The organism is Cupriavidus sp. 291-E7 (assembly GCF_057798835.1).
Genome location: NZ_JBYOJV010000005.1, coordinates 56,917 through 111,795 on the forward strand (window position 1 = coordinate 56,917; position 54,879 = coordinate 111,795).

Here is a 54,879-nt window from a genome sequence, read left to right on the forward strand (position 1 = left end):
GCACGTGATGCCGCTGCTGTTCATCACCCATGCCGTGCCGGTTGTGATCCGCCTGGCGATGGGTGCGCCGCTGCCGGGATGGCAACTGCTGGTGGCGCCGGTGATCGAAGCCGTGCTCTGGCCGATGGCCACGGCGCTGTTGCTGGCGCCGCAGCGCCGGTCGGCCGACGTCGACGAGACGCGCCCGATCTAGTCCATCCATCCTGATACCGCCACGCCGCCCGCAGTACCACCATGACCGAAATCCGCAACGTCGAACTGGAAATCGGCCGCTTCCGCATCCGCGTGGCGGCTGCCGCCCTGTTCACGGTCATCTGCTTTGGCCTGCTGTTCACCCGCTTTCTGTGGCTGCAGTGGTACAAGCACGACCAGTACTCGGCCAAGGCCGAGGACAACCGCATTTCCGTGGCGCCGATCGAGCCGAACCGCGGCATCATCATGGACCGCAACGGCGTGATCCTGGCGCGCAACTATTCCGCGTACACGCTGGAAGTCACGCCGTCCAAGCTGACCGACACGCTAGACAACACGATCGAGGAGCTGTCCAAGCTCGTCGATATCCAGCCGCGTGACCGCCGCCGCTTCAAGCGCCTGCTGGAGGAGTCGCGCAGCTTCGAGAGCCTGCCGATCCGCAGCCAGCTGACCGACGAGGAAGTGGCCAAGTTCTCGGCCCAGCGCTTCCGCTTTCCGGGCGTGGATGTGCGCGCGCGGTTGTTCCGCCAGTATCCGCTGGGCGAATCGGCCAGCCACGTCGTGGGCTACCTGGGCCGCATCTCGCAGCGCGATCAGGAACGGATCGAGGCGATGGATGAAGCCAACGACGCCGATCCGGCCAAGTACGATCCGCGCAAGGACATCGACAACTACAAGGGCACCAACTACATCGGCAAGATCGGCCTGGAGCAGAGCTACGAGACCGAGCTGCACGGGCTGACGGGCTTCGAGGAGGTGGAGGTCAGCGCTGGCGGGCGTCCGATTCGAACGTTGTCCACGTCGCCGGCCACGCCGGGTAACAACCTGATCCTGTCGCTGGACATCCGCCTGCAGCAACTGGCTGAAGAATTGTTCGGCGACCGTCGCGGCGCGCTGGTGGCGATCGAGCCGGAAACCGGCGACATCCTGGCCTTCGTGTCGAAGCCGACCTACGATCCGAACCTGTTCGTCGAAGGCATCGATTCCAAGACCTGGGACGAACTCAACGGTTCGCCCGACAAGCCGCTGCTGAACCGTCCGCTGCGCGGCACCTATCCGCCGGGTTCCACGTACAAGCCGTTCATGGCGCTGGCGGCGCTGACCACGGGCAAGCGCACGGCGGCCTGGGGCATGCACGATCCGGGCTTCTTCACGCTGGGCAACCACACGTTCCGCGACGACAAGCCGGGCGGACACGGCTGGGTGGATATGCAGGCGTCGATCGTGCAGTCGTGCGATACCTATTACTACGCGCTGGCGCGCGACATGGGCGTCAATGCGATCCACGACTTCATGAAGCCGCTGGGCTTCGGCCAGGTCACGGGGATCGACATCGAAGGCGAAAGCCGCGGCATCCTGCCGTCCACGGAATGGAAGCGCAAGGCGTACCGCAAGCCCGAGCAGCAGAAATGGTATGACGGCGAGACCATCTCGCTGGGCATCGGCCAGGGCTACAACAGCTTCACGATCCTGCAGCTGGCCAATGCGGTGTCGATCCTGGTCAACAACGGCGTGGCGATGAAGCCTCACCTGGTGAAGGCCGTCGAGGATTCGGTCTCGCGCAAGCGCTCGCTGACCGTGCCCAAGGAAAGCTACCGGCTGCCGTTCAAGCAGGCCGACATCGACGTGATCAAGCGCGCGATGGTGGCCGTGACGCACAACGGTACCGCTGCCAGGGTCTTTGCCGGGGCCGCGTATGAGTCGGCCGGCAAGACCGGTACGGCACAGACCTATACGCTGGGCAAGAACGAAAAGTACAACCACCATGCGATCGATGAGCGCAAGCGTGACCACTCGCTCTATACGGCCTTCGCTCCCGCGGACAAGCCCAAGATCGCGCTGGCGCTGATCGTCGAGAACGCCGGCTTTGGCGCCGCCGTGGCGGCACCGATCGCGCGCAAGGTGATGGACTACTACCTGCTGCGCAAGTGGCCCGAGGAGCTGCAGGCCAGCGCGCCGCCGCCCGAGGAGGCGCTGCGCGCCGGCAATCGGCCCCCGGTGGACACGCCGAGCGTGTTCACGACGGGCGACACGGCCAACGCGGCTACCGCCACGGTGATGCAGACCGCGCCGGCGGCCGTTGCCGCCGCTTCCGCGGCTGGCGCGAGCACGCCGGGCGCGAGTGCCGTAGCGGCCGCATCCGTGCCGGCGGCACGATCGGCATCCGATTCGATCGCCGCGCAGCTCGATCCGGCCGCCATTGCGCCTGCATCGGCCGTGGTGACGCTCGACGCGCGCATGTTGCAGGCGCTGGGCCACAGCAAGCCGCCGGCGTCGGCGCCGCAGGCCCCCGCGCCCAAGGCGGCCCCCGCTTCCGCGCCGGCACCCAAGCCACGCACCAAGCCTGCCCAGGTTGCGCAGGCCGGCGCGGTCAGTAAACCAGCCTCAGAGTAAAGGGAGACGCGCAATGGATAAACGCCGCGTCGTTTCGACGGTCAAGACGGCCCTGACCGGTTTTGACAAGCCACTGGCCCTGATCGTCTTCCTGCTTTTCGCCACGGGCATCGTGGCCCTGTATTCGGCCGCCATCGATATGCCGGGCCGCGTGGAAGACCAGCTGCGCAATATCCTGCTGTCCTACGTGGTGATGATAGTTATCGCTTACATGCCGACGCAGCTGCTGATGCGGGTAGCCGTGCCGCTCTACACCGTAGGGGTGGCGTTGCTGATCGCGGTGGCGATGTTCGGGCTGATCCGCAAGGGCGCGCGGCGCTGGCTCAACGTGGGCATGGTGATCCAGCCCTCGGAGATCATGAAGATCTCGATGCCGCTGATGCTGGCGTGGTACTTCCAGAAGCGCGAGGGCGTGATCAGGTGGTTCGACTTCGTCGTGGCGCTGGTCATCCTCGGCATTCCGGTGGGCCTGATCGCCAAGCAGCCCGATCTGGGCACCGGCCTGCTGGTGCTGGCCGCCGGCCTGTATGTGATCTACTTCGCGGGACTGTCGTGGAAGATCATTCTGCCGCTGCTGGCCGTGGGCGTGCTGGCCATCACGTTGCTGGTCAGCTACGAGACCCAGATCTGCGCGCCGGGCGTGAACTGGCCGATCCTGCATGACTACCAGCAGCATCGCGTCTGCACGCTGCTGGACCCGACCACCGATCCGCTGGGCAAGGGATTCCACACGATCCAGTCGATCATCGCGATTGGCTCGGGCGGCGTCACGGGCAAGGGCTGGCTCAAGGGCACGCAGACTCACCTGGAATTCATCCCGGAAAAGCATACCGACTTCATTTTTGCGGTGTTTTCCGAGGAATTCGGCCTGATCGGCAATGCCGTGCTGCTGGTGCTCTACCTGCTGCTGATCTTCCGCGGGCTTTATATTGCGGCCAATGCGCCGACATTGTTCTCGCGGCTGCTGGCCGGTTCCATCACGCTGATCTTCTTCACCTACGCCTTCGTGAACATGGGCATGGTGAGCGGGATCCTGCCCGTGGTGGGCGTGCCGCTGCCGCTGTTGAGTTATGGCGGTACGGCACTGGTGACGCTCGGCATGGGTATCGGCATTCTGATGAGCATCTCGCGGCAGAAGCGACTGATTCAGACCTAGCGCCGGCGCTCGCATCACTTTGCTACACTGCCAGCCGAAAATACTGTCCTCGTACCGGTAGAAGCTTATGAACGCCCAAGAAGTCGCCGCTTATCTGCAGAACAACCCGCAGTTCTTTGAGGACCACGCCGAGCTGCTGGCCACGGTGCAACTGACCAGCCCCCACAGTCACCGCGCGGTGTCGTTGCAGGAGCGCCAGATGGAAATCCTGCGCGAAAAGAACAAGGGACTGGAACTGAAGCTGGCCGACCTGGTGCGCCACGGCCACGAGAACGACCGCACGCAGCAGCGCATGCACGCCTGGCTGCTGCGCCTGCTGGCCGAAGCCGATTCGCACGCGCTGCCATACGCGGTGCAGGACGGCCTGCAGCAAGTGTTCGACGTGCCGGCCGTGGCCCTGCGCCTGTGGAATGTCGGCGAGGCATTCAGCCACATGGAAGTGGCCCAGGGTGCCAGCGACGACCTGCGCCTGTTTGCCGAAGGGCTGCGCGCACCGTTCTGCGGTGCCAACAGCGGCTTCGAAGCCGCGCGTCTTCTGGAGCGCGCTGACATCGAATCGCTGGCAATGGTGACGCTGCGCGTGCCGGCGCGGCTGCCCGAGGAAGGGCCCGGCGCCGCATTCGGCCTGATGGTGCTGGGTTCGCCCGAACCTCGCCGGTTCCACGAGGGCATGGGCACGGCCTATCTGTCGCAGATTGGCGAAGTGGCTGGCGCCGCGCTGAATCGCCTGCGCGACTGATCCGTCCTGCATAGCCGCCAGCAACCGCCATGCGCAAGCGCCAGCCGGGCAAGGATGAAACAGCGCCCGCCGAGGCAACGGAGGCCGCAAAGCCTGCCCCCGATCCGCTGGTGCTGCGCTATCTGGACTGGCTGGCCACCAATCGCAAGCTGGCGGAACACACGCTGACCAGCTACGCGCACGACCTGTCGGGGCTGCAGGAATCCGCCATGCGCCTAGCGGCGGGCGTGCCGCTTCTGTCGCTGGAAACCCGCCATATCCGTTCCTTTGCCGCGCGCATGCATGGTGGCGGGCTATCCGCGCGGACCATCGCCCGCACGCTGTCGGCGTGGCGCGGCTTCTACCTGTGGGCGGCCCGGCATGGGCACGGCGTGACGGCCAATCCGGTCGACGGCGTGCGCGCGCCCAAGCGCGGCCAGCCGCTGCCGAAGGCGCTGTCGGTGGAGCACGCGGTTGCGTTGGTGGCGCACCGGAGCGGGGATACGACCGAAGCCGCTCGGGACCGGGCTGTTTTTGAACTGTTCTATTCGAGTGGCCTGCGGCTGTCCGAGCTGACCCAGCTCGACGTGCGCTATACCGAGGACGGTGACTACCGGTCTGTCGGCTGGCTCGACCTGAAGGGGGCCGAGGTCACGGTGATCGGCAAGGGCTCGCGCCGCCGCACCGTGCCGGTGGGCAGCAAGGCTATCGAGGCATTGAAGGCGTGGCTGGACGTCCGCGAAACGCTGCTGCGTCCCGAAGCGTTGCCCGAGGATGCTCACGCGCTGTTCCTGGGTACGCGGGGCCGGCGGCTGTCGGGCAGCACCGTGCAGACGCGCATCAAGCAACAAGCGCTGGCCGCCGGCGTGCCGACCAATGTTCATCCCCATATGCTGCGGCATTCGTTTGCCACGCACATGCTGCAGTCATCGGGCGATCTGCGCGCGGTGCAGGAAATGCTCGGCCACGCGAGTATTGCCACCACGCAGGTCTATACGTCGCTCGACTTCCAGCATCTGGCCAAGGTCTACGACCAGGCCCATCCAAGGGCCGGACGCGCGCGCAAGACCGCACCCGATTCAGCGCCCGCGCGTCCCGACGCGGCCAGCGCGCCGGACAGCGAAGACTAGGTCCACTGCGACAGGATATTGCGGAAGCGCTCCATCTCCGGCAGGAGCCAATGCCGGAAGGCCTGCACCTTCGGCGTTTCCAGGCTGGCGTGCGTGCACACGAAATGCAGCAGCCAAGGGCACGGAATGCTGACGTCGAACAGCCGCACCACGCGGCCCGACAACAGGTCGTTATAGGCCAGCGACGACCGGATCAGCGCAATGCCCTGGCCTTCGGCGGCTGCCTGCAGCAGCAGCGACGAGTCCTGCATCATCAGGCCCTTGGTCGGCTCCGGCCAGGCCAGCCCGGCCGCTTCGAACCACGGCTTCCACGGATCGCCCTCGCCGCGCAGCAGCGGCATGCCGGCCATGTGCGCGGGCTGCTCGGGCAGCCGGCCGCCATTGAAATGCGGACTGCAGACGGGGAAGAACACATCGTCAAGCAGTCTTTCGACATAGAGGCCCGGATACTGGCCGCCGCCCATGCGCAGCGCCACGTCCACTTCCTCGTTGGCAAAGTCGACGAGGGAGTTCGATGACAGCAATTCCACATCGAATTCCGGATGCTGCTCGATAAAGCTGCCGATGCGCGGCGTGAGCCAGCGCGCGGCGAACGACGGCATGGTGCTGATGGTCAGCCGTTTCTCGCGGTTGCCGGCCTGCAGCGCGCGCGTGGCATCGGCAATCTGCAGCAGCGCGTCGCGCACGCGCTCGGCATAGAGCCGGCCGTTGGCGGTCAGCATCACCCGCTTGCCGCGCCGCTCGAATAGCTGCTGGCCCAGCTCTTCCTCCAGCGCGCGGATCTGATGGCTGACCGCGCCGTGGGTGACGAACAGTTCGGCGGCCGCGCGAGAAAAGCTCTCGTGGCGGGCCGCGGCCTCGAAGGTGCGTAATGCGGCCAGCGCAGGCAGGCGCGGAAACTCGCGCTTCCAGCTGCGGGGCTCGTCGGGATGCCAGGCGCCACTCCAGACCATGATGACCTCGCCTATGTGAGATTAGCTAACAAGACACAAGAATATATATCGTTTTGATAGCGCCGGGTCCATCACTAGAATTCACTTCACCGGACCCCGCCAACAACGCCCCCAACTGTGCTGGTCCAATGACCAAGCCAGTTCCGGCCACTCTGACAACACGGTGGGCCCCGGACTCACGGAGAAGCCATCATGAAAGCCCTACTCACAACGACCGTCTTTACGCTGAACCCCGGTGAAGTCGCCCCGCTGTCGGTGCACTCCGCCCAGCGTCTGTTTGTGGAAGATGCCAAAGGCGTCGACGTATGGGTGACCCGTGAGAACGATTCCGAGGATTATTGGCTGCGCTGCGGCGGGAGTCTGCTGCTCCGGCGCGGTGACGAGATCGTGCTCAGCATCGACCCGCGCGCTACAGGCGCGGTGCGGCTGGCCCTGATCGCGGAAGCGCGCCGTCCGGTGCTGACGCTGGCCGATGTGCCGCATCTGGTGTTCCGCGCCGCGAAGCGCCTGGTTCGAGGCACGGAATGGACGCCGGGCCAGGACAAGGTCCACGCCTCATGATCGGGTGCGGCCACGGCTGAGGCTGGTGTGGCCGCCAAACGACGAAAATCGACCCAAATAGTGACCCTGAAAAGGGCCGGACCGCTCAGCGCAGTCCGGCCCTTTTCGTTACACTCTCGGGCATGCATCCGATCCAAGTCATCGATCAGGGCCGCCAGCCGTACGCGCTCTGTTTCGACGCGATGCGGGCCTTCACCGCGGCTCGCACTCCCGAGACGCCCGACCAGATCTGGCTGGTTGAGCATCCCCCGGTCTATACGCTTGGGCAGGCCGGAGATCCCGCGCATCTGCTGGCACCCGACGACACCATCCCGGTCGTACAGATCGATCGTGGCGGTCAGATCACTTATCACGGTCCTGGCCAGGTCGTGGCGTATCTATTGCTGGATTTGCGCCGCCGGCACCTCTTGGTGCGCGAGCTCGTGCATGACATCGAGCAGGCCGTGCTGGACACGCTCGCATCGTATAATCTCGCAGCCGAACGCAAGGCCGGCGCTCCTGGGATCTATCTGACGGATGGACCTCACCAGGGCGCCAAGATTGCCGCGCTCGGTCTCAAGATCCGCAACGGCTGCAGCTACCACGGTGTCAGCCTGAACGTGCAGATGGACCTGAACCCGTTCCTGCGCATCAACCCCTGCGGCTATGCCGGACTGGAAACGGTCGACATGGCCACGGCGGGCGCCACCTTCGGGTTGGCGGACGATGCCGGCCCGCTGCCCGTCACCGCGGCACAACAACCCGCAATCGCACAACGCCTGGCGGCGGCCCTGTGCGAGGTCCTGACAGCGCGCGAAGCGCGCGCGCAACAGGCCCACGGGAATGCCGCCGCCGAGGCTGCCTGAACCCGTGGCACGCCCGGCCCCGAATCAACGCCAAACATGCACGCGGCTGCGCGTGCGGAGAACAGTATGAGCGACGCACTGATCGCCACGTCCAGCGAAGCCCCGCAAAGCCCCGCCGAATACGACGCTACCAAGAAGCAGAAGTCGGCCGAGAAGACCGCACGTATCCCCATCAAGATCGTGCCGGCCGAAAAGCTCAAGAAGCCGGACTGGATCCGCGTCAAGGCGGCCACCGGCAACTCGCGCTTCTACGAGATCAAGGACATCCTGCGTGCCAACAACCTCGTCACGGTGTGCGAGGAGGCGAGCTGCCCGAACATTGGCGAATGCTTTGGCAAGGGCACGGCCACGTTCATGATCATGGGCGACAAGTGCACGCGCCGCTGCCCGTTCTGCGACGTGGGCCACGGCCGTCCGGACCCGCTCGATGTGAACGAGCCGGGCAACCTGGCGCGCACGATTGCGCAGCTCAAGCTGAACTACGTCGTGATCACCAGCGTGGACCGTGATGACCTGCGCGACGGCGGCGCCCAGCACTATGTGGACTGCATCTCGCAGACGCGCGAGCTGTCGCCGAACACGCGCATCGAGGTGCTGGTGCCTGACTTCCGCGGCCGCCTGGACAAGGCGCTGGACATCCTCCAGGTATCGCCGCCGGACGTGATGAACCACAACATGGAAACGGTGCCGCGCCTGTACAAGCAGGCTCGCCCCGGCGCCGACTATGCGCACTCGCTGAAGCTGCTGCAGGAGTTCAAGCGCCGCAACCCGGACGTGCCGACCAAGTCGGGCCTGATGGTCGGCCTGGGCGAAACCGATGAGGAAATCCTCGAAGTCATGCGCGACATGCGCGCGCACGATATCGACATGCTGACGATCGGCCAGTACCTGGCGCCGTCGAATCACCACCTGCCGGTGATGCGCTACGTCCATCCGGACACGTTCAAGATGTTCGAGGAAGAGGCCTACAAGATGGGCTTCACCCACGCCGCCGTGGGCGCGATGGTTCGCAGCTCGTACCACGCCGACCAGCAGGCGCATCAGGCCGGATTTGCCTGATCGCTGCCACGCTTCCTGCTTCACCAAAAACCGGCCAGGACTCCCTGGCCGGTTTTTTTTGTCCCTGGATGTCTGCACGGCACCTTACAAACGCCTTTCTTCGTAAGTGCTTCACTATTAACTTTATCCCTCTTGTGGCGCCATCTTGCGCCAAACGGTGCACAACTACATAGGGTCAACCCCGAGTGCCGGGCGTTGCCATGTTTCGATATTATGAATTTATCGATAAATCGTTGATGAAATTCGATTAAGTCACATCGGGTTCTTTGGCGAGTTCAGATCGCGGTCCTTGTGGCGCCTACACTGCATGGATCAAAGCCTCGGCCCCCAAATCAGCGAGCCCGCCCATGCCTAACTGCACCGTTCACCGCCTGGCCGAACAGGCGTTGCTCTACAGCGTTGCGCCGCCCGCGTCGCTGTACGTCCAGCGACGTATCTGGGCGATGGCCGAGCGTGCCACCGACTGGCGTGGCGTGGTGGACGTGGTGCCCGGCATGAACAACCTGACGCTGACCTTCGACGACACCGCTGACGTGATCGCGCTGGAACGCAACCTGAAGCTCGCGTGGGCGTCGGGTGAGACGCGCAATGCCACGGGCAAGCTCGTGGAGATCCCCGTGCGCTACGGCGGCGAATACGGCCCCGATATTGCCGATGTGGCCGCGCATACCGGCCTGACGCCGCAGGAAGTGGTGCGCCGCCACGCCGCTGGCGAATACGTCGTGTACTTCCTGGGCTTTCAGCCCGGCTTCGCGTACATGGGTGGCCTGGCGCCCGAACTGGCAACGCCGCGCCGCCGCGAGCCGCGCCTGGCCGTGCCGGCCGGAGCCGTGGGCATCGGCGGTGAGCAGACCGGTATCTATCCCGCCGTGCTGCCCGGTGGCTGGCAGCTGATCGGACATACCGATGCGCAGCTGTTCGTTGCCGACCGCGATCCGCCCTCGCTGTTCGCGCCCGGCGATACCGTCAAGTTCGTTGCCGAGGAGGTCCTGCTGTGATCGAGATCATTCGTCCCGGCGCGCAGGCGTCGGTGCAGGACCTGGGCCGGGTCGGTTTTCGCCGCTTTGGCGTGGGCCGTTCCGGCGCGGCCGATGGCCTGGCGCTGCAGGTCGGCAATCGCTTGCTGGGTAACGAGCCGAATGCCGCGGCGATCGAATTCACGCTGGGCCGCGCTGCGCTGCGCTTCGATGCCGACATGCGCGTGGCACTGACCGGTGCCGAGTGCAGTGCGAATGTCGACGGCGTGCCGGTCTGGTCGTGGCATGCGTTCGACGTGCGCCGTGGCGAGACGCTGACGCTGCCCGCGCCGCGCGGCGGCACCCGCACCTATCTCTGCGTGGCCGGTGGTATCGACGTGCCCGTGGTGATGAATTCCCGCAGCACCGATCTCAAGTCGAACTACGGCGGTTTCGAAGGCCGCGCCCTGAAGGAAGGCGACCGCCTGCCCGTGGGACGTCCCGGCATCGAATCCGAACAGGACTGGCTGGGCGTGGCGGCACCGGGCTGGGCATTGCCGGTCAGGCGCGAAGGCAACGCCCTCGTGATCCGCATGCTGGCCGGCCCCGAGTATCCCGATTTCGAGCCTGAGTCGCAGGCCGCGCTGTGGTCGTCCGAATGGGCGATCACGCCGCAGAGCAACCGCATGGGCCTGCGCCTGCAAGGCCCGGCCCTGGCGCGCCGCGCCGACCGCTCGGGCGACCTGCTGTCCCACGGCGTGATGCCGGGCGTGATGCAGGTGCCGACGAACGGCCAGCCGATCGCGCTGATGAGCGATGCACAGACCACGGGCGGCTATCCGAAGATCGGCACCGTGATCGGCGCGGACCTGTGGCGCCTGGCGCAGGTGTCGCTTGGTGCCAGCGTGCGCTTCCAGCAAGTAACGATCGAGGAGGCTGCCTTGGCACAGGCCGAGGTGGACCGCTATCTGCGCCAGATCGATCAGGCGCTGCGCTGGCAGCACGGCGGCATGCAGATTGCCGCGCGCCGCCGCACCACCACGCGCTTTGTTGCCTAGACCCCGATTGAATCGTCCCCACACATCCGGAGAACGTCCCATGCAAATCGACCTCAACGCCGACCTTGGCGAAGGCTGCGGCAACGACGAAGCCCTGCTCAAGCTGATCAGTTCCGCCAACGTGGCCTGTGGCTGGCACGCGGGCGACGCGGCAACGATGCTGCAGACCGTGAAGTGGGCGCTGGACAACAACGTGGCCATCGGCGCGCACCCGAGCTTTCCGGACCGCGAGAACTTCGGCCGTACGGAAATGCAGCGCGACCCCGAAGCGGTCTATGCCGATGTGCTGTACCAGATCGGCGCGCTCGACGCGATGGTGCGCGCGCAGGGTGGCCAGCTGGCGCACGTGAAGCCGCACGGCGCGCTCTACAACATGGCCGTGCGCGACGCCCGGCTTTGCGACGCGATCATTCGCGCCGTGCGCGACTATGACTCCGACCTGGTTTTCTTCGGCCTGGCCAACAGCCAGATGATCACGATGGCCCGCGACGTGGGCCTGCGCGTGAAAGAAGAAGTGTTCGCCGACCGCGGCTACAACCCCGACGGCACGCTGGTCAAGCGTGGCACGCCGGGCGCGCTGCACGACGATGAAGAGGTTGCTCTGAACCAGACGCTTTCGATGATCCGCGACAAGCAGGTGCGCGCGATCGACGGCACCTGGGTACCCATTCGCGCCGAAACCGTGTGTCTGCACGGCGACGGCGCCCACGCGCTTGCCTTCGCGCGCCGCATCCGGGACCGGCTCGGCGCGGAAGGCATTGCTATCCGGGCCAACTGACGGGAGATTCCCGGCAGCGCTGGCTTTTGCTCCACTAGCACTCAGGTAAGTCCTATGCAATCGGCTGTCAATCTTTGGCCCCTGCTGGGGGTCGGTGTCATCATCCTAGGCTTTGTTCTGCGGTTCAATCCCATGATGGTGGTGGCGGCAGCCGCCGTTGTCACGGGGCTGGCCGCGTCGATGCCCGTTGAGCAGATCTTCACGGCAATCGGTACGGCGTTCGTCAAGGCGCGTAGCCTGCCGCTGATCATTCTGCTGCCGCTCGCCGTCATCGGCCTGCTGGAACGCCACGGATTGCGCGAGCACGCGCAGGCGTGGATCTCGCGTATCGCTTCGGCCACGGTTGGCCGTCTGCTGATCGTCTACCTGGCCGTGCGCGAGCTGACCGCTGCCGTCGGCCTGACCAGCCTGGGCGGCCATCCGCAGATGGTGCGTCCGCTGCTGGCGCCGATGGCGGAAGGCGCGGCCGAAAACAAGTTCGGTCACCTGCCCGAGCCGGTGCGCCAGCGCGTGCTGGCATTCTGCGCAGCCACCGACAACGTGGGTCTGTTCTTCGGCGAAGACATCTTCGTGGCGTTCGGCGCGATTGCGCTGATGCACACGTTCCTGCTTTCGTCGAACATCGACGTGGAGCCGCTGCATATCGCCGTCTGGGGTATCCCGACCGCAATCTGCGCGTTCCTGATCCACGCCGTGCGCCTGAAGCGCCTGGATGGCTGGCTCGCACGCGAGCTGGGCGGGCAACAACCGGCCGGCACGCCGGCCACCGCTGGCGCCAAGGGGGAGTAAGCGATGATTGTCTCGATCCAATACCTCTACTGGCTGGCCGGGTTTGTCCTGCTGATCACGGCGCTGATGACGTTCACGGACAAGACGCACCCGCGTCGTCTGTCCACGGGCCTGTTCTGGCTGCTCTACGCGGTCATCTTCCTGATTGGCGACAAGATTCCGCCGGCCATCGTCGGCGTAGCAGCGGTAGTGATGGCGCTGATCGCCGGGTTTGGCGGTGTGGGCCACGGCAAGCACGGCACGCTGTCCGAGGATGAGCGCCGTGCCAGCGCGAAGCGCCTGGGCAACCGGCTGTTTATTCCCGCGCTGCTGATTCCGCTGATCACGGTGCTGGGCACGGTGCTGTTCAAGGACGTCAAGATTGGCGACCTGGCGCTGCTCGATCCGAAGAATGTCACGTTCGTGTCGCTGGGCATCGGCTGCGTGGTTTCGCTGCTCGTCGTCTGCTGGCTCACCCGCGATACGCCCGCCCAGAGCGTGCGTGAATCGCGCCGCCTGATCGAGTCGCTGGGCTGGGCGCTGGTGCTGCCGCAGATGCTGGCGATGCTGGGCCTGGTGTTTGCCGATGCCGGCGTGGGCAAGGCCGTCGCGCACCTGACCACGTCCTACATCAACATGGACTTCAAGTTCGTGGCCGTGGCCGTGTATTGCGTGGGCATGGCGCTGTTCACGGTCATCATGGGCAATGGCTTTGCCGCGTTCCCGGTGATGACCGGCGGCGTGGGCGTGCCCATCCTGGTTGGCGTGTTCCACGGCAACCCGGCCGTGATGGCGGCGATCGGCATGTTCTCTGGCTACTGCGGCACGCTGCTGACGCCGATGGCGGCCAACTTCAACATCGTGCCGGCCGCGCTGCTGGAGCTTGAGGACAAGAACGCCGTGATCCGCGCGCAGGTGCCTACCGCGCTTGGCATCCTCGTGGCCAATATCTTCCTGCTGTACTTCCTGATGTAAGGAATCGCCATGTCCACCCGTACCGTTTTGCTGACCGGCTTCGAGCCGTTTGAACAGGAGCCGATCAACCCTTCATGGGAGGCGGTGCGGGCGCTCGATGGGGAGCGCGTCGGCGACGCGGTGATCGTCGCGCGCCAACTGCCGTGCGTGTTTGGCAAGGCCATCGATGCGATGGCCGCGCTCGTGGAATCGCTTAGCCCCGATGTGGTGATTGCCGTGGGCCAGGCCGGTGGCCGTACCGAGATGTCGATCGAGCGCGTGGCGATCAATGTCGACGACGCACGCATCGCGGACAACGCGGGCGCGCAGCCGATCGACACGACCATCGCGCAGAATGGCCCGGCCGCCTATTTTTCCACGCTGCCGATCAAGGCCATCGTGCGCGATATGCGCGCGGCCGGCGTGCCGGCGATGGTGTCGCAGACGGCCGGCACCTTTGTCTGCAACCACGTGTTCTACGGTCTGATGCACGCGCTGGCGCAACGCCAGTCATCGGCCACGCGTGGCGGCTTCATCCATATTCCGTACCTGCCCGAGCAGGCGGCCCGGCATCCGGGCGCGCCCAGCCTGGCACTCGGTACGCTGATCGCGGGGTTGCGCGCGGCAGTGGCGACGTCGCTGTCGACCGATACCGATATCCGCGAGCAAGGCGGACAACTGCACTAACGGTTGGCTGTCGTATTTCAGATGTCTCAGCTTCGGCGCCGGTTCACGCCGGCGGCTGCTTCGATTCCTGCCGGCCTTCCGTGGCCGCGGCCACGGCCCGCGCGGTGGCGCGCCGATGCGCACGCTTCTGCAGGCGCCGCCGCAGCGTGATCTGCTCGAAGCGCCAGACCACATAGAAGAACGCCAGGAACGGCCAAAGCCAGCCCAACCATTGCGCCAGGCTGTTGAAATGGATGAAGCGGCCCATGCGCCAGCCCTGCTCGGAGATCCACGCGTACGGATTCGGCGGCAGGATATTGGTCAGCACCACCAGGCTCACCAGCGCCACAACGGCAAAGAGCGCGCGCAGCCACCGTGGCAAGCGCAGCAGTAGCACCAGCACCAGCGAACTGGTCAGCAGCGCGAATCGCCCGCCTTCGGAAAGCCAGTTGAAAGCATTGTCGTCGGGGAACTGCAACTCCGCGACGCCCGCCTTGATGATCAGCGCGGCGGTCAGCAGCCCGGCGAGAATGCGCAGCATTGGCGCCGTGCGCCGCATCGCCATCGAGGCAAACAGGCCCGTGCCGATCCAGCTCGACGCCGTCACCAGCGTTTCCAGCAGCAACTGGTTCTGCAAATCATCGGGACGAAGGTTGATGCTGTCCTGCCACGCAATCAGCGCCGGAAAATAAGCCTGCACCCAGGCCATCGGCCACGAGTCGGCGTCCGTCAGCCATTCGCGCACGATGCCGCCCATCCCGAACAGGTGTTCCTGCGGAAAGATCTGCGCAAACGGCCACAGCACGATCAGGATGATCGCAAAGCTGGCGTGCGGCTCGAACCACGCCATGCGCAGCCGCGTCAGCGTGCCACGGTCGATCAGGGCTCCCGTGAACGGCGCGACCACCGCGGCGCCAAGCATGGCGCCCAGCGCATTGGTGATCAGGTCGATGTTCGAGGGGATGCGCGTGGGCAGCCAGGTCTGCAGCGCCTCCATGACCGACGACAGCAAGGCGCCGGCGATCAGCGCAATCAGCGTGGCTCGCGCGCCCGACACGCGCGGGTGCAGCGACAGCACCACCAGCGCGCCAAACGGGCAGTAGCCCAGCACATTGGTCAGCAGGTCGAACTCGGTGATGTAGCGCGGCTTCGGCGCGGTCAGGAAGGCGAACGGCGAGATGCCGTTGTCGACCCAGCCCGAGAACGGATACAGGCTGGCGTAGACCACGAGCAGCGTGAAACAGATCAGCCCGACGCGCGCCAGCGGCGAATGTCGCGGCAGCCAGCCTTCCAGCTCCGTCTGTTGCGGCGCCTGCGGCGGCGATGGAGGTAGAGGTAGAGGAGTGTCCGTAGTCATGACTGCGGGAAACCTTGCAACCTGAGTTGCACTATAGGCTCTCCACGCCTCATTGGCGCGGCGGCGCGGGCTTTGGCGTCTCTCCGGTCGGCGATGGCACGGCGTCGCGTCCCGGCGGATTCGCGCGTGGCAGTGGTGCCGGGGCAGTGGCGGCGGCGGCCTCCAGCGGCAGCGTGGCAGCCCAGTCCAGGATCGCCGCGATCACCGCGTCGGTGCTGGCCGATAGCGCCTTCACGCCGCCGGCGCCATCGGCACTGGGTGCCGGTTGCTCGGCCACGAACGTCTTCTGCCCGATCAGCGCCTTGTGGAACACCGTCGCGCGGGCGCGCACCACGCCGCGGCTGCTGGTGGCCGAGTCGAATACCTGTTCGAAGCCCAGCAGGTCTACCTTGATGGCGGGCACGGTGGTGTCGCCGTACCACGTCAGTTCGCCACGCCCGGATACGGCGTCGCGCAGGCGATCATCGAAAAGCCGGGTCGGGGCATCGACCCAGCGTTGCGTCGAATACGCCTGCAGCCGCTGTGCCTGGGTGTATTGCAGCCGGTAGTAGATGCCTTGTCCGTCCATCCACGTGGGGCCGTCGGTCTGCGCCACGCGCAGCTTCGGCAGGCGGGCCGGCGGCTGGGACGGCGCGGCGGCGAGCGGCCCGAGGTCATAGGTAGTGCTCGGTTTCGATGACGACAGCACGCTGCAGCCGGACAGGGCAATCAGCATGGCCAGCGTGGCAAGAGCGGTAGCGGTTCTCATGATGGATTCCCGACGATGGATCTGACGCATGGCGTGATGGCGGTTCAGGGCGCGTGGAAGCCTGGCTCGCCCGGGCCTGGCGTCGGCGATGGGCCACCGAACAGCACGCTGGCGGGCTGGTCGTTGAACTGGCCCGCCGCGCGGTCGATGCTGCGCGCGGTCTGGCGGGCGTCGCGCGCCAGACCGTTGATCTGCGGCAGCGTTTCTTGCGTGAAGATGCCGGCAGCGCGCTCCACCGAATCGGCGGCGCCCTGCATGTTTTCGCCCACACGGTTCACGGTGCTCATCACGGTGCCGCGCGGATTGGCCAGGTCATCGGCCAGCCGGCGCGTGGAGACCAGCGTGGCGTTCAGGTTGTCCACGGCCTGCGGCAGACGGGTGGCCGCGGGCTGCAGCGAGTTGGCCAGCTTCGAATAGTCGTCGGCGGTCTTGTGCACGGAACGGATTGCCGACATCAGCTCGTCGCGGTTGACGGTCTGGAACATTTCGTTCAGCGACGCCATCAGCGTTTCGGACTGCGTCAGCAGCGAATCGCCGCGCTTTTCCAGTTCCTCGAAGAAGCCCGGCCGCATCACGATGCGAGCCGGCTCGCGCGCCGACGTATGCAGTGGCGGCGAACTGGTGTCGGTGCCATCCTCGCGCGCGGTATCGTCCAGCTGCACATAGGCGATGCCGGTCACGCCCTGGAAGCCCAGCGTGGCGTAGGTGGTGCGCGTGATCGGCGTGTCCTGGTTCACGCTGATGCGCACGATGATCTGGCCCGGCACCTGCGGATCGAACTTGATCGACAGCACCTTGCCGACATCGAGCCCGCGATACTTCACATCGGCCTGCGGTCCGAGCCCGTTCACCGTCGACCGCGTGATCAGGTCGTACGGCACGCGCACGGCATGGTCACTGCTGAACCAGAACAGCGAGAACAGCACCAGGATGGCGAGGCCGATGGTGAAAACGCCGGCCAGGAAGGCGTTTGATTTGTTTTCCATCAGGCTTCTCCGGTTTGCGCGCCGTGGCCGCCGGGGCCGGTGACGGCGGGCAGCGCTTGCAGCGCGCGCTGGGCGCGTTCGCCCAGGAAATATTCGCGAATAAACGGATGATCGACCTTGATCACCTCGGGAATCGGCGCGGCGGCCAGCACCTTGTGGTCGGCCAGCACGGCCACGCGGTCGGACAGCGCCACGAGCGTGTCCAGGTCGTGCGTGATCATCACCACGGTCAGGCCCAGCTCCCGGCGCAACTCGTGGATTAGCGCCACGTAGTCGTCGGACGCCATCGGGTCCAGCCCCGCGGTGGGTTCGTCCATAAAGACCAGCTCGGGTTCCAGCGCCAGGGCGCGGGCCAGCGCCACGCGCTTGATCATGCCGCCGGACAGGTCCGACGGCATCTTGTCTGCGTCCTTCGCGGACAGTCCCACGAGCTGCAGCTTCAGCAGCGACGCCTGGCAGATCAGGTTGTCCGGCAGTGCGCGCATTTCTCGCAGCGGCAGCGCGATGTTGTCGATCACCGACAGCGCGGAGAACAGCGCGCCGCGTTGGAACTGCAGCCCCCAGCGGCTGCGCAGCGCTTGCAGCTGCGCGGCATTGAGGCTGGACGGGTTCTCGCCGAACACCTTGATCGTGCCCGATGTCGGCCGCTCCAGCCCGACGATCTGGCGCAGCAGCACGGTCTTGCCCGTGCCGGAGCCGCCGACGATCGACAGGACTTCGCCGCGATAGACGTCGAGGTTCAGGCCGTCATGCACCACGTTGTCGCCATAGCGCTTGACGAGGTTGTGGACCTCGATGATTTTCTCGCGCGGCATGTCGCGCTCGACGTGAGAGGGGGCGATTTCGCTCATAGGCCGACGTTCTTGAACAGGATGGCGAAAATCGCATCGGCCAGAATCACCACGGTGATCGACGTCACCACCGACGCCGTAGTGCCCTCGCCAAGGCTCTGGGTGTTCGGCTTGATGCGCAGGCCGTAGTGGCAGGCCGTCAGTGCGATCAGTATGCCGAACGCCACGCCCTTGCCCAGGCCCAGCCACAGGTTGGCCACCGGCACCGCGTCGGGCAACTGGCGCAGGAAGAACGCATAGCTGATATCGAGCTGGTAGCGCGCGGACACCATGCCGCCGGCCAGTGCCATCACGTCGGTCCACGCCACCAGCAATGGCATCGAGACGGCCAGCGCGATCACGCGCGGCATGATCAGCCGGAAACCATGCGAGATACCCATCACGCTCATCGCGTCGAGTTCCTCGGTCACGCGCATCACGCCGATCTGGGCGGTGATGGCCGAGCCCGAGCGTCCGGCAATCAGGATGGCGGCCAGCACCGGCCCAAGCTCGCGGATCACCGCCATGCCCAGGATATTGACGATGAAGGTACTGGCGCCGAACGTGCGCAACTGGTTGGCGGACAGGTACGACAGCACGATGCCGATCAGGAAGCCGACCAGCGCCGTGATGCCAAGCGCCTTGTAGCCCACGTTGTAGATGTTCGCCGATATTTCGCGCCACGGGCCGCGCTGCGGCGCGCGCAGAAAGCGCAGCAGGTCGAACGTGAGCTGGCCCAGCATCGTGATGCCGTTGCCGACCTGGGCGAAGAACGACAGCAGGCTCGCGCCAAGGATAGTCACCGGATTGAAGCGGTCCACCATCGTCTTGTGCCACCCCTCGGTGCGCAACCCGGCGATACGGTCGAACACGCGGCGCTGGCCGTCGTTTAACTCCACGGCGTCGGGCATGCGGCCGTTCCAGGCCTGCCAGATCAGCTGCGCGCCGATATGATCGAGCCGTGTCACGCCGGCCAGCGACCACTTGGCATGCTGCGGCGCCTCGGCCAGCTCATGCAGCTGGGCGCGCAGGCCGCGCGCTTCGTGGCAGCCGGCAAGCGCAAGGGCGGTCCAGTCGCCTTGCAGTTGTATGCTGCAGGCGCCTTCCTGGCGCGAGATATCGATGGCGGGCGTCGGCTGGCGGTCCAAATGAAGCGGGTGATGTGATGGCTGAGTCTCGATTCTATGCTACCAGCCGGGGTCATGCGATCAGACGTCCGCCGACACGCCCACAGCTACAATTCCGGCAGACTCCGGCACACCGGTTTGATTTCCGTTCGATTCCCCATTTCCGACTCTTTGTTGCCTCATGCCAGACTTTTCCGATGCTTCACCTGTACGTGCCGTTGATGCCGCCGCCCTGCGGGCCTGGCATATCGACGCCGGCATGTTGCGCCGCGCGCTCGATGGCGGTCCCGCGCAGCGCTGGGAAGTGGAGGTAGTCGAGGAAACCGGTTCTACCAATGCCGACCTGACGCAGGCCTGCCGCGCCGCGCCGTGGGACGACGAAGTCGCGCGCGTCCGCGTGGCCTACCGCCAGACGGCGGGCCGTGGCCGGCAGGGGCGGCCGTGGCAAGGGCAGGCGGGGCTGACTTTTTCCGTGGCCATGCCGCTGGCGCTGGCGCCGGCACGGCTCAGCGGCCTGAGCCTGGGCGTGGGGCTGGCCGTGGCGCAGGCACTGGAGGATTGCGACGCAGCCTGCGGCGCGCGCGTCGGCCTCAAGTGGCCCAACGATCTGCAGATCGATGGCCGCAAGCTGGCCGGCATCCTGATCGAGTCGGTGCCGGCCGGGCCGCAGCGCATCTGGGCCGTCATCGGCATCGGGCTGAACCTGGTGCGCGACGCGCATATGGAAGCGGCGCTCGGCCGCGACCTGGCCGGCGTGGCCGAAGCAATGACCGCGTTCGACCCGCGGCGCGACCCCACCCGCATCCTGGGCGCCGTGCTGAACCGGCTGGCGGCGCTGCGCGCGGCGTTTCTGGCTGAGGGGTTTGCGCCGCTGGCCTCGGCATGGTCGGCGCGCGATGCCTTCCGCAACGAACCGGTGCGCCTGTTGCACGACGGGCAGGTACTGGCCGAAGGATTGGCGCGTGGCGTGGACGGCGATGGCCACCTGCTGCTGGAAACGGCCGATGGTCTGCAGCGGATTGCCAGCGGCGAGGTATCGCTGCGTCCGTCGGGCAGGGAGCGCGCATGAGTACGCTGTTGATCGATATCGGCAACACGCGGCTCAAATGGGCATGGTGCGAGGATGAACTGCTTGGCCAGCCCGGCCGATCCGGTGTTGCGGCAGCAGCGGGCGCATTGCCCACGCCGTGGCAGCATGCCGGCGCGGCCTCGCATGCAGCGCCCGCCGAGCGGGCCGCGTTGCTCGGCGCCTGGCAGCGGCTTGCCGGCGACCATGCGCCAGCGGTGTGGATCGCCAACGTCGCCGGACCCACGCTGGCGGGCGAGGTCGACGCGCTACTGACTGACGCTTTCGGCGGCAAGGCCGCGCCACAATGGGTTCGCACCACGCCCACGCATGGCGGCCTCATCAATGGCTATCGGGAGCCGACGCAACTTGGCGTGGACCGCTGGGTGGGTAGCATCGGCGCGCATCGCTGGCTGCCTGGTCAGACGCTTCTGATCGTCACGGCGGGAACCGCAACGACACTCGACATCGTCACCGCCACGCCCGGCGGCGCCAGGTTCGATGGCGGGCTGATCCTGCCCGGCCTGCAACTGATGCTGGGCACGCTGGCGCGCAATACGGCGCAACTGCCCGAACTCGACGTCCTGGACACCGGCACCGGTGCCGCGCGCGCGGTGCGAGCGTTGGGCGCAGACAACACACACGATGCGATTGCGGCCGGCTGTCTGGCCGCGCAGGCCGGCGCTATCGAGCGCACATGGCGCGCGCTGGGCGAACGCGGCCCGGTGCGCTGTCTGTTGTCCGGCGGCGCGCGCCATGCGGTGGCAGGTGCACTCGCGATGCCGTTCGAGATGCACGATAATCTTGTGCTGCTTGGGTTGCATGCGATGGCGATGTCGGCCTGAGCGGCACTCGGCAATCACCTTCACTTTTACTGTTTCCATCCATGTCCCGGCGCGGCCTCACTGTTCTGTTGCTGATCCTGCTGATCGCCAATGCGTTGCTGCTGGCCGCCCTGATGGGTGTCTTCGGGCAACATCCGCTGGCCGGCATGCTGGAAAGTCCGCGCGAGCCACAGCGGGTGGATCAACAGGTGCGTGGCGAACGCATGGAAATGCTGCCGCCACCGGCTGAGACACCGGCCCCCGCATCGACCCCGTCGCCGCGCAGTGCCGTGCCGGATGATGCAAAGCCTGGCAGCGTGACGCTGGCCGCCGCGCCGGCCGAAAGCTGTATGGAAATGGGTGGCTTCACGGCGCAGAGCGTCCTGCGCGCGAAAGAGGACCTGACGGCCATCGCCGCAGGTGCATCGTTGCCGGTGGATCAGTTCGAACGTAGCGAGCAGGTGCGTTGGTGGGTCCATCTGCCAGCCCAGCCCACGCGCGAGAATGCGGACCGCAAGCTCGCCGAGCTGCGCCGCCGCAAGGTGACCGATGCAGCGGTGGTGAGTGCCGGGGACCCGGAGTCGTACACCGTATCGCTGGGCCTGTTCCGCGAGCGCGAGCGGGCCGACCGATTCCTTGAAACGCTGCGCGGGCAGGGTGTGCGCACCGCGCAGATCAGCGACGCGCCGCGCGTGGTATCGCGCCAGTGGTTACGTGTGGCCCATGCCGACGATGCGGTGCGCGCCCGCATGGATGAGGTGCGTCTGCGCTATGGCGCCGAAGCGCTGCAGGCCTGCAAAGGGATGACGCAGGCGCGTGGCGACGACAGCGCCGCACGGGCGGGGTAAGCGGAGGGTTTTCTCCACTCGTCCGCCTGCGTGGGAGAGGCGCAAGGCAGCATCCCGCAGGAGAGCGGAGCCGCCATGCGCCGGATCGACTCAGCCTTGTGCGCGAACCTTCGTCAGCAGCTTGGTCGTCGAGCGGTCGTGCAGGAACGGGATCGCGTACGCCTGGCCGCCCCAGCTGCGCACCAGGCGCGTTTCCTCAAGCGTGTCGATATCGTAGTCGCCGCCCTTCACGTAGATGTCCGGACGCACCAGGCGGATCAGCTCCACCGGAGTCTGTTCGCGGAACATCGCCACGAGGTCCACCGAAGCCAGTGCGGCCAGCAGCGCCATGCGATCGGCTTCGAAATTGAGCGGGCGGTCGTCGCCCTTGCCCAGCATCCTCACCGACGCATCGCTGTTGACACCCACCACCAGGGCGGCGCCCATCTCGCGCGCCTGGGCCAGATACGTGGCATGGCCGCGATGAAGGATGTCGAACACGCCGTTGGTAAATACCAGCGGGCGCGGCAGGGCCGCCACGGCGGCATGCAACGCGGCGATATCGTCGGCGGGAACCAGCTTGGATTCAAAGGCGGGTGCGGTCATGGAATGCGTCTGAGCGTGGGGACGTGTACGTTTAAGTGACTGGCGTCCGGAGAAGGGGAGGCCCCAATGAAAAAACCCATCGTATCAATCCGATGGGGTTTCGTCGTTGCGGCAGCGCACGCCGCGTTTGCCGGGCCTCAAGCCTGGGCGGCCTGCAGGTTGGCGTTCAGCTCCTTGCGGTAGCGGTTCAGGTCCTGCACCGATTCAAACGTGCGCTCGAACAGCAGCGACATGTTGTGCAGAATCCGCTCGATCACCTTCTTTTCCCAGACCTCGTCAAAGCGAATCTGCTCGTCGAGCCAGTGCTCGAGCCAGTCCGGATCCGGCAGGCGCGACTGCACGGTGTCGTTCGGGAACAGCGCCTTGTTCACGTGCAGGTTGGTCGGGTGCAGCGGCTTTTCGGTACGACGGGCCGACGCCATCAGCACGCCGATCTTGGCGAACGCGGAACGCGCGCTGTCGCCAAACTGGGCCAGGTACTTCTTCATGTAGCGCAGGTAGGCGCCGCCGTGGCGGGCTTCGTCCTGCGACAGCGTGCGGTAGATGTGCTTGATGACCGGTTCCGAATGCCACTCGGCGGCGCGGCGGTACCAGTGGTTCAGGCGGATCTCGCCGCAGAAGTGCAGCATCAGCGTTTCCAGCGGCGGGGCCGGATCGAACTCGAAGCGCACGGCGTGCAGTTCTTCCTCGGTCGGCACCAGGTCCGGGCGGAAGCGGCGCAGGTACTCCATCAGCACCAGCGAATGCTTCTGCTCTTCGAAGAACCAGATGCTCATGAACGCCGAAAAGTCGGAATCGTGGCGGTTGTCGCGCAGGAACATCTCCGTGGCGGGCAGGGCCGACCATTCGGTGATCGCATTCATGCGGATGGTCTTCGCCTGGTCGTCAGTAAGCAGGCTTGCGTCAAAGGTATCCCAGGGGATGTCTTTGTCCATGTGCCAGCGGACCGCTTCCAACGATTTGAACAGTTCGGGGTAGAGCATGCTAAGCCTTTGAAATTACGGGCGGATTCTACCAGACAAGAATCATTCTCGAATGTTTTCTCTACTCCGTTTTAGCCCGGATGCGTTGGATTGCAACAGCTTGTGAGCTGTCGGGCGTCGAAAGTGGCGCTGCTACGACACTTCTGATATTTCCTGTGCAGCAGGCTTGGTTTCTGGCACCACGCCGTACAGGAAGGCCGCGATCTCGTCGGCCTGATTGGCGGCATCGTGCTCGCCGAGCGCCAGCAGTGCCTGCGTGAACTCGGGTTCGAACAGCAGATAACTGGCAAACGCGGCGCCGCGTGCCTCGGTGCCGCCCAGTGGCGACAGCAGGGCGCGCACCGTGCGCGGCAGCCGGTGCAGGTGCTCGGCGGCGATGGCCTCGATCGGCTCGCTCGGAGAGATCGTCATGACCTCCACGGGCCGCCAGCCCTCCGCATCGTTGGCCATCTCGGGCATGCGCGAAAGCAGCCGGTTGATGTGCATGAGCCGCTCGATATCGGCCTGCAGTCCATCCAGGAAGATACTCGCCAGCGCCTGGCCGCCCACCTGCGCCAGCGATGGGTAGCCGCCGGACGGCACCGTATCGAACCAGCCCGGGCGCTGGCGCGATGCGGCGCCGATGGCCAGGATGCGCGAAGCGCCCAGGTGGATGGCCGGCGACAGCGGCGACATCTGGCGCATCGTGCCATCGCCGAACCATTCGTGATGGCCCTCGATTTCCAGTGGCATGGCCGGAAACAGGAACGGGATCGATGCGGATGCCAGCAGGTGATCCACGCCGATCGCCGCCTCCACGGCAATGCGCTGGTTGCGCTGCCAGGGGTGGATGCGCCGGTGCGACTGGTAGAACGTGACGTGGCGCCCGGTGCTGTAGGACAGCGCCGTGACGGCGAACGCGTTCAGTGCGCCGCTGTCGAGGCTGGCCTGCACGCGCCCGGGTTCGAACAACTCGGTCAGAAAGCTGCCCAGCGGCGCATTGTCGAACAGGGCGCGCGGTGCCTTGCGCGTGATCCAGCCGAACGCCAGGGACGATAGCCAGCGCGCGCCCGACACCCCCATCTGGACCACATCGGTGCGGTAGACGTCGTCGGCATGCAGGCTGTGCCAGAGCGCCGCCAGCGTATCGGCGGCGGTGCGGAAGTCGCCGGCACCGGTGGCCAGCCCGGCACCGTTGATGGCCCCCGCCGATGTGCCCGCGATGATGCCGAACGGCGCCGGGCAGTGCCCCAGCCCGTGGCGCGAGGCGATCTTCGCAATGCCGGACAACACCCCGGCCTGGTACGCGGCACGGGCGCCGCCGCCCATCATCACCAGCGCGGTGGACTGGCGCTGGTGGGCGCGTGCAAACGCGGTGGCAGGGGTCGCCGTGGTCACTCGAAGGTGTCCTCGGGCGTGCCTGGCGTGGGTGGCACGGGCGGCGTGGCCGGCGTTGCGGAGCGCCCGGCGGCGGCGGCGGCATTCTTTGCCGCACCCTTTGCCGCGCCCTTGGCAGGGGCCTTCTTCTGCGCCCCGTTTTTCGGCGATGCGGCTTTTGCAGCCGGCTTCTTCGCCGCGGCCTTGCGTGCGGCAGGCTTGGCCTTGCCATTGGCGGCGTTGCGCTGCGCGGGAGCGTCCTTCTTTACGCCGGGTTCAACGCCTCCCGCGCCCGGAGTGGCGGCGGTGCCGAATCCAGCCATGCCACCGAACGGCGCGGTGCTGGCGGCGGCCGCGCCGGCCGCCGCGGCGCCACTGGCGATTTGCGAGAACTGCCGCTGCAGCAGGTCCCACCAAAGCGATGCGTTGGGCGGCATTGGCGCGGGGCCGGGATCGCCGGATGCGGCTGCGCCGGATTCATCGCCGGCGTCGGCGGCCGCCTCGGGCGGCGTTTCCGCGTCATCGTCGTCGGGCTCGTCGTTCTCGGCGTCGGCCTGTTCCTGGGACACCGTCTGGCTGGTGCTGAAATGGTGGGGATGCTGGGGCGGATGCGCGCTCGGGGCATTGGCCGCACGCGCGACGTTTTCCATCGCGCTCTGCATGGCCTCGGGCGACAGCGCGTTGCCGAACGTTTGCAAAGCCACCAGCGTGGCGCGCTGCACCTCCAGGCCCTGGATCGTCGTGCGCAGCAGGTTGGTGTTCAGCTGCAGCCAGCTTTCCACGGCCTTGAGGTCGTGGATGCGCTTGTCCACTTCATCGAGATCCATCGGCGGCGTCATGGCACTCAGCCCTGGCATCAGGCCGCCGGGCATGCCACTGCCCGTGGACCAGAGCTTGCGCAGGAATTCGAAGCTGTTGCCGAAATCGGGAATCTGTCCAAACATGGTGCGGCACTCCCTGTCGTGGGGGGCCGTCCGTGCAGGAGCGCGGCGGCCGAGTTACTGGAATTCGGGCGGCCGCTTCTGGCGCAGGCTCGCCATGCCTTCGTGCACGTCGGGGCCGGCAAAGCCCATGAATTCAAGCGCCAGCGAGGTATCGAACGCGGGACCGGCCATGCGCAGCCAGTTGTTGAGCGCGTACTTGGTCCAGCGGATGGCGGTCTGCGACCCCGCCGCGAGCCGGTTGGCCACCTCGAATGCCTTGGCCACCAGTTCGTCTTCCTCCACCGCCAGCGATACCAGGCCGATCCGCTCGGCTTCCTCGCCGCTGACCGACTCGCACAGCATCAGATAGTACTTGGCCTTGGCCATTCCGCACAGCAGGGGCCACACGATGGCCGCATGGTCGCCAGCCGCCACGCCCAGCCGCGTATGGCCGTCGACGATGCGCGCCGTCTTCGAGGCGATCGAGATATCGGCCAGCAGGCCAGCCACCAGCCCCGCGCCCACGGCCGGCCCGTGCATGGCGGAGACGATCGGCTTGTCGCAGTTGATGACGTTGTAGACGAGGTCGCGCGCCTCATGCCAGACGCGCGTGCGCACCTCGAAATCGTTGGCCATGTCCTCCACCAGCGCCAGGTCGCCGCCGGCCGAAAATCCCTTGCCTTCGCCGCGAATCAGCGCCACCCGGATATCCGGATCGGCCGAGACGTCGCGCCAGATCTCGGCCAGCTCGCGGTGCATGTTCGCGTCGGCCGTGGCCAGTTTCTGGTTGGCCGACTGCGCCGCGCCCATGATCACTTCGAGCACCGGGCCGTGACGGCGCAGCGTAAGAGCCTGGTAACGGGCCAGGCGGGGGGAGAGCGTGTTGGCGTCGGTCGTCATGATGCGGATTCCACAGTGGGTCGAAGGAGCGGGCGGCGGACAAAAAAATTCCCCGACCGTCTGGTCGGGGAATTATAGGCTGAACGATGCGGCGTTCCGCAAGCCTGGGTTTGGCCCAGTCCGTGCGATGAGGATGGCGGTTATCGTGCCGCCACAACCTGGTCGATCGCGCCGAAGATCGACTTGCCTTCGGCATCGAGCATCTCGATGCGCACGGCGTCGCCGAACTTCATGAACCCGGTCTCGGGTTTGCCGTTGTCGATGGTTTCAAGCATGCGCTTCTCGGCGATGCAGCAGTACCCCTTGCTGCGGTCGACGTTCGAAATGGTGCCCGAGCCGACAATGCTGCCGGCGCGCACATTGCGCGTCTTGCAGATGTGGGCGATCAGCTGGCCGAAGTCGAACACCATGTCGGTGCCGCAGTCGGGCCAACCCACTTTCTTGCTGTTCCAGTGAACGATCATCGGCCGATGCACCTTGCGGTCCTTCCATGCATCGCCAAGCTCGTCGGGCGTGACAGCCACAGGCGAGAACGCCGTGGCCGGCTTGCTCTGGAAGAAGCCGAAGCCCTTGCCCAGTTCGGCGGGAATCAGGTTGCGCAGCGACACGTCGTTGGCAAGCAGCACGAGCCGGATCGACTCGGCGGCCTGTTCCGGCGTGGCGCCCATGCGCACGTCGCCGGTGATCACGGCCACTTCGGCTTCGAAGTCGATACCGAATGCTTCATTGGGGCTGACGATGTCGTCCTGAGGGCCGATGAAGTCGTCCGAACCGCCCTGGTACATCAGCGGGTCGGTCCAGAATTCGGGCGGCATTTCGGCGCCGCGCACACGGCGCACCAGTTCCACGTGGTTCACGTAGGCCGACCCATCCGCCCACTGGTAGGCGCGCGGCAGCGGTGCCATGCAGTCCTTCGGCTGGAACGGGAACGGATGGCGCGCGCGCCCGGCGTTGAGGGCGTCGTACAGATCCTGCAGCTGCGCCGCGTAGAAGTGCCAATCGTCCAGCACGGTCTGCAGCTTGCCGGCGATATCGGTGGCAAAGTGCGCGGTCTTCAGGTCGCGCGAGACGACGACGAGCTGGCCGTCGCGCGAACCGTCCTTCAGGGTGGCGAGTTTCATGCGAAATCGAACATTGGCAGGAATGAATGGGCGGTAGTCTACCGGAGCCGCCAGGGGCCGCCCTTGGGCCTTGTATAGAATGGCCACATCACATTCCAGTTTCTCAACTCACGCATGACCGTTGTGGACGACGACGACTCCCGCGACGACGATGCTCGCGACGATACAAAACGCGCGGGCATCCAGTCCATCGAGGTCGGATTCCGGCTGTTGCAAGCCCTGGCGGCATCGCCGCGCGCGATGATGCTGCGCGATCTGGCCGCGGCCGCGGACATGAACCCGGCCAAGGCGCATCGCTACCTGGTCAGCTTTCAGCGCCTCGGCGCCGTGGCGCAGGACGCGGTGAGCCAGCGTTACGACCTCGGGCCGTTTGCATTGCAGCTTGGGCTGGCCGGCCTGAACCGGCTCGATCCCGTGCGCAAGGCCAGGCCGATTCTGTCGCAGCTTCGTGACGAGATCGACCAGACCGCGGGCATCGCCGTATGGGGCAATCATGGCCCGACCATCGTTCATTGGGAGGAGTCGAGTCATCCGGTCAGCGTGAGCCTGCGTCTGGGCGACGTGATGCCGATGCTCAATTCGGCCACGGGGCGGCTGTATGGCGCGTACCTGTCGCGGCGTCAGACACTGCCGTTGATCGAACGCGAACTGGCCACGCGCGGCGACGTCGAATTGCCGGACATGCCCGCGTCGCTGGCCGAGTACGACGCCATCTGCGCCAACGTGCGCGAGCATGGCGCGGCGCGCACGCGAGGCGGCGTGCTGCCCGGTATCAACGCCATCTCGACGCCCGTGTTCGATGCCAACGGGCACCTGTCGATGGCGTTGATCGTGCTCGGCGCGCAGAGCGTATTCGATGCAGAATGGGGCGGAACAGTCGACCGCCGTGTGCGCGAGATTGCGCGGCAGATTTCTTCGGAACTTGGTTATCTTGGCGACAGCCAGCCGTCCGGAAGGGACGGCGAACCCTCCTGAGCGTCCACGGCGCCTGCGCCGCTGGATAGCGGTGATCGCGCTGGTGGCGATCGCGCACGGCCTGTTGCTGCTTGGTCTGGTGCGCGTGTCGCTCCCGTCATTGCCCGATCCTCCGCGCGAGATGCCGACGATCGAGGCAATCCTGCTGCCCCCGCCAAAGCCGCCCGCACCGGCCGTTCCCCCTCGTACAGCGCCGCGTCGCCCGTCGCAGGCGCAAACGCCCGTTCCAGTGCCGGAGCCCACTCCGGAATCATCGGCTCCCGCACTGGTCACGGCGGAAGGGGGCGAGACGGCCGCCAATGCCGGCGCCGGTGGCACCGGCACGCAGGCCGCGCCCGCGCCCGCGCCACCGGCCGCGCAGGCGCCGCCGCCCGGTCCGCCCGCCCCGCGCTATTCGGCACCCGGCTCGGTCACCATGCGCTATGCAAGTTTCGTCAACGGCGTACAGAATCCCGACGGCATCATTCGCTGGGAACAGGACGGCCAGCACTACCGGCTTGCCGTTGAAACGCGCGTGTTGTGGTTCCGCTTCGCGTTCCAGAGTTCGGGCGACATCGGCGAGCGGGGCCTGGCGCCCACCCGCTACGAAGAGGCGCGCCGCAGCAAGGTGGAAACCGCGCGCTTCGACCACGCGGCAAATTCTGTCGTGTTTGAAACGCGAGGTGGCCAGGTGGCCATGCCCACCGCCTTCCAGGATCGCTTCAGCATCTTCCTGCAACTGGTGGGCTGGGCGCGCGGCGACCCGCAACGCTATGTCACGCCGGGTGTGACCGAGACATTCAATGTGGCCGACACCCGCGAAGTCGAAGGCATGCAGATTCAGTATGTCGGCGACGAAGACATCGATATCGGCACCGATATGGTGCGTACAAAGCACTTCATGAGGCTGCCGCGCCACGCGGGCGACAAACGCCGCGTGGAAATCTGGCTCGCGCCGTCGCTGAACTGGATGCCGGCGCGCCTTCGTCAGACGGAGCCTGATGGCACTCAGATCGATCTCGTCTATCGTAGTAGTGAAGGGCGGTGATGCCGACGCAGTTCGCGCTCGAAGTGACGACGCGGGAGACTGAAACATGCCTGACACATTGGCGCAGCGAATCCGGGCCGGAGATGTCCAGCTCCACGCGCGCATCGATGGCCGCGAGGGACCGTGGGTAGTCCTGCTTCACGCACTGGGTGCGAATCTGACTCTGTGGGACGACACCACGCGCCATCTGTGCGATCGCTATCGGATACTGCGTTTCGACCTGCGCGGCCACGGCGGCAGCGACGCGCCCGTGGGCGCCTACACGATGGCGCGGCTGGCCGATGATGCGGTGGCGCTGATGGACGCGCTGGACATTGGCCAGGCACACGTGTGCGGGGTGTCGGTGGGCGGGATGATCGCCCAGACGATGGGCGTGCGCCATGCGGACCGTCTGCTGTCGCTGACGCTGGTGGACACGATTCACCACACTCCGATGGAAGCCCATCCGATGTGGGCGAACCGCATCGGGCAGGCCGAGGCGCATGGCATGGCGGGGATGGTGCAGTCGACGATGGAGCGCTGGCTCACGCAGCCGTTCCGGGACAGCCACCCCGACGTGGTGGAACGAATCAGCCGGATGCTACTTGGCACGCCGGTGCAGGGCTATGTGGGCGTGGCGCAGGCCATCGTCGCGTTCGACCTGGTCGACGCGATTGGCCGCATCCACTGCCCGACCCTGGTGGTAACAGGGGCAAACGATGAGGGTGCGCCGGTATCAATGGCACAATCCATTGCAGAAAAGATACACGGTGCGAAGCTGGAGGTTCTGCCTGACGCCGCGCACCTGTCTTTCATCGAGCAACCGGAACGCTTCCATGCGATCTTCGATGCGTTCCTGGGGCATGCGGCGTGTGGCGGGCAGTGTGATATTCCGTAACGCCATTGCGAAGATCGCAACACACTGGTGCACGGCGCTCAAGAACTTGCGAAAGCCGCCGATGCCCAAGGATACGAGGGCAGCAAAAGCACGCAAGGTTCGTCTGAATGACATAACTTGAATTACGGACGACTACCCTCAGCTTGGAGAGGAAATCGCGCCCCCAATAAGCGGCAGAAAGGGCGCCAACCATACGCCAGGAGGAAGTGCGATGCAAATGATCTACAACAGCGACAATTACTGCATTGTCGAGTTTGGAGCAGATGTCGAGCATGCGACCCTTGCCTCGGGCGGCTACGAAATCGTCGACAAGAACCTGAAACGCGAAATTTTCCTCGGTGGTCATATGGCCGAGACCTTCCGCGCCGACGTGACGCGTCTGATCGAGAGCGAGCCATCCGTTGAGGAAGTTGACGAGTTTCTAGGCAAGTTCGACACCGTCATGAACAATCCGCTGGTGATGCACTGAGCGTTATCGGTTCATCCCCAAGCAAAACACCCGCTCGCCGAGCGGGTGTTTTCATTCCGGCGCGGAAATTCCGGGAATAGCGATCAATACTGTTAATACTGTTCCCAGGGCAGGCCGTCGTGCCGCCAGCCGTTGATCGTATTGCGGTGGCGCTGTGCGTCCAGGTCGCCTTCGAAGCCATGCAGGACGTTGTAGACGGTGGTGAAGCCGGCGCCTTCCAGCGCACGCGCGGCCGCCGAAGAGCGGTTGCCGCTGCGGCAGATCAGCAGCACGGGCCGGGCGGACACATGGCCGGCCAGCTTCTTCACCGCCTGGACGAAGTGCGGATTGACCTCCCAGTCGGGGCCATCGTTCCACGGCACGTTGTGCGCGCCTTGCGGATGGCCGACGAACAGATACTCCATCTCGCTGCGGCAGTCGATGAACAGCGCGTCGGGTTCGGCGTCCAGCAGGGCGCGGGCGTCGTTGGGGCTCAGATGTTGCATGGGAACCGGTCGGAATTCGTGGCGAATACGTCTCCCAGTGTAGGCGGGGCGACTTCCGCTGACAACCGTGCCCGAAGCCGCGGGCCATCATCGGCAGGCAGTCCGCAATCCATTGATCTACCTGATAAAATCGCCCTCTTGCCCAAATTGCGCACGTCCCGGCCTTTGCCGGTCGGGCGCGACATCAACCAAGCCCCACCATGAGCGCTGTCCAATCGATCTCCCGCCCCTATACCCGGGCTGCCAGCCTGCCCCGTCTGCTGCGCGAACGCATCCTGATCCTCGATGGTGCGATGGGCACGATGATCCAGCGCTACAAGCTCGGTGAGGCCGAGTATCGCGGCACGCGCTTTGCCGACCATTCGATCGACGTGAAGGGCAACAACGAACTGCTGCTGCTGACACGTCCGCAGGTCATCAGCGAAATCCACGAGCAATACCTGGCCGCCGGCGCGGACCTGATCGAGACGAACACGTTCGGCGCGACGCGCGTGGCGCAGGAAGACTACAAGATGGCGGAACTGGCGTACGAAATGAACGTCGAGGCCGCCCGGCTTGCGCGCGCCGCCTGCGACAAGTACAGCACGCCCGACAAGCCGCGCTTCGTGGCCGGCGCTTTCGGCCCGACGCCGAAGACCGCGAGCATCAGCCCCGACGTCAACGATCCTGGCGCGCGCAACGTCACGTTCGAAGAACTGCGCGATTCGTACTACGAACAGGGCAAGGGCCTGCTCGACGGCGGCGCCGATGTCTTCCTGGTCGAAACGATCTTCGACACGCTGAACGCCAAGGCCGCGCTGTTCGCCATCGACCAGTTGTTCGAGGACACCGGCGAGCGCGTGCCGGTGATGATCTCGGGCACCGTGACCGATGCCTCGGGCCGCATCCTGTCCGGCCAGACCGTCGAAGCATTCTGGAACAGCCTGCGCCATGCCAAGCCGGTCACGTTCGGCCTGAACTGCGCACTGGGCGCCACGCTGATGCGTCCGTACATCGCCGAACTGGCCAAGGTGTGCGACGCGGCGGTGTCGTGCTACCCGAACGCCGGCCTGCCGAATCCGATGAGCGACACGGGCTTCGACGAAACGCCCGAAGTCACTTCGGCGCTGGTGGAGGAGTTCGCCGCGTCGGGCCTGGTGAACCTGGTGGGCGGCTGCTGCGGCACCACGCCCGACCATATCGCCGCAATCGCGCGCAGCGTGGCAAACAAGGCGCCGCGCACGTGGCCCGGCCAATACCGCGACGATGCCGGACAGGCAGCCTGAACCATCGCACGCACCGAGCATTTGAGAACAGACATCATGAGCCAGCAAAACCTGCCCCCGCGTCCGATGCGCCTGTCCGGCCTGGAACCGTTCACGATCGATGACGACACGCTGTTCGTCAACGTCGGCGAGCGCACCAACGTCACCGGTTCCAAGGCATTCGCCCGCATGATCCTGAACGGCCAGTTCGACGAGGCACTGGCGGTGGCCCGCCAGCAGGTCGAAAACGGCGCGCAGATCATCGACATCAACATGGACGAGGCGATGCTCGATTCGAAGGCGGCGATGGTTCGCTTCCTGAATCTGATTGCATCGGAGCCGGACATCGCGCGCGTGCCGATCATGATCGACTCGTCGAAGTGGGACGTCATCGAGGCCGGGCTGCAGTGCGTGCAGGGCAAGGCCGTGGTGAACTCGATCTCGCTCAAGGAAGGCGAGGAACAGTTCCGCCACCATGCCGAGCTGATTCGCCGCTATGGCGCCGCGTCGGTGGTGATGGCGTTCGATGAAAAGGGGCAGGCCGACACGTTCGCTCGCAAGACCGAGATCTGCAAGCGCAGCTACGACATCCTGGTGAACGAGGTGGGCTTCCCGCCCGAAGACGTCATCTTCGATCCGAACATCTTCGCGGTGGCCACGGGTATCGAGGAACACAACAATTACGCGGTGGACTTCATCGAGGCCACGCGCTGGATCAAGCAGAACCTGCCGTACGCGAAGGTGAGCGGCGGCGTGTCGAACGTGTCGTTCTCGTTCCGTGGCAACGACACGGTGCGCGAGGCCATCCACACCGTGTTCCTGTACCACGCCATCGCGGCGGGCATGGACATGGGCATCGTCAACGCCGGCCAGCTCGGCGTGTACGACCAGCTCGATGCCGAACTGCGCGAGCGCGTGGAAGACGTGGTGCTGAACCGCCGCGATGACGCCACCGATCGCCTGCTTGAGGTGGCTGACCGCTTCAAGGGCGGCGGGCAGAAGAAGGAAGAGAACCTGGCCTGGCGCGGCACGCCCGAGGCGCCGGTGCCGGTGGGCGCGCGCCTGGCGCACGCGCTGGTACATGGCATCACCACGTTCATCGTCGAGGACACCGAGGAAGTGCGCCAGCAGGTGGAAGCGCGCGGCGGACGTCCGATCGAGGTCATCGAAGGCCCGCTGATGGATGGCATGAACATCGTCGGCGACCTGTTCGGCGCGGGCAAGATGTTCCTGCCGCAGGTGGTCAAGAGCGCGCGCGTGATGAAGCAGGCCGTGGCGCACCTGCTGCCGTTCATCGAGGAAGAGAAACGCTTGCTGGCCGAAGCTGGCGGCGATGTGCGCGCACGGGGCAAGATCGTGATCGCGACCGTGAAGGGCGACGTGCACGACATCGGCAAGAACATCGTGTCGGTGGTGCTCCAGTGCAACAACTTTGAAGTCGTGAACATGGGCGTGATGGTGCCGTGCAACGAGATCCTGGCGCGAGCCAAGGTCGAGGGCGCGGATATCGTGGGCCTGTCCGGTCTGATTACGCCGTCGCTTGAGGAAATGGCCTACGTGGCGTCCGAGATGCAGCGCGACGACTACTTCCGCGTGAAGAAGATTCCGCTGCTGATTGGCGGCGCCACCACGTCGCGCGTGCATACGGCGGTCAAGATCGCGCCGAACTACGAAGGTCCCGTGGTCTACGTGCCGGACGCTTCGCGCTCGGTCAGCGTGGCATCGAGCCTGCTGTCCGATGAAGGCGCCGCGAAGTACCTGGACGACCTGAAGTCCGACTACGATCGCATCCGCACCCAGCACGCCAACAAGAAGGCCACGCCGATGGTGACGCTGGCGCAGGCGCGTGCCAACAAGACGCCGATCGAGTGGAACGGTTACGTGCCGCCAAAGCCGAAGTTCATCGGCCGCCGCGTGTTCCGTAACTACGACCTGTCGGAACTGGCCAACTACATCGACTGGGGCCCGTTCTTCCAGACGTGGGACCTGGCCGGCAAATTCCCGGACATCCTCAACGACGAGATCGTTGGCGAATCGGCACGCCGGGTGTACTCCGACGGCAAGAGCATGCTCGCCCGCCTGATCCAGGGCCGCTGGCTGACCGCCAATGGCGTGATGGCGCTGCTGCCGGCCAACACGGTCAATGACGACGATATCGAGATCTACACCGACGAATCGCGCAGCAAGGTGGCGCTGACCTGGCACAACCTCCGTCAGCAAAGCGAACGCCCCGTGGTGGACGGCGTGCGCCGTCCCAATCGCTGCCTGGCCGACTTCATCGCGCCGAAGTCGAGCGGCGTGGCGGACTACATTGGCCTGTTTGCGGTCACGGCCGGTATCGGCGTAGACAAAAAGGAAGCGCAGTTCGAAGCGGATCATGACGACTACAGCGCGATCATGCTCAAGGCGCTGGCCGACCGCCTGGCCGAAGCCTTTGCCGAATGCCTGCACGAGCGCGTGCGCAAGGACCTCTGGGGTTACGACGCCGGCGAGACGCTGAACAACGATCAGCTGATCTCCGAGGCGTATCGCGGTATCCGTCCGGCACCGGGCTATCCGGCGTGCCCGGAACATACGGTGAAGGCGCCCGTGTTCGAATTCCTCGATGCGACCGAGATCGGCATGGGCATCACCGAGGGGCTGGCGATGACGCCGGCCGCGTCGGTGAGCGGCTTCTACCTGGCGCATCCGGACTCGACGTATTTCAGCGTCGGCAAGATCGGGCAGGACCAACTCGACGATATGGTGGCCCGCCGCGGCGAAGATCGCCTGACGCTGGAGCGGGCGCTGGCGCCAAACCTGTAATTGCTTCACTGAAGCTGTAAGCAGTTGCAATGGCCGGGATGCCGCGTGACAGTGGCATCCCGGTTTTTTATTGCCCGCATGCGCGATCGATAGCGTTGAAACGTAAGGAGAATATGACCGACACGTTATCTGGCGGGACGTGTGAGTCGCTCTCCGACAATGTTCGCAATGTCTTCACGACTGCTTACAGAAGCTGACAAGTGCTCACAGACCGGCCGGGGTTAGCTCCATAGACTGGAACCCAGTTCACGTGACACCGCGTGAATGCCGCAGCGAATGTTTCGCCGCGGAGCATTCAGTAAAGGAGTCTCTCCCATGAAGAAGCTGCTGATCTCTCTGTCCGCCCTGTCGATTGCTGCTGCCTCGTCGCTGGCGATGGCCCAAGGCACCGGTGCCACGGTTGGCACCCAAACCGGCGTTGGAGCCTCCGTGAACGCACCCTCCCCGAATGCAAGCGCCAATGCCGGTATCAATGCCGGTGGAGCAGCGGGTGGCGCGGTAACGCCGGCCAGCCCGAGTTCGGCGGATTCGGGCAGCAAGGCCAGCCTGGGCGCGAAGGCGCACAACGATACAACCGCTTCGTCGACCACCACTGACAAGGAAAGCAAGGGCAAGCACACCAGCCACGCCAAGTCGAAGTCGAAGAAGGGCGATACGCTGGGCGCCGCGGCTGGTGCCGACGCCGGCGCGAGCACGACTACGAAGTAACCGGCCAGCGATGCCGGGCGGGCCCTCCAGACCGCCCCGGCATCGTCGCTGCGAATGGACGGACGGGCGCCCCTTGGGGCGCCCGTTTTGCGTTGCCGGCCACGCCGCCGCAATGCAGCATTTTCGCCGCGCCGGATTCCCCCATCGGACGTTTTCATAGCGTTCCCGAAGTGTCGCCGTGGCGCGTCATGTCAGCCTGACACCGACATATTCCGCGTTGGGCCGGCACTACAATGCAGGGAACCGGCCCGGCCGTCTCACGGCAGACGGGCCGCCCCCTCACCGTGGAGACACCGATGATCCGCGTCTTGATCGCCGACGATCATGAGATCGTGCGCGCCGGTCTGCGCCAGTTCATTTCCGAGGAACCCGACATCAAGGTGACGGGCGAAGCCGCCAGTGGCGACGAAGTGATGGCGCAGTTGCGCGACAGCGAGTTCGACGTGCTCGTACTCGATATTTCGATGCCGGACCGCAACGGCATCGATGTGCTGAAGCTTATTCGTCAGCGCCTGCCCAACCTGCCGGTGCTGATCCTGTCCACCTATCCGGAAGACCAGTACGCGATCAACCTGATCCGTGCCGGCGCTTCAGGCTATCTGACCAAGGAGTCGGCGCCCGACGACCTGGTCAAGGCCATCCGGACCGTGGCGCAGGGTCGCCGCTACGTGAGTCCCACCGTTGCGGACCTGCTGATCGGTGGACTCGACAAACCGACCGAGCAGCCCGTTCACCAGACGCTTTCCGAGCGGGAGTTCCAGATCTTCTGCAAACTCTCGCGCGGCCAGTCGGTATCGGTGATTGCCGATGAGCTGTTTCTCAGCGTCAAAACCGTGAGTACCTACCGCTCCCGCATCCTGGAGAAAATGGGCATGAAGACCAATGCCGATCTGACCTACTACGCCATCAAAAACGGACTCGTGGAATAGGCCGGCTTTCGTATTCATCATGCGCGCATCACTGATCGCCAACCCCTTCGCCTGACAGTTGCCTAGCGCCATGCCGGAGCAAGCCTCGGCCTCATCCAACCGTTCGCTGCGGGTCCTCCTGATCGAGGACTCCGAGGTACTACGGGGCATGCTGCTGGAATACCTCACGGCCTTTCCGTTCGTGGAATCGGTGGACTGGGCCGATACGGAAAGCGGGGCGGTGAAACTGGCCACGCACGGCAACTACGATGTGTCGATCGTCGACCTGCAGCTGCGTCAGGGCAATGGCATCAACGTGCTACGCGAGATGCAGAAAGCCCGCTTGTCCGGCATCCGCATTGTCTACACCAATCACGCGCAGGTATCGATGTACCGGCGCCAGTGCACGGAGGCGGGCGCCGACTATTTCTTCGACAAGTCGCTGGAACTGGAGCAGGTGTTCCGCGTGATCGAGGACTACGCGACGTCGGCGTCTTAACCGGCCGCGCAAGCGGGCGCCGCCCGGCGTCCGGCGGCGACTCAGATTTCGGTGGTTTCTTCCGGCGGTGCCAGGACGCTGGTGGTCAGCGGCACCTCGATGCGGATCGACACGCCCTGGCCCGGCGAGGAGTCGACATCGATCGTCCCGCCCAGCGCCAGCACCCGCTGTTCCATCCCGAGCAAGCCATGATGGCCCGCGATGCTGCCCGCATCGAAATCGGGCGGCAGGCCACGGCCGTCGTCGCGCACGCTCATCGTCAGTTGCTGGCTGGTGCAGGCCAGGGCAACCGAAATGTGTTTTGCATTGGCGTACTTGCTGGCGTTGGTCAGTGACTCCTGCACGATGCGATACAGCGCGATGGCGGCGTTGTCGCGCAGCGGTGGCAGCGACTCGGGCAGGTCCAGTTTCGTGTCCCATTGGTTGCGCGCGCCCACATCCTCCACATGCTGCACGATGGCTTCGCGCAGGCCCAGGTTCAGCAGCACGGTTGGACGCAGGTCCTCGATCAGGCGGCGCTTGATCTGGATGGCCTGGTCCGCGTGCTGCATCACGCGCGTGATCTTGTCGCGCGCGTCGGGGTGCGACGCCTGCACGCGCATCTTCACCCAATGCAGGTCCAGCTTGATGGCAGTGAGAATCGCGCCGAGTTCGTCGTGCAGTTCCCTTGCCAGCCGCGTTTTCTCATCTTCCGTCACACGCTGCAGGTGGGCTGCCAGCGCGGATAGCTGGCGCGTGCGCGCGCGCACCTTGCGGTCCAGTCGGGCGCTTTCTTCTTCGAGTTGCGCGCGCGCCGCCTCGGCCATCTTCATGCGGCGCTGGTGGCCCAGCCCCACTGCCACGAGCAGCAGGATGTTGATCGCGGTCAGCAGGCCGATGCCATAGCGTGACAGTTGCAGATCGTGCTCGGCCGCTTCCAGGTTGTGCGTGACCGTGCCCGATTCACGTACCTGCAGGTGTTCCAGGCCGCGCCGCGCGCTTTCCATCGTCTGCTTGCCGAAGTCGGTGCGAATCATGTCCAGCGCCACGTCGACATCGCGCTTGCCATACACCAGCGTCAGTGCCATCTCGTTGAGCTTGCGCGTGACGAACTGCGACGCTTCTCCAAACTGGCGCAGCCCTTCGGGGTCGTTCGCATAGTGCTGGCGGATGCGTGCCATCAGCTCGGTGATGTGCGGCAGTGCCTTGTAATACGGGTCCAGGTAGCTGTCCTTGCCGGTCAGCAGAAAACCGCGCTGCCCCGCTTCGGCATTGACCAGTTCGCCCATCAACGCGCCCAGGTCGCTCTGCAACTGCTGGGAACGGATGGCCTCGGTATAGCCTTCGCGCAGGCGCAGGTTGCCCGTTTCCGACGCGATCAGCACGGCCAGTGTCAGCACGATGCCGCCGGCCAGCAGCAGGGTGTTTCTCAGGAGTAAGGAATGCTTGGCCATCGGCAATCGGCAATCAGCGGTTGAGATGTGCGCCCGTTCGGGCGAGCGAACGAGCGGACATGGAATCACATGAGGTCAGTGCGGTCAATCGTACCGGCACGGCTGCGGCTTCGCATCCGGTGCGGCGCGGCGCGCGTTGTAGGACTTGGCTGACATCTGAATCGGTCTGGTTTCGGTGTGCGGTCTACAGGTGGAACCCTAGGATGAGGCTATGAGCTTGTGCACCGTGGCGCAAGCCGAACGCGCCACCAGGCTGGTGCGCTCGTTAACCTCGGGAGACTGGTCATGCTGTACTACGCACTCGTCTTTTTCATTGTCGCCCTGGTGGCGGCTATCTTCGGCTTCGGCGGTATTGCGGCCGGCGCGGTGGAAATCGCAAAGATCCTGTTCTTCATCTTCCTGGTCGTGGCCCTGGTAGCGGCCGTGATGGGACTGGTGCGTCGACGGTAAGCGCCAGCAATGCGTGGCCCGCGGACGGCCACCGGCCGTGGGCCGCCACGCCAAGGAATGGACAAAGGAGTACCCATGCTCACGCAGAATCCAAAGATCCGGAAGGAAATCAACCACCTGCAAGACAGCGCCGACGCCGCGGTGCGCCACATCCGGCATGCCGCGCGCGATACCCGCGATGCCGTGGCGCCCGTATCGGACGAGGTCAAGGCTCTGATCGCGCAACTCCAGCAGACCATCGATGTGCTGGCGCGTGAAGGCTCCGCCGAAGGCATGGCCGCCGGCCGCCGGTTGCGCGCGCGCGCTCACGACCTGACCGACCGCATGCGGGAACGCGGCATCGACGGCGTGCACTGGGCGCGCGGCCAGGTCGACGTGGCCGTCGATCACGGGCGCCAGCGCGTTGTCGAGTCGCCGCTCAAGGCGGTGGGCATCGCGGCGCTGGTGGGTGCCTGTGTCGGACTGCTGCTGGCGGCACGGCGCAACGGCGAGTAGCGCGCGAAAGCGGCACGAAATTCGAGGGACGCTCCCCTTACCCCAGCAACAACCCCCTTTCCGGATATATCCCTGATCCGGGACGCCCGGACACCCAAGCGGTGTTCGGGTTTTTTTATGCGTTCCGCTCATGCAGGCGCCGAACCTTTCAGTTTGCTTTCTGCTTGGAGGCGAATCGGGGCGGGCGGGCGAGAAGGCCGCCGGGGAGCGGTCAGTACCGGCGCCGCGCGGACGGCGGCGCCTTGGCGTGCGCGGTGGAGCGGAGCGGGGCGCGAAGCGGGGTCAGACGCCCCACATCACGTTGGTGCCTTCCTTCTGCGAGGCGCGCAGCATGTCCAGGAACGGGAAGGCGCGCTGGCCCAGGTGCAGCGGTTCTTCTTCGCGCTCGTCGTCCGGGCCGGGGTGGACCGTGGTATCGGCGGGATGAACCTTCTTCGCGTCCTGGACGGCGGCTTCCAGCTTGCGGATTGCCGCCGGCATTTCCTCGGACGTGATCACCCCGCGTTCGCCCAGATGCTTGCCGATGATGCCAAGCAGCGTGATGGCAAGATCTTTCATCATGATCAGGTCTTGCGCCGCGTGGGATTTGAAGGTGATCAGCATGATGTTTCCTTTCACGTATCGCGACATTGCGGGCGCGGGGCGCACAGGCCGTCGCATGATGTCAGCATAGCACCTGATAAAATTCCGCGTTTCCCGATTTCCACTGCCGGCGCGCGCGGCGGGGCCTTCACTTTGGACCCGCCCCCGCCGGAAGCATTCCAGCCTCCAGGGCCAAGACATCCATGCTGCCTGTTCAGACCTCCCAACTTGCCGCCGCGTTCACCGATGCCGTGCGCGCGCTCGCCCCGGCCGACGCCACCCTGCCCGCGGTCACGTTCGAGCGCCCCAAGCAGGCCGCCCACGGCGACCTGGCGTGCAATATCGCCATGCAGGTGGCCAAGGCGCTGAAGACCAATCCCCGCGAACTGGCGCAGAAGGTGGTGGACGCCGTCCAGGCCGACCCGCGCGCGTCGGCGCTGGTGGCGGCGCTGGAGATTGCCGGCCCGGGCTTTATCAACCTCCGCCTGAGCCCCGCCGCCCGCGCCGAGGTGCTGCGCGCCGTGCTGGCCGACGCGGACCGCTACGGCGCGCGCCCGGCCGGTGAGCACGGCCAGGTGCTGGTCGAGTTCGTGTCGGCCAACCCGACCGGCCCGCTGCACGTGGGCCACGGCCGCCAGGCGGCCCTGGGCGACGCGCTGGCCAACCTGCTGGCCTGGCAGGGCTGGAACGTGCACCGCGAGTTCTATTACAACGACGCCGGCGTGCAGATCCAGACGCTGGCTGTGTCGGTCCAGGCACGTGCGCGCGGCCTGAAGCCCGGTGACGCCGGCTGGCCGGAAGCGGCCTACAACGGCGACTACATCGCCGATATCGCCGCCGACTTCCTGGCCGGCAAGACCGTTTCGGCCTCGGACGGCGAACCGGTGACCGCGTCGGGCAATGTGGAGGATATCGAGTCGATCCGGAAGTTCGCCGTGACCTACCTGCGCAACGAGCAGGACATCGATCTGCAGGCGTTTGGCGTCAAGTTCGACCGCTACTACCTGGAATCGTCGCTGTACAGCGACGGCCGCGTGGAAGGCGCCGTGCAGTCGCTGATCTCGAAGGGCAAGACGTACGAGAACGAAGGCGCGCTGTGGCTGCGCACCACTGACGACGGCGACGACAAGGACCGCGTCATGAAGAAGTCCGACGGCACGTACACGTATTTCGTGCCGGACGTGGCCTACCACACCACCAAGTGGGAGCGTGGTTTCGCCAAGGTCATCAACGTGCAGGGCAGCGACCACCACGGCACCATTGCCCGCGTGCGCGCCGGCCTGCAGGGCCTGGACATCGGCATTCCCAAGGGCTACCCCGACTACGTGCTGCACAAGATGGTCACCGTGATGAAGAACGGCGAGGAGGTGAAGATCTCCAAGCGTGCCGGCTCGTACGTGACCGTGCGCGACCTGATCGAATGGAGCAACGGCGGCGACGATACGATCCGTGGCTGCCTGGAAGCCGGCGTGGCCGACTGGCCCGCGCACTTCACGCGCGGCCGCGATGCGGTGCGCTTCTTCCTGCTGTCGCGCAAGGCCGACACGGAATTCGTGTTCGACGTGGATCTGGCGCTGAAGCAGAACGACGAGAACCCGGTGTACTACGTCCAGTACGCCCATGCCCGTATCTGCTCGATCTTCGAGGCATGGGGCGGCGCGGACTGGCAGGCCCGCCTGCCGGAGCTGGCCGGCGTGGACCTGGCCGCCGTGACCGCGGCCGACGTCAGCCCGCAGGCCATCGCGCTGGGCCGCCGCCTGGCCGAGTTCCCGGACATGCTGGCCGCCGCGGCGGGCGAACTGGCGCCGCATGCCGTGGCGTTCTACCTGCGCGACCTGGCTGGCGACTTCCACACGTTCTACAACGCCGACCGCGTGCTGGTGGACGATGAAACCGTCAAGCGCGCGCGCCTGGCGCTGCTGGCCGCCACGCGGCAGGTGCTCAAGAACGGCCTGGCCGTGATTGGCGTATCGGCGCCGCAACGCATGGACCGCGCCCCGGAACAGGAATCGCCGGCCGCCTGAACTTCGCGTCATCGGACTGGCTCTATAATCCCCGGCATCACCGAAGAGGACTACATGCAACACAATGCAAAGCGCGCTCCGCGCGCCGTCCGCCATCGCCAGACGCAGCGTGGCGGCACGTTCCTGGGCCTGGTGCTCGGGCTGATCGTCGGCCTGGCCATTGCCGTGGTCATCGCGCTGTATATCACCAAGTCGCCGGCCCCGTTCAAGGGCAACGGCAACACGCCCGCGCCGCGCCCGACCGAACCAGGCAATGTGGCCAGCGCGCTGCCGAATCCGGCCCAGCAGGCCCAGCCGAACGCCGAGCCGACCGATCCGAACCGGCCGCTGTGGAGCAAGACGCCGGCCAAGCCGGTGGGCCAGCCCGACCAGCCGGCCGCCCCGCAGCAACCGCCCGCGGCGACCAGCCGCCCGGCCGAGGTACCTGGCGCCAGCAATGGCGCCGTGGCCAGCAAGCCGGCCGAGAAGCCTGCCGAAAAGCCGGCGGCACGCCCGGCTGAGAAGCCGGTGGCCGACCCGATCGCCGAGATCGCCCAGGCCGATGCCAACAAGGTTGGCTACCTGCTGCAGGTTGGTGCATTCCGGTCGCAGGATGACGCCGATCGTCAGAAAGCCAACCTGGCGATGCAGGGCTTCGAGGCCAAGGTGACCGACCGCGATGTCAACGGCGTCAAGATGTACCGCGTTCGACTGGGGCCGTTCAACCGGATCGAGGACATGAACCGCGCGCGCGACCGCCTGCAGTCGGCTGGCTTCGACGCGTCGGTGATTCGTTTCACCAAGCAGTAATCTGGCGAAAATACCCGGACTGGCGGCGGCATCGAGAACCAAGTTGCACCGCCAGGGTCATAGACCCAATCCATTCGCTCGTTGAGCAAGTTCAACCCGTAAGGCCCTTCTGACATGAAGAAAATCGCCGCATTGATCGCCACCGCTGCCGCCGTGAGCGGCCTGCTGATGTCCGCGCCCGCCGCTATGGCCGCGCCGACGGAAGGCAAGGACTACACGGTTCTGAAAGCCCCGCAGGCGGTGCCCGCTGGCAAGATCGAAGTGACCGAATTCTTCTGGTACGGCTGCCCGCACTGCTACGACTTCGAGCCGGAGCTGGAAGCGTGGATCAAGAAGCAGGGCAAGGACGTGGTGTTCAAGCGGGTGCCGGTGGCCTTCCGCGACGACCTGCTGCCGCATACGAAGATCTTCTACGCGCTGGAAGCGCTGGGCAAGGTCGACGCCATGCACACCAAGGTCTTCGACGCGATCCACAAGCAGCGCAAGCGCATGGTGGACCCGAACGAGATTGCCGACTTCATGGCTGCCAACGGTATCGACCGCAAGCAATGGCTGGACACCTACAACTCGTTCTCGGTGACCACCAACTCGCAGCGCGCCAACAAGATCGCCGACGCATACAAGATCGATGGCGTGCCGACCGTGGTGGTGCAGGGCAAGTATGAAACCTCGCCGTCGATTGCTGGTACCAAGGGTGCCGCGATCCAGGCGATGGACTTCCTGGTGACGGGCGTGCGCGACAAGAAGCTCTGATCGAATATCGGACCGAATCAAACAGCCCGGTGCAGCGATGCACCGGGCTGTTTTGTTTTGGGCGGCGCGGCCATTTGACGCGCTGACCGACGCGGAAGAAGCGGGCAGACCGTAGGCGTATCAATCGCCGCCGTTTTTTCCCCCTCTCCCGCGCCGCCGAAGAAGGCGGGCAGACCGTAGGCGTATCAATCGCCCCCGGTTTTCTCCCCTCTCCCGCGACGCAGAAGAAAGCGGGCAGACCGTGGATGTATCAATCACCCTCGGTTTTCTCCCCTCTCCCGCCTGCGGGAGAGGGGCGGGGGAGAGGGCCAGCCTTTCAATGGCCGGCCGCGTTATATTCCCACCCATGAACTCCCAGAAAATCTTCCTGACCGGCGCCTCCAGCGGAATTGGCCAGGCCCTGGCCCGTGCCTACGCGGAACAGGGCGCCACACTCGGCCTGGTCGGCCGACGTGAGGACGCGCTTCGCGCGTTTGCCAACACACTGCCAAATCCTGATGCGGTACGCCTCTACGCCGCCGACGTGCGGGATGCCGATGCCATGAACGCCGCGGCCGCCGATTTCCTGGCGCATGTCGGATGCCCCGATGTCGTGATTGCCAACGCCGGCGTCTCGGTGGGCACCGTGGCCAGCGAGCGCGAGGACCTGGAAGTGTTTCGCACGGTCATGGACACCAACTGGTTTGGCACGCTGACCACGTTTCAGCCTTTCCTGGCGCCGATGCGCAGCCAGCCGCCCGGCCCCGACGGCTGGCGTGGCACGCTGGTCGGCATTGCCAGCGTGGCCGGCATCCGTGGCCTGCCCGGCGGCGGCGCGTACAGTGCATCGAAATCCGCCGTGATCAAACTGCTGGAAAGCCTGCGGCTCGAACAGTCGCGCGAGCGCATTCGCGTGGTGACCATCGCGCCGGGCTATATCCGCACGCCGATGACGACGCACAACCCGTACCGGATGCCGTTTCTGATGGATGCCGACGTCTTCGCGCGCAAGGCTGTGCGGAAGATCGCCGCTGGCTCGCGCTTTGCGGTGATTCCGTGGCAGATGGGCGTGGTGGCATCGGTGCTGCATGTCATGCCGCGCTGGCTTTACGACGCGCTGTTCCGGCGCGCGCCACGCAAGCCGCGCCAGTCGCGGAGCGCCTGATGTGGACCGATGCAATCGGCCAGCAGCACGGCCCGGCACGCGGCACGGTGCGGATCGCATCGCTGGTGCCGTCGATCACCGAGTTGTTGTTCGATCTGGGACTGGCGGACCAGACCGTTGCGCGGACCGGCTTCTGCATCCATCCCGAACCCGCGGTGCGGGCGGTCGAAAAGGTCGGTGGCACCAAGGACGTCAAGCTCGACCGCCTGCGCGCGCTGGCGCCGACCCATGTGATCGTGAACATCGACGAAAATCGCCGCGAAACCGTCGATGAAATCCGAGGATTTGTGCCGCACGTCATCGTCACGCATCCATGCAAGCCGGACGACAACTTCGCGCTCTATTCGCTGATCGGCGGAATATTCGGCCGCGAGGCCGAGGCCGCGCGGCTGTCCGACGATTTACGCGCGGCGCTGGGCGCGTTGCGCGACACGGCATGGCCCGCGCGGCGCGTGCTTTACGCGATCTGGCAGGACCCGTGGATGACGGTGGCGCGCGATACCTACATCAGCCAGATGCTGGCCCAGGTCAACTGGGCAACGTGGCCGGACGCCGCGCCAGAGGCCTGCGTCGATGGGGACTGCAGCCGCCCGAATGCCGAGGGCGAGCGGTATCCGACGTTCCGCTGGAGCGACGCGCTGGTGCGCGAGCTTGACGCCGTGCTGCTGTCGACCGAGCCGTATCGCTTCACCGAAGATCATGCCGACGCGCTGGAGCGGCAGATCGGCAAGCCTGTGCTGCTGGTGGATGGCGAGATGCTGTCCTGGTATGGCAGCCGCGCCGTGGCCGGCGCGCGCTACCTGAAGACGCTGGCGGCTGGCTTCTAGGCTTTCGTAAACCGCACGACGCCATCCTCGTCCACCCGGCGCGCCAATTCACCGCGATGCCATAGCGCATGCAGGTGCGCCAGCGCCTCGCCCATCGCGAACGTCAACTGGTGGATATCGAACTGGCGGCGGAAGATCACACCGACGATGTCGTGGGCGTTGCAGGGCTTTTCGGCGCAGGCCTGCACGGTTTCCGCCAGCCGGTCGACGTGGTGCTCGCGCAGTTGCTGGATCCGCGTATGGAGATTGCGGAACGGCCGGCCGTGCGACGGCAGGATCAGCACGTCGGCGGGCAGGTCTTCGTACTTGTCCAGCGAATCGAGGTAGAGCTGCAGCGGATTGGCTTCCGGCTCCATGTCGAACACGCTGACATTGGTGGAAATGCGCGGCAGCACCATGTCCCCGGAAATCAGCACATTGGTGGCGGCGTTGTACAGCGCGACGTGTTCAGGCGCGTGGCCGTAACCGGTGATGACCCGCCACGATGCCGTGGCCGGATCGGCGCCGATCTGCACGGTGTCGCCATCCATCAGTCGCCGATACTGGGTCGGCAGGTCCGGCACCAGCGATGGGTAGTAGCTCTTGCGCGCGCGCAGCTTTTCGAGATTGTCCGGATCGACCAGGCCATGACGCGCGAAATGGCTGGCCGCGAAATCGCCACCGGCATTGGAGCCGACGCCCGAGCCGCCCGCCATCACGCGCGCGGACATGTAGTCGCCCAGGCTCATCCACAGGCGCACGTCCCATCGTTTGCAGAGCCAGTGCGCCAGGCCGACGTGGTCGGGGTGGCAGTGCGTCACCAGCACGCGCAGCACGGGCAGCCCTTCCAGCTCGTTGGCGAAGATGGTTTCCCAGTGCGCGCGGATGGCGTCGTTGGTGATGCCGCAATCGATGATCGTCCAGCCATCGCGGCCATCGATGCGGTCGCGCAGCAGCCACAGGTTGATGTGGTCCAGCGCAAACGGCAGCGGCATGCGCAGCCAGTAGACGCCCGGCGCCACTTCCTGACGTGCGCCCGGTTCCGGCATGGTGTCGCCAAACGGATATTGAAGCTGATGTTCGAGTGCGTTCATGGGGTTTGTCTCGTCGATTTCCGGCGCGCTCGCGGGGCACGCTCTACTTTGGATTGTCATGCGCTCCGGTTGACGCTAACGTTAACGTCAATTCGCAAGCCATGCACGTCATCTTAGACGAAAAAGTTGATTGCGCAACGAATACGCGAACGACCGTTCATTTTTGCAGGACGCCATATGTCGGCTCAGCCATCTTCCGCCACCTACACGATTACCGACCTTTCGCGCGAGTTTGAGATTACGCCGCGCGCGATCCGTTTTTATGAAGACCAGGGCCTGCTCTCGCCAGACCGCGAAGGGCCCAGCGGCCGCAAGCGCGTCTACAACGGCCGCGAGCGTACGCGCCTTAAGCTCACGCTGCGCGGCAAAAGGTTGGGACTCACTCTCAATGAAATCCGCGAAATTCTGGATCTCTATGAGTCGCCGCGTGATACGGCACCGCAGTTGGAACGCTTTCTTCATCTGCTGGCCCAGCATCGCGGCACGCTGGAACGCCAGATGGAAGACCTGCAAGCCCAACTGGCCGAAATCGACCAGCACGAACGCCAGTGCAAGGCCCTGCTGGCTACCCACCATGATGCGGGCAAGGCACGCACGGCCTGAAAACGAAAGCAAAACCGCACTTGGCGGCCATACCAATTGACGTTTACGTAAACGTCAATAAAATACCCGGACACGTACAGGAGACACGACCATGACTGACCTTCCCGGCCTGAAATTCGACCTTGGCGAAGACATCGAGATGCTGCGCGAGTCCGTCCGCAGCTGGGCGCAGGCCGAGCTGGCGCCGCGCGCCGGCGAAATCGATCGCACCGACCAGTTTCCGATGGACGCCTGGAAGAAGATGGGCGACCTGGGCGTGCTGGGCATCACCGTGGCCGAGGAATACGGCGGCGCCAACATGGGCTACCTGGCGCACATGATCGCGATGGAGGAAATCAGCCGGGCATCGGCGTCGGTCGGCCTGTCCTACGGCGCCCATTCGAACCTGTGCGTGAACCAGATCCACCGCAACGGCACGGCCGCCCAAAAGGCGAAGTACCTGCCCAAGCTGATATCGGGCGAATGGATTGGCGCGCTGGCCATGAGCGAGCCGAACGCCGGGTCGGATGTGGTCAGCATGAAGCTGCGCGCCGACTTCAAGGGTGACCGGTACGTGCTGAACGGCACCAAGATGTGGATCACCAACGGGCCGGACTGCGACGTGCTGGTGGTCTACGCCAAGACCGAGCCGGACCTCGGCGCGCGTGGCATGACCGCATTCATCGTCGAAAAGGGCATGAAGGGTTTCTCGGTGGCGCAGAAGCTCGACAAACTGGGCATGCGCGGATCGCACACCGGCGAACTGGTGTTCCAGGACGTCGAAGTGCCCGTGGAAAACATCCTCGGTGCCGAAAATAGCGGCGCCAAGGTGCTGATGAGCGGGCTGGACTACGAGCGCGCCGTGCTGTCGGGCGGCCCGGTCGGGATCATGCAGGCCTGCATGGACGTGGTCACGCCGTACATCCACGACCGCAAGCAGTTTGGCCAGAGCATCGGCGAATTTCAGCTGATCCAGGGCAAGGTCGCCGACATGTACACCACGCTGCAGGCCGCGCGCAGCTACCTTTACACGGTGGGCAAGAACCTCGATGCACTGGGCACCGACCACGTGCGCCAGGTGCGCAAGGATTGCGCCGCGGTCATCCTGTACACGGCCGAGAAGGCAACGTGGATGGCTGGCGAGTCGGTGCAGATCCTGGGCGGCAACGGCTACATCAACGAATATCCGGTCGGCCGGCTGTGGCGCGATGCCAAGCTGTACGAGATCGGCGCGGGCACCTCGGAGATCCGCCGCATGCTGATTGGCCGCGAACTGTTCGCGGAAACCATGTAAGTTCAGAAGTGATCCCGGCGTTCGGAGCTACCCGAAGGTAAGTACCGAACGCCGTTACAATTTCGATTGCGAGCCGTCCTACCGCGCGTCCGGAACCCTTCGAGTCATGTCGCACTTCCCCAAGCTGCTCTCTTCGCAGATTGCCTACGATGTGGCGCGGACCATGCTGGACGGGTTCGACAAGCATTACCGGCTGTTCCGCGAGGCCAGCATCGCGGCCAAGGCCCGCTTCGAGGCAGCGGACTGGCACGGCTTGCAGAAGCTGCAGCGCGACCGCATCGCTTACTACAACGAGCGCGTGCACGAGGCCGTGGTGACGCTGCAGGACGAATACGACGCGGAGCGGATCGAGGACGATATCTGGCAGCAGATCAAGCTGCACTACATCGGACTGCTGACGAATCACCACCAGCCGGAACTTGCCGAGACGTTCTTCAATTCGATCTGCACGCGCATCCTGCACCGTTCGTACTTCAACAACGATTTCATCTTCGTGCGCCCGGCCGTGTCGACCGAGTACATCGAAAACGAAGAATCGCCGACCAAGCCAACGTATCGCGCCTACTACCCGGGCAGCCGCGAAGGCATGGCTGCGTGTTTTGAGCGGATCGTGCACAACTTTCAGCTGGAGACGCCGTTCGAAGACCTGAAACGCGACATCGGCTACGTACTGCGGGCGATCCGCGAGCATGCGGGCGAATTCCGCATCGCGCCGAATTTCCAGGTTCACACGCTGTCGTCGCTGTTCTATCGCAACAAGTCCGCCTTCATCATCGGCCGGGTATTGAATGGCGACCAGACGTATCCGATGGCGATTCCGGTCATCCACGGGCCATCGGGCAAGCTGATGCTCGACACGGTGCTGCTGCATCCCGAGCAACTGCTGGTGCTGTTCTCGTTCGCCCACGCCTATTTTCTGGTCGATATGGAAATCCCGTCGGCCTACGTCACGTTCCTGCGCGACCTGCTGCCGCGCAAGTCGCGCGCGGAGATTTACACATCGCTGGGTTTGCAGAAGCAGGGCAAGAACCTGTTCTATCGGGACTTCCTGCACCACCTGCAGCATTCGTCGGACAAGTTCATCGTTGCCCCCGGCATTCGCGGACTGGTCATGCTGGTATTTACGCTGCCGTCGTTTCCGTATGTGTTCAAGGTGATTCGCGACGCATTCCCGGCACCCAAGGAAACCACGCGCGAACTGGTGGAATCGAAATACCAGCTTGTGAAGCAGCATGACCGCGTGGGCCGCATGGCCGATACGCTCGAATATTCGGACGTGGCCTTTCCGCTGTCGCGCTTTGACGATGCACTGGTGCGCGAGCTGGAGCAGCAGGTGCCGTCGATGCTGGAACGCCAGCGCGGCGCGGACGGCAGCGACGAAATCGTGGTGCGGCACCTGTATATCGAGCGGCGCATGACGCCGCTGAACATCTGGCTGCAGGAAGGCACGGACGAACAGGTGGACCACGGCATCCGGGAATACGGCGATGCCATCAAGGAACTGATGGCCGCGAACATCTTTCCGGGCGACATGCTTTACAAGAATTTCGGCGTCACGCGGCATGGCCGCGTGGTGTTCTATGACTACGACGAAATCGAGTACCTGACCGACTGCAATATCCGGCGCGTGCCCGAGCCGCGCAACGAGGAAGAGGAAATGTCGGGCGAGGTGTGGTACACCGTACGTCCGCACGACATCTTCCCGGAGACATATCGCACGTTCCTGCTCGGGGATCCGCGCGTGCGGGCCGCGTTTCTGCGGCACCATTCCGACTTCTTTGACGCTGCCATGTGGCAGCAACACAAGGACCGGCTCCTGGCCGGCCATGTTCATGACTTTTTTGCCTATCAACAAAAAGAACGCTTCATCCACCGCTACGGTGCCGCATCAACTGACGACGCAAGGAGGGCAGCATGAGTGACGCCATCGCCCAGCTGTTCCGCAACAACCGTGAATGGGTAGACCGCGTCAACGCGGAAGACCCCACGTTCTTCACGCGCCTGGCCAACCAGCAGGCGCCCGAATACCTGTGGATCGGTTGCTCCGATTCGCGCGTGCCCGCCAACCAGATCCTGGGACTGGCTCCGGGTGAGGTGTTCGTCCATCGCAATATTGCCAACGTGATCTCGCATAGCGACCTGAACGCGCTGTCCGTGATCCAGTTCGCCGTGGAAGTGCTCAAGGTTCGCCATATCACCGTGGTGGGCCACTATGGCTGCGGCGGTGTGAAGGTGGCGCTCAAGCGCGAGCGCGTGGGCCTGTGCGACAACTGGCTGCGCCACGTGCAGGACGTGGCCGACAAGCACTCGGCCTACCTGGGCACCGTGCTGCGCGAGGACGATGCGCATACGCGCCTGTGCGAGCTGAACGTGATCGAGCAGGTCAACAACATCTGCCAGACCACCGTGCTGCAGGACGCCTGGGACCGCGGCCAGGCCGTGACGGTTCATGGATGGATCTACGGCGTGTCCGACGGCCTGCTGCGCGACCTGGGCATGGCCGCCAGCAGCAATGCGGAACTGCAGGCGCAGATCGCCGCAGCACTGCAGCAATACGGCGATCCGCCACAAGCATCGATCCGCTGATAACCACGACTGAAGCCCACCTGCTTCGAGGAGACACAGACATGCAAAATCCGAGCGATCCCATCGTCATCGTTTCTGCGGCACGCACCCCGATGGGTGCGTTCCAGAGCGAACTGAGCAGTCTGACAGCGCCGCAGCTTGGTGCCTCGGCCATCCGCGCCGCCGTCGAGCGTGCCGGCATCAAGCCGGAGCAGGTGCAGGAAGTGGTGTTCGGCTGCGTGCTGCCCGCCGGACAGGGGCAGGCCCCGGCGCGGCAGGCCGCGCTTGGCGCCGGGCTGCCGCTGGACGTGGCATGTACCACGGTCAACAAGATGTGCGGCTCGGGCATGCGCGCGGCGATGACGGTCTACGACGGCCTGCTGGCCGGATCGTTCGACGTCGCCGTGGCTGGTGGCATGGAAAGCATGACCAACGCGCCGTATCTGATTCCCAAGGGCCGCGGCGGCTATCGCATCGGCCACGGCATGATCTACGACCACATGATGCTGGACGGCCTGGAGGATGCCTACGACAAAGGCCGCGCGATGGGCACGTTCGGCGAAGACTGCGCCGCCAAGTACCAGTTCACGCGCGAACAGCAGGACGCCTTTGCGATGGAGTCGGTGCGTCGTGCCCAGCATGCCACCGAAGCTGGCGACTTCCGCTGGGAGATCGCTCCGGTCACGGTATCGGGCAAGGGCGGCGACACGGTCGTCGACACCGATGAGGGCCCGCGCCGCATCAAGGTGGACAAGATCCCGTCGTTGAAGCCCGCGTTTGCCAAGGACGGCACGATCACCGCCGCCTCGTCGTCATCGATCAACGACGGCGCCGCCGCGCTGGTGATGATGCGCGAGTCCACGGCGAAGCGGCTCGGCCTGGTGCCGATCGCGCGCATGCTGGGCCATACGTCGCACGCGCAGGCGCCGGGCTGGTTCACGACCGCGCCGGTGGAGGCCATTGCCAAGCTCTATCGCAAGCTCGACTGGACCACCGACAGCGTGGACCTGTTCGAAATCAACGAAGCGTTTGCCGTCGTACCGATGGCCGCGATGCACGACCTCAAGATTCCGCGTGACAAGGTGAATATCCACGGCGGCGCATGCGCGCTGGGGCATCCAATCGGCGCTTCGGGTGCGCGCATCATGACCACGCTGATTGGCGCGCTGCGCAAGACCGGCGGCAAGCGTGGCGTGGCCAGCCTGTGCATCGGCGGCGGCGAAGCCACTGCGGTCGGTATCGAGATCGTCTGACGGAAACTGATAACAACTAACCAGCTGGAGTTTCGCCATGCCTACCGCGCTCGTTCTTGGTGCTTCCCGGGGCCTCGGCCTCGAATTCGTCAGGCAGTATCGCGCCGATGGCTGGCGCGTGGTGGCTGCCGCGCGCAGCGACGAAGGCGTGGCCGCGCTCAAGGCGCTTGACGCCGAGGCGCACCAGATCGACCTGACCGATGCCGGCCAGGTGGCTGGCCTGGGCTGGAAGCTCGATGGCGAGACTTTCGATGTGGCGATCTACAACGCCGGCGTGATCGGCCCGCGTACCGAAGGTGCGCAGCCGATCGCGCAGCAGGACTTCGATGCCGTGATGCACGCCAACGTGCTCGGCCCGATGATGACGCTGCCGTTGCTGCTGCCGTTCGTCGAAACCGGCAATCACGGCCGGGGCGGCGTGCTGGCCGTGCTGTCATCGAAAATGGGCAGCATCAGCGGCATGGAGAGCAATGCGGCGTGGATGTATCGCGTCAGCAAGGCGGCGGTCAACGCGGTGCTGAAGAGCGTGTCGCTCGATGCGCGCCACGCCATCTGCGTGGCGCTCCATCCGGGCTGGGTGCAGACCGATATGGGCGGCCCCAACGCCGACCTGACGCCGCAGCAAAGCGTTGCCGGCATGCGCCGCACGCTGGCCGGCGTGACGCACAACGATAACGGCAGCTTCCACAACTACGATGGCACGGCCATCCCCTGGTAAAGAACGACGCTCATGCTGCTGACTCCCGAACAGGAAATGATCCGTGACGCCGTGCGCCAGTTTGCGCAGGACGTCATCGCGCCGCAGGCCGCGCAATGGGATCGCGAGAAAACCTTTCCCAAGGATGTGCACAAGGAACTGGCACGCCTGGGCGCCTATGGCGTGGCCGTGCCCGAGGAACTGGGCGGCGCGGGTCTCGACTACCTGTCGCTGGCGCTGATACTTGAAGAGATTGCCGCTGGCGATGGCGGCACGTCGACCGTCATCAGTGTCAACAACTGCCCTGTCTGCAGCATGCTGATGGCCTTTGCCAACGATGCGCAGAAGCAGAAATGGCTGGTGCCGCTGGCACGTGGCGAAATGCTCGGCGCGTTCTGCCTGACCGAGCCGCACGTCGGCTCGGACGCCGCGGCGCTACGCACCACGGCCACGCGCGATGGCGGCCATTACGTGCTGAACGGCGTGAAGCAGTTCATCACCAGCGGCAAGCATGCCGATGTGGCGATCGTGATGGCGGTCACGGACAAGGCGGCGGGAAAGCGCGGCATCAGCGCGTTCCTGGTGCCGACCTCGACGCCGGGCTACATCGTCGCGTGCCTGGAAGACAAGCTTGGCCAGCATTCATCGGACACCGCGCAGATCGTGTTCGAGGACTGCCGGATTCCGGCCGACTGCATGCTGGGTGAAGAGGGCGCCGGTTACAAGATGGCGCTGTCCGGGCTGGAGGGCGGCCGCATCGGCATCGCGTCGCAAAGCATCGGCATGGCACGCGCCGCGTTCGAGGCCGCGCTGGCCTATGCGAAGGAGCGCGAGAGCTTTGGGCAGCCGCTGTTCCAGCACCAGGCCGTGCAGTTCCGTCTGTCCGACATGGCCACGCAGATCGAAGTGGCGCGCCAGATGGTGTGGCATGCGGCGTCGCTCAAGGACGCCGGCCGGCCCTGCCTGAAAGAAGCCGCGATGGCCAAACTGTTCGCCAGCGAGATGGCCGAGCGCGTATGCTCGGATGCGATCCAGGTGTTCGGCGGCTACGGATATGTGAACGATTTCCCGGTCGAGCG

At 65.3% G+C, this 54,879-nt stretch carries 56 protein-coding genes (2 of these 56 cut by a window edge); 40 read left to right on the plus strand and 16 right to left on the minus strand.

The genetic code is table 11. From position 1 onward, the window contains the following. The 5 genes from mreD to xerC form a co-directional block, all read left to right on the plus strand. Positions 1–193: the 3' portion of a rod shape-determining protein MreD gene (gene mreD, locus AC3FLX_RS10670; protein ID WP_066734734.1), read on the plus strand. Its footprint begins 320 nt before the window's first position; 193 of the gene's 513 nt are visible here — the last part of the coding sequence; the start codon falls outside the window, past its left edge; its stop codon occupies positions 191–193. Positions 194–234: 41 nt separating this feature from the next. After that, on the plus strand, positions 235–2,586 hold the full coding sequence (gene mrdA, locus AC3FLX_RS10675; protein WP_488696305.1) for a penicillin-binding protein 2: 2,352 nt from the start codon (positions 235–237) through the stop codon (positions 2,584–2,586). A 13-nt stretch (positions 2,587–2,599) separates the two neighbouring features. Next, positions 2,600–3,742, plus strand: a complete 1,143-nt coding sequence (gene rodA, locus AC3FLX_RS10680) for a rod shape-determining protein RodA (RefSeq protein WP_488696307.1) — start codon at positions 2,600–2,602, stop codon at positions 3,740–3,742. Positions 3,743–3,809: 67 nt separating this feature from the next. Beyond that, on the plus strand, positions 3,810–4,481 hold the full coding sequence (locus AC3FLX_RS10685) for a DUF484 family protein (protein WP_488696309.1): 672 nt from the start codon (positions 3,810–3,812) through the stop codon (positions 4,479–4,481). Positions 4,482–4,510: 29 nt separating this feature from the next. Next, positions 4,511–5,590, plus strand: coding sequence for a tyrosine recombinase XerC (xerC, locus tag AC3FLX_RS10690; RefSeq protein WP_488696311.1), 1,080 nt, complete (start codon positions 4,511–4,513; stop codon positions 5,588–5,590). On the opposite strand, the gene AC3FLX_RS10695 is transcribed toward xerC, so the two are convergent. Next, positions 5,587–6,543 carry a transcriptional regulator GcvA gene (locus AC3FLX_RS10695; protein ID WP_488696313.1) on the minus strand — a complete coding sequence of 319 codons (957 nt, stop codon included), beginning with the start codon at positions 6,541–6,543 and terminating at the stop codon, positions 5,587–5,589. The genes xerC and AC3FLX_RS10695 overlap by 4 nt on opposite strands. A gap of 192 nt (positions 6,544–6,735) precedes the next feature. On the opposite strand from AC3FLX_RS10695, the gene AC3FLX_RS10700 reads away from it, so the two are divergent. From AC3FLX_RS10700 to pcp, 9 genes are all read left to right on the plus strand, one after another. Next, on the plus strand, positions 6,736–7,104 hold the full coding sequence (locus AC3FLX_RS10700; protein WP_488696315.1) for a DUF2917 domain-containing protein: 369 nt from the start codon (positions 6,736–6,738) through the stop codon (positions 7,102–7,104). 122 nt (positions 7,105–7,226) lie between these two features. Beyond that, a complete protein-coding gene (gene lipB, locus AC3FLX_RS10705) occupies positions 7,227–7,949 on the plus strand; it encodes a lipoyl(octanoyl) transferase LipB (protein WP_488696317.1) in 723 nt (240 codons plus the stop codon). Positions 7,950–8,015: 66 nt separating this feature from the next. Next, the gene (gene lipA / locus AC3FLX_RS10710) at positions 8,016–9,008 is read left to right on the plus strand and encodes a lipoyl synthase (protein ID WP_488696319.1); all 993 of its coding nucleotides are present in this window, start codon (positions 8,016–8,018) and stop codon (positions 9,006–9,008) included. A 347-nt stretch (positions 9,009–9,355) separates the two neighbouring features. Further along, a complete protein-coding gene (pxpB, locus tag AC3FLX_RS10715) occupies positions 9,356–10,006 on the plus strand; it encodes a 5-oxoprolinase subunit PxpB (protein WP_488696321.1) in 651 nt (216 codons plus the stop codon). Beyond that, the gene (locus AC3FLX_RS10720; protein ID WP_488696323.1) at positions 10,003–11,022 is read left to right on the plus strand and encodes a 5-oxoprolinase subunit C family protein; all 1,020 of its coding nucleotides are present in this window, start codon (positions 10,003–10,005) and stop codon (positions 11,020–11,022) included. Before pxpB ends, AC3FLX_RS10720 begins: the two co-directional genes overlap by 4 nt. Positions 11,023–11,062: 40 nt before the next feature. Continuing rightward, complete coding sequence (pxpA, locus tag AC3FLX_RS10725; protein ID WP_488696325.1) at positions 11,063–11,800, plus strand: 5-oxoprolinase subunit PxpA; 738 nt, start codon at positions 11,063–11,065, stop codon at positions 11,798–11,800. A 54-nt stretch (positions 11,801–11,854) separates the two neighbouring features. Then, positions 11,855–12,589, plus strand: coding sequence for a DUF969 domain-containing protein (locus AC3FLX_RS10730; RefSeq protein ID WP_488696326.1), 735 nt, complete (start codon positions 11,855–11,857; stop codon positions 12,587–12,589). Positions 12,590–12,592: 3 nt separating this feature from the next. Further along, positions 12,593–13,543 carry a DUF979 domain-containing protein gene (locus AC3FLX_RS10735; protein WP_488696328.1) on the plus strand — a complete coding sequence of 317 codons (951 nt, stop codon included), beginning with the start codon at positions 12,593–12,595 and terminating at the stop codon, positions 13,541–13,543. 9 nt (positions 13,544–13,552) lie between these two features. After that, on the plus strand, positions 13,553–14,209 hold the full coding sequence (pcp, locus tag AC3FLX_RS10740) for a pyroglutamyl-peptidase I (RefSeq protein ID WP_488696330.1): 657 nt from the start codon (positions 13,553–13,555) through the stop codon (positions 14,207–14,209). 43 nt (positions 14,210–14,252) lie between these two features. Here pcp and AC3FLX_RS10745 read toward each other — a convergent pair whose 3' ends face one another. The 5 genes from AC3FLX_RS10745 to AC3FLX_RS10765 are packed head-to-tail and all read right to left on the minus strand — an operon-like array spanning position 14,253 to position 19,257. After that, the gene (locus AC3FLX_RS10745; protein ID WP_488696332.1) at positions 14,253–15,545 is read right to left on the minus strand and encodes a VanZ family protein; all 1,293 of its coding nucleotides are present in this window, start codon (positions 15,543–15,545) and stop codon (positions 14,253–14,255) included. A 49-nt stretch (positions 15,546–15,594) separates the two neighbouring features. Further along, positions 15,595–16,293, minus strand: a complete 699-nt coding sequence (locus AC3FLX_RS10750) for an ABC-type transport auxiliary lipoprotein family protein (protein WP_488696334.1) — start codon at positions 16,291–16,293, stop codon at positions 15,595–15,597. Positions 16,294–16,337: 44 nt separating this feature from the next. Further along, positions 16,338–17,279, minus strand: a complete 942-nt coding sequence (locus AC3FLX_RS10755) for an MlaD family protein (protein ID WP_488696336.1) — start codon at positions 17,277–17,279, stop codon at positions 16,338–16,340. Then, the gene (locus AC3FLX_RS10760; RefSeq protein WP_488696338.1) at positions 17,279–18,130 is read right to left on the minus strand and encodes an ABC transporter ATP-binding protein; all 852 of its coding nucleotides are present in this window, start codon (positions 18,128–18,130) and stop codon (positions 17,279–17,281) included. The genes AC3FLX_RS10755 and AC3FLX_RS10760 overlap by 1 nt, the downstream gene beginning before the upstream one ends. Further along, on the minus strand, positions 18,127–19,257 hold the full coding sequence (locus AC3FLX_RS10765; RefSeq protein ID WP_488696340.1) for an MlaE family ABC transporter permease: 1,131 nt from the start codon (positions 19,255–19,257) through the stop codon (positions 18,127–18,129). The genes AC3FLX_RS10760 and AC3FLX_RS10765 overlap by 4 nt, the downstream gene beginning before the upstream one ends. Before the next feature lie 160 nt (positions 19,258–19,417). Between AC3FLX_RS10765 and AC3FLX_RS10770 the strand changes: the two genes are divergently transcribed. The 3 genes from AC3FLX_RS10770 to AC3FLX_RS10780 are packed head-to-tail and all read left to right on the plus strand — an operon-like array spanning position 19,418 to position 21,974. After that, positions 19,418–20,305, plus strand: coding sequence for a biotin--[acetyl-CoA-carboxylase] ligase (locus AC3FLX_RS10770; RefSeq protein ID WP_488696341.1), 888 nt, complete (start codon positions 19,418–19,420; stop codon positions 20,303–20,305). Further along, a complete protein-coding gene (locus AC3FLX_RS10775) occupies positions 20,302–21,147 on the plus strand; it encodes a type III pantothenate kinase (RefSeq protein WP_488696343.1) in 846 nt (281 codons plus the stop codon). The genes AC3FLX_RS10770 and AC3FLX_RS10775 overlap by 4 nt, the downstream gene beginning before the upstream one ends. A 41-nt stretch (positions 21,148–21,188) precedes the next feature. Continuing rightward, complete coding sequence (locus tag AC3FLX_RS10780) at positions 21,189–21,974, plus strand: SPOR domain-containing protein (protein WP_488696345.1); 786 nt, start codon at positions 21,189–21,191, stop codon at positions 21,972–21,974. Positions 21,975–22,064: 90 nt separating this feature from the next. Here the strand turns inward: AC3FLX_RS10780 and rfaE2 are convergent, their stop codons facing one another. The 6 genes from rfaE2 to AC3FLX_RS10810 form a co-directional block, all read right to left on the minus strand. Beyond that, entirely contained in the window at positions 22,065–22,559 is a 495-nt protein-coding gene (gene rfaE2, locus AC3FLX_RS10785) for a D-glycero-beta-D-manno-heptose 1-phosphate adenylyltransferase (protein WP_488696347.1), read from the minus strand. A gap of 137 nt (positions 22,560–22,696) precedes the next feature. Then, positions 22,697–23,542, minus strand: a complete 846-nt coding sequence (locus tag AC3FLX_RS10790; RefSeq protein ID WP_124682735.1) for a ferritin family protein — start codon at positions 23,540–23,542, stop codon at positions 22,697–22,699. 132 nt (positions 23,543–23,674) lie between these two features. After that, positions 23,675–24,853, minus strand: coding sequence for a patatin-like phospholipase family protein (locus AC3FLX_RS10795; protein ID WP_488696769.1), 1,179 nt, complete (start codon positions 24,851–24,853; stop codon positions 23,675–23,677). Between the two features lie 62 nt (positions 24,854–24,915). Beyond that, positions 24,916–25,842, minus strand: coding sequence for a PhaM family polyhydroxyalkanoate granule multifunctional regulatory protein (locus tag AC3FLX_RS10800; RefSeq protein ID WP_488696349.1), 927 nt, complete (start codon positions 25,840–25,842; stop codon positions 24,916–24,918). A 54-nt stretch (positions 25,843–25,896) separates the two neighbouring features. After that, complete coding sequence (locus AC3FLX_RS10805; RefSeq protein ID WP_488696351.1) at positions 25,897–26,721, minus strand: enoyl-CoA hydratase/isomerase family protein; 825 nt, start codon at positions 26,719–26,721, stop codon at positions 25,897–25,899. 140 nt (positions 26,722–26,861) lie between these two features. Next, positions 26,862–27,842, minus strand: a complete 981-nt coding sequence (locus AC3FLX_RS10810; RefSeq protein WP_488696353.1) for a fumarylacetoacetate hydrolase family protein — start codon at positions 27,840–27,842, stop codon at positions 26,862–26,864. A gap of 114 nt (positions 27,843–27,956) precedes the next feature. Here AC3FLX_RS10810 and AC3FLX_RS10815 point away from each other — a divergent pair, with 114 nt between their 5' ends. From AC3FLX_RS10815 to AC3FLX_RS10830, 4 genes are all read left to right on the plus strand, one after another. Next, complete coding sequence (locus AC3FLX_RS10815) at positions 27,957–28,817, plus strand: IclR family transcriptional regulator (RefSeq protein ID WP_488696355.1); 861 nt, start codon at positions 27,957–27,959, stop codon at positions 28,815–28,817. Further along, on the plus strand, positions 28,774–29,844 hold the full coding sequence (locus tag AC3FLX_RS10820; RefSeq protein WP_488696357.1) for a DUF3108 domain-containing protein: 1,071 nt from the start codon (positions 28,774–28,776) through the stop codon (positions 29,842–29,844). The genes AC3FLX_RS10815 and AC3FLX_RS10820 overlap by 44 nt, the downstream gene beginning before the upstream one ends. Positions 29,845–29,890: 46 nt before the next feature. Beyond that, entirely contained in the window at positions 29,891–30,721 is an 831-nt protein-coding gene (locus tag AC3FLX_RS10825) for an alpha/beta fold hydrolase (protein WP_488696359.1), read from the plus strand. 211 nt (positions 30,722–30,932) lie between these two features. Beyond that, the gene (locus AC3FLX_RS10830; protein ID WP_061956410.1) at positions 30,933–31,190 is read left to right on the plus strand and encodes a BTH_I0359 family protein; all 258 of its coding nucleotides are present in this window, start codon (positions 30,933–30,935) and stop codon (positions 31,188–31,190) included. A gap of 92 nt (positions 31,191–31,282) precedes the next feature. On the opposite strand, the gene AC3FLX_RS10835 is transcribed toward AC3FLX_RS10830, so the two are convergent. After that, positions 31,283–31,675 carry a rhodanese-like domain-containing protein gene (locus tag AC3FLX_RS10835; protein WP_488696360.1) on the minus strand — a complete coding sequence of 131 codons (393 nt, stop codon included), beginning with the start codon at positions 31,673–31,675 and terminating at the stop codon, positions 31,283–31,285. A gap of 200 nt (positions 31,676–31,875) precedes the next feature. Between AC3FLX_RS10835 and AC3FLX_RS10840 the strand changes: the two genes are divergently transcribed. From AC3FLX_RS10840 to AC3FLX_RS10860, 5 genes are all read left to right on the plus strand, one after another. Beyond that, entirely contained in the window at positions 31,876–32,940 is a 1,065-nt protein-coding gene (locus AC3FLX_RS10840; RefSeq protein WP_488696362.1) for a homocysteine S-methyltransferase family protein, read from the plus strand. Between the two features lie 36 nt (positions 32,941–32,976). Continuing rightward, positions 32,977–35,724 carry a methionine synthase gene (gene metH / locus AC3FLX_RS10845; protein WP_488696364.1) on the plus strand — a complete coding sequence of 916 codons (2,748 nt, stop codon included), beginning with the start codon at positions 32,977–32,979 and terminating at the stop codon, positions 35,722–35,724. Positions 35,725–36,039: 315 nt separating this feature from the next. Further along, the gene (locus tag AC3FLX_RS10850; RefSeq protein ID WP_488696366.1) at positions 36,040–36,432 is read left to right on the plus strand and encodes a hypothetical protein; all 393 of its coding nucleotides are present in this window, start codon (positions 36,040–36,042) and stop codon (positions 36,430–36,432) included. Positions 36,433–36,728: 296 nt separating this feature from the next. After that, on the plus strand, positions 36,729–37,361 hold the full coding sequence (locus AC3FLX_RS10855) for a response regulator (protein ID WP_061956399.1): 633 nt from the start codon (positions 36,729–36,731) through the stop codon (positions 37,359–37,361). A 70-nt stretch (positions 37,362–37,431) separates the two neighbouring features. Further along, positions 37,432–37,839 carry a response regulator gene (locus AC3FLX_RS10860; protein ID WP_488696368.1) on the plus strand — a complete coding sequence of 136 codons (408 nt, stop codon included), beginning with the start codon at positions 37,432–37,434 and terminating at the stop codon, positions 37,837–37,839. A 41-nt stretch (positions 37,840–37,880) separates the two neighbouring features. Here the strand turns inward: AC3FLX_RS10860 and AC3FLX_RS10865 are convergent, their stop codons facing one another. Next, a complete protein-coding gene (locus AC3FLX_RS10865) occupies positions 37,881–39,272 on the minus strand; it encodes a CHASE3 domain-containing protein (protein WP_488696369.1) in 1,392 nt (463 codons plus the stop codon). A 285-nt stretch (positions 39,273–39,557) separates the two neighbouring features. Here AC3FLX_RS10865 and AC3FLX_RS10870 point away from each other — a divergent pair, with 285 nt between their 5' ends. Together AC3FLX_RS10870 and AC3FLX_RS10875 are read left to right on the plus strand one after the other, a co-directional pair. After that, a complete protein-coding gene (locus tag AC3FLX_RS10870) occupies positions 39,558–39,722 on the plus strand; it encodes a DUF1328 domain-containing protein (RefSeq protein WP_066734861.1) in 165 nt (54 codons plus the stop codon). 75 nt (positions 39,723–39,797) lie between these two features. Beyond that, a complete protein-coding gene (locus tag AC3FLX_RS10875; RefSeq protein ID WP_488696371.1) occupies positions 39,798–40,217 on the plus strand; it encodes a DUF883 family protein in 420 nt (139 codons plus the stop codon). Positions 40,218–40,499: 282 nt separating this feature from the next. Here AC3FLX_RS10875 and AC3FLX_RS10880 read toward each other — a convergent pair whose 3' ends face one another. Then, positions 40,500–40,820, minus strand: a complete 321-nt coding sequence (locus AC3FLX_RS10880) for a DUF1840 domain-containing protein (RefSeq protein ID WP_488696373.1) — start codon at positions 40,818–40,820, stop codon at positions 40,500–40,502. A 182-nt stretch (positions 40,821–41,002) separates the two neighbouring features. Between AC3FLX_RS10880 and argS the strand changes: the two genes are divergently transcribed. The 5 genes from argS (at position 41,003) to AC3FLX_RS10905 (ending at position 46,336) form a co-directional block, all read left to right on the plus strand. Beyond that, positions 41,003–42,823 (plus strand): arginine--tRNA ligase, encoded by a 1,821-nt coding sequence (gene argS / locus AC3FLX_RS10885; RefSeq protein ID WP_488696374.1) that lies wholly within the window; start codon positions 41,003–41,005, stop codon positions 42,821–42,823. Positions 42,824–42,877: 54 nt separating this feature from the next. Continuing rightward, a complete protein-coding gene (locus tag AC3FLX_RS10890) occupies positions 42,878–43,612 on the plus strand; it encodes an SPOR domain-containing protein (protein ID WP_488696376.1) in 735 nt (244 codons plus the stop codon). A gap of 114 nt (positions 43,613–43,726) precedes the next feature. After that, a complete protein-coding gene (locus tag AC3FLX_RS10895) occupies positions 43,727–44,365 on the plus strand; it encodes a thiol:disulfide interchange protein DsbA/DsbL (protein WP_488696378.1) in 639 nt (212 codons plus the stop codon). A 346-nt stretch (positions 44,366–44,711) separates the two neighbouring features. After that, positions 44,712–45,509 (plus strand): SDR family oxidoreductase, encoded by a 798-nt coding sequence (locus AC3FLX_RS10900; protein ID WP_488696380.1) that lies wholly within the window; start codon positions 44,712–44,714, stop codon positions 45,507–45,509. Further along, a complete protein-coding gene (locus tag AC3FLX_RS10905) occupies positions 45,509–46,336 on the plus strand; it encodes a helical backbone metal receptor (RefSeq protein WP_488696381.1) in 828 nt (275 codons plus the stop codon). Before AC3FLX_RS10900 ends, AC3FLX_RS10905 begins: the two co-directional genes overlap by 1 nt. On the opposite strand, the gene AC3FLX_RS10910 is transcribed toward AC3FLX_RS10905, so the two are convergent. Further along, positions 46,333–47,409 (minus strand): MBL fold metallo-hydrolase, encoded by a 1,077-nt coding sequence (locus AC3FLX_RS10910; protein ID WP_488696383.1) that lies wholly within the window; start codon positions 47,407–47,409, stop codon positions 46,333–46,335. The genes AC3FLX_RS10905 and AC3FLX_RS10910 overlap by 4 nt on opposite strands. Positions 47,410–47,586: 177 nt before the next feature. Here AC3FLX_RS10910 and AC3FLX_RS10915 point away from each other — a divergent pair, with 177 nt between their 5' ends. The 7 genes from AC3FLX_RS10915 to AC3FLX_RS10945 all read left to right on the plus strand — a co-directional run. Continuing rightward, positions 47,587–48,012, plus strand: coding sequence for a MerR family transcriptional regulator (locus tag AC3FLX_RS10915; protein ID WP_488696385.1), 426 nt, complete (start codon positions 47,587–47,589; stop codon positions 48,010–48,012). Between the two features lie 91 nt (positions 48,013–48,103). Next, the gene (locus tag AC3FLX_RS10920) at positions 48,104–49,285 is read left to right on the plus strand and encodes an isovaleryl-CoA dehydrogenase (RefSeq protein ID WP_488696387.1); all 1,182 of its coding nucleotides are present in this window, start codon (positions 48,104–48,106) and stop codon (positions 49,283–49,285) included. 106 nt (positions 49,286–49,391) lie between these two features. After that, positions 49,392–51,203 carry a bifunctional isocitrate dehydrogenase kinase/phosphatase gene (gene aceK, locus AC3FLX_RS10925; protein ID WP_488696389.1) on the plus strand — a complete coding sequence of 604 codons (1,812 nt, stop codon included), beginning with the start codon at positions 49,392–49,394 and terminating at the stop codon, positions 51,201–51,203. Beyond that, complete coding sequence (gene can, locus AC3FLX_RS10930) at positions 51,200–51,871, plus strand: carbonate dehydratase (RefSeq protein ID WP_488696391.1); 672 nt, start codon at positions 51,200–51,202, stop codon at positions 51,869–51,871. Before aceK ends, can begins: the two co-directional genes overlap by 4 nt. 41 nt (positions 51,872–51,912) lie before the next feature. Further along, positions 51,913–53,103, plus strand: a complete 1,191-nt coding sequence (locus AC3FLX_RS10935) for an acetyl-CoA C-acetyltransferase (RefSeq protein WP_488696393.1) — start codon at positions 51,913–51,915, stop codon at positions 53,101–53,103. Positions 53,104–53,140: 37 nt separating this feature from the next. Beyond that, positions 53,141–53,821, plus strand: coding sequence for an SDR family oxidoreductase (locus AC3FLX_RS10940; RefSeq protein WP_488696394.1), 681 nt, complete (start codon positions 53,141–53,143; stop codon positions 53,819–53,821). Positions 53,822–53,833: 12 nt separating this feature from the next. After that, positions 53,834–54,879, plus strand: partial view of an acyl-CoA dehydrogenase family protein gene (locus AC3FLX_RS10945; RefSeq protein WP_488696396.1) — the 5' portion only. It continues 85 nt past the right edge of the window; only the first 1,046 of its 1,131 coding nucleotides appear in the window; its start codon is at positions 53,834–53,836; its stop codon lies off the right edge, out of view.

What these genes read in the sequence shown, in the direction of transcription:
- AC3FLX_RS10880 (WP_488696373.1), bottom strand. Translation starts at nt 40,820, where the DNA reads ATGCTGATCACCTTCAAATCCCACGCGGCGCAAGACCTGATCATGATG.
- lipB (WP_488696317.1), top strand. Translation starts at nt 7,227, where the DNA reads ATGCATCCGATCCAAGTCATCGATCAGGGCCGCCAGCCGTACGCGCTC.
- lipA (WP_488696319.1), top strand. Translation starts at nt 8,016, where the DNA reads ATGAGCGACGCACTGATCGCCACGTCCAGCGAAGCCCCGCAAAGCCCC.
- AC3FLX_RS10875 (WP_488696371.1), top strand. Translation starts at nt 39,798, where the DNA reads ATGCTCACGCAGAATCCAAAGATCCGGAAGGAAATCAACCACCTGCAA.
- mrdA (WP_488696305.1), top strand. Translation starts at nt 235, where the DNA reads ATGACCGAAATCCGCAACGTCGAACTGGAAATCGGCCGCTTCCGCATC.
- AC3FLX_RS10900 (WP_488696380.1), top strand. Translation starts at nt 44,712, where the DNA reads ATGAACTCCCAGAAAATCTTCCTGACCGGCGCCTCCAGCGGAATTGGC.
- AC3FLX_RS10815 (WP_488696355.1), top strand. Translation starts at nt 27,957, where the DNA reads ATGACCGTTGTGGACGACGACGACTCCCGCGACGACGATGCTCGCGAC.
- AC3FLX_RS10835 (WP_488696360.1), bottom strand. Translation starts at nt 31,675, where the DNA reads ATGCAACATCTGAGCCCCAACGACGCCCGCGCCCTGCTGGACGCCGAA.
- argS (WP_488696374.1), top strand. Translation starts at nt 41,003, where the DNA reads ATGCTGCCTGTTCAGACCTCCCAACTTGCCGCCGCGTTCACCGATGCC.
- AC3FLX_RS10810 (WP_488696353.1), bottom strand. Translation starts at nt 27,842, where the DNA reads ATGAAACTCGCCACCCTGAAGGACGGTTCGCGCGACGGCCAGCTCGTC.
- AC3FLX_RS10840 (WP_488696362.1), top strand. Translation starts at nt 31,876, where the DNA reads ATGAGCGCTGTCCAATCGATCTCCCGCCCCTATACCCGGGCTGCCAGC.
- AC3FLX_RS10920 (WP_488696387.1), top strand. Translation starts at nt 48,104, where the DNA reads ATGACTGACCTTCCCGGCCTGAAATTCGACCTTGGCGAAGACATCGAG.
- can (WP_488696391.1), top strand. Translation starts at nt 51,200, where the DNA reads ATGAGTGACGCCATCGCCCAGCTGTTCCGCAACAACCGTGAATGGGTA.
- xerC (WP_488696311.1), top strand. Translation starts at nt 4,511, where the DNA reads ATGCGCAAGCGCCAGCCGGGCAAGGATGAAACAGCGCCCGCCGAGGCA.
- AC3FLX_RS10830 (WP_061956410.1), top strand. Translation starts at nt 30,933, where the DNA reads ATGCAAATGATCTACAACAGCGACAATTACTGCATTGTCGAGTTTGGA.
- AC3FLX_RS10730 (WP_488696326.1), top strand. Translation starts at nt 11,855, where the DNA reads ATGCAATCGGCTGTCAATCTTTGGCCCCTGCTGGGGGTCGGTGTCATC.
- AC3FLX_RS10750 (WP_488696334.1), bottom strand. Translation starts at nt 16,293, where the DNA reads ATGAGAACCGCTACCGCTCTTGCCACGCTGGCCATGCTGATTGCCCTG.
- AC3FLX_RS10745 (WP_488696332.1), bottom strand. Translation starts at nt 15,545, where the DNA reads ATGACTACGGACACTCCTCTACCTCTACCTCCATCGCCGCCGCAGGCG.
- AC3FLX_RS10780 (WP_488696345.1), top strand. Translation starts at nt 21,189, where the DNA reads ATGTCCCGGCGCGGCCTCACTGTTCTGTTGCTGATCCTGCTGATCGCC.
- rfaE2 (WP_488696347.1), bottom strand. Translation starts at nt 22,559, where the DNA reads ATGACCGCACCCGCCTTTGAATCCAAGCTGGTTCCCGCCGACGATATC.
- AC3FLX_RS10770 (WP_488696341.1), top strand. Translation starts at nt 19,418, where the DNA reads ATGCCAGACTTTTCCGATGCTTCACCTGTACGTGCCGTTGATGCCGCC.
- AC3FLX_RS10895 (WP_488696378.1), top strand. Translation starts at nt 43,727, where the DNA reads ATGAAGAAAATCGCCGCATTGATCGCCACCGCTGCCGCCGTGAGCGGC.
- AC3FLX_RS10860 (WP_488696368.1), top strand. Translation starts at nt 37,432, where the DNA reads ATGCCGGAGCAAGCCTCGGCCTCATCCAACCGTTCGCTGCGGGTCCTC.
- AC3FLX_RS10940 (WP_488696394.1), top strand. Translation starts at nt 53,141, where the DNA reads ATGCCTACCGCGCTCGTTCTTGGTGCTTCCCGGGGCCTCGGCCTCGAA.
- AC3FLX_RS10905 (WP_488696381.1), top strand. Translation starts at nt 45,509, where the DNA reads ATGTGGACCGATGCAATCGGCCAGCAGCACGGCCCGGCACGCGGCACG.
- AC3FLX_RS10910 (WP_488696383.1), bottom strand. Translation starts at nt 47,409, where the DNA reads ATGAACGCACTCGAACATCAGCTTCAATATCCGTTTGGCGACACCATG.
- AC3FLX_RS10790 (WP_124682735.1), bottom strand. Translation starts at nt 23,542, where the DNA reads ATGCTCTACCCCGAACTGTTCAAATCGTTGGAAGCGGTCCGCTGGCAC.
- aceK (WP_488696389.1), top strand. Translation starts at nt 49,392, where the DNA reads ATGTCGCACTTCCCCAAGCTGCTCTCTTCGCAGATTGCCTACGATGTG.
- pcp (WP_488696330.1), top strand. Translation starts at nt 13,553, where the DNA reads ATGTCCACCCGTACCGTTTTGCTGACCGGCTTCGAGCCGTTTGAACAG.
- pxpB (WP_488696321.1), top strand. Translation starts at nt 9,356, where the DNA reads ATGCCTAACTGCACCGTTCACCGCCTGGCCGAACAGGCGTTGCTCTAC.
- AC3FLX_RS10805 (WP_488696351.1), bottom strand. Translation starts at nt 26,721, where the DNA reads ATGACGACCGACGCCAACACGCTCTCCCCCCGCCTGGCCCGTTACCAG.
- AC3FLX_RS10735 (WP_488696328.1), top strand. Translation starts at nt 12,593, where the DNA reads ATGATTGTCTCGATCCAATACCTCTACTGGCTGGCCGGGTTTGTCCTG.
- AC3FLX_RS10915 (WP_488696385.1), top strand. Translation starts at nt 47,587, where the DNA reads ATGTCGGCTCAGCCATCTTCCGCCACCTACACGATTACCGACCTTTCG.
- pxpA (WP_488696325.1), top strand. Translation starts at nt 11,063, where the DNA reads ATGCAAATCGACCTCAACGCCGACCTTGGCGAAGGCTGCGGCAACGAC.
- AC3FLX_RS10870 (WP_066734861.1), top strand. Translation starts at nt 39,558, where the DNA reads ATGCTGTACTACGCACTCGTCTTTTTCATTGTCGCCCTGGTGGCGGCT.
- AC3FLX_RS10795 (WP_488696769.1), bottom strand. Translation starts at nt 24,853, where the DNA reads ATGATGGGCGGCGGCGCCCGTGCCGCGTACCAGGCCGGGGTGTTGTCC.
- AC3FLX_RS10890 (WP_488696376.1), top strand. Translation starts at nt 42,878, where the DNA reads ATGCAACACAATGCAAAGCGCGCTCCGCGCGCCGTCCGCCATCGCCAG.
- AC3FLX_RS10850 (WP_488696366.1), top strand. Translation starts at nt 36,040, where the DNA reads ATGAAGAAGCTGCTGATCTCTCTGTCCGCCCTGTCGATTGCTGCTGCC.
- AC3FLX_RS10865 (WP_488696369.1), bottom strand. Translation starts at nt 39,272, where the DNA reads ATGGCCAAGCATTCCTTACTCCTGAGAAACACCCTGCTGCTGGCCGGC.
- AC3FLX_RS10855 (WP_061956399.1), top strand. Translation starts at nt 36,729, where the DNA reads ATGATCCGCGTCTTGATCGCCGACGATCATGAGATCGTGCGCGCCGGT.
- AC3FLX_RS10825 (WP_488696359.1), top strand. Translation starts at nt 29,891, where the DNA reads ATGCCTGACACATTGGCGCAGCGAATCCGGGCCGGAGATGTCCAGCTC.
- AC3FLX_RS10685 (WP_488696309.1), top strand. Translation starts at nt 3,810, where the DNA reads ATGAACGCCCAAGAAGTCGCCGCTTATCTGCAGAACAACCCGCAGTTC.
- AC3FLX_RS10760 (WP_488696338.1), bottom strand. Translation starts at nt 18,130, where the DNA reads ATGAGCGAAATCGCCCCCTCTCACGTCGAGCGCGACATGCCGCGCGAG.
- AC3FLX_RS10935 (WP_488696393.1), top strand. Translation starts at nt 51,913, where the DNA reads ATGCAAAATCCGAGCGATCCCATCGTCATCGTTTCTGCGGCACGCACC.
- AC3FLX_RS10695 (WP_488696313.1), bottom strand. Translation starts at nt 6,543, where the DNA reads ATGGTCTGGAGTGGCGCCTGGCATCCCGACGAGCCCCGCAGCTGGAAG.
- rodA (WP_488696307.1), top strand. Translation starts at nt 2,600, where the DNA reads ATGGATAAACGCCGCGTCGTTTCGACGGTCAAGACGGCCCTGACCGGT.
- AC3FLX_RS10755 (WP_488696336.1), bottom strand. Translation starts at nt 17,279, where the DNA reads ATGGAAAACAAATCAAACGCCTTCCTGGCCGGCGTTTTCACCATCGGC.
- AC3FLX_RS10775 (WP_488696343.1), top strand. Translation starts at nt 20,302, where the DNA reads ATGAGTACGCTGTTGATCGATATCGGCAACACGCGGCTCAAATGGGCA.
- metH (WP_488696364.1), top strand. Translation starts at nt 32,977, where the DNA reads ATGAGCCAGCAAAACCTGCCCCCGCGTCCGATGCGCCTGTCCGGCCTG.
- AC3FLX_RS10800 (WP_488696349.1), bottom strand. Translation starts at nt 25,842, where the DNA reads ATGTTTGGACAGATTCCCGATTTCGGCAACAGCTTCGAATTCCTGCGC.
- AC3FLX_RS10700 (WP_488696315.1), top strand. Translation starts at nt 6,736, where the DNA reads ATGAAAGCCCTACTCACAACGACCGTCTTTACGCTGAACCCCGGTGAA.